At 39.5% G+C, this 57,671-nt stretch carries 56 protein-coding genes, 1 pseudogene and 2 other annotated features (1 of these 59 running past the window's edge); of the genes and pseudogenes, 6 read left to right on the top strand and 51 right to left on the bottom strand.

Annotated elements, in window-relative coordinates:
• Both secDF and M3206_RS00280 read right to left on the bottom strand, forming a co-directional pair.
• A pseudogene (secDF, locus tag M3206_RS00285) lies at positions 1-4 on the bottom strand (protein translocase subunit SecDF); it reaches 2,211 nt to the left of the window's first position.
• A gap of 150 nt (positions 5-154) precedes the next feature.
• Complete coding sequence (locus M3206_RS00280) at positions 155-409, bottom strand: post-transcriptional regulator (protein ID WP_251310515.1); 255 nt, start codon at positions 407-409, stop codon at positions 155-157.
• A 97-nt stretch (positions 410-506) separates the two neighbouring features.
• Between M3206_RS00280 and spoVB the strand changes: the two genes are divergently transcribed.
• Entirely contained in the window at positions 507-2,057 is a 1,551-nt protein-coding gene (gene spoVB / locus M3206_RS00275) for a stage V sporulation protein B (protein WP_251310514.1), read from the top strand.
• A 10-nt stretch (positions 2,058-2,067) separates the two neighbouring features.
• Here spoVB and M3206_RS00270 read toward each other — a convergent pair whose 3' ends face one another.
• Entirely contained in the window at positions 2,068-2,727 is a 660-nt protein-coding gene (locus M3206_RS00270; RefSeq protein WP_251310513.1) for a DUF421 domain-containing protein, read from the bottom strand.
• Between the two features lie 185 nt (positions 2,728-2,912).
• Between M3206_RS00270 and M3206_RS00265 the strand changes: the two genes are divergently transcribed.
• Positions 2,913-3,302, top strand: coding sequence for a TIGR04086 family membrane protein (locus M3206_RS00265; RefSeq protein ID WP_349773982.1), 390 nt, complete (start codon positions 2,913-2,915; stop codon positions 3,300-3,302).
• Between the two features lie 31 nt (positions 3,303-3,333).
• Here the strand turns inward: M3206_RS00265 and yajC are convergent, their stop codons facing one another.
• The 12 genes from yajC to nadB all read right to left on the bottom strand — a co-directional run bounded on the left by yajC (position 3,334) and on the right by nadB (position 14,601).
• The gene (yajC, locus tag M3206_RS00260) at positions 3,334-3,603 is read right to left on the bottom strand and encodes a preprotein translocase subunit YajC (protein ID WP_251310512.1); all 270 of its coding nucleotides are present in this window, start codon (positions 3,601-3,603) and stop codon (positions 3,334-3,336) included.
• Between the two features lie 22 nt (positions 3,604-3,625).
• Positions 3,626-4,768 carry a tRNA guanosine(34) transglycosylase Tgt gene (gene tgt / locus M3206_RS00255; protein ID WP_251310511.1) on the bottom strand — a complete coding sequence of 381 codons (1,143 nt, stop codon included), beginning with the start codon at positions 4,766-4,768 and terminating at the stop codon, positions 3,626-3,628.
• A 16-nt stretch (positions 4,769-4,784) separates the two neighbouring features.
• The gene (gene queA, locus M3206_RS00250) at positions 4,785-5,813 is read right to left on the bottom strand and encodes a tRNA preQ1(34) S-adenosylmethionine ribosyltransferase-isomerase QueA (protein WP_251310510.1); all 1,029 of its coding nucleotides are present in this window, start codon (positions 5,811-5,813) and stop codon (positions 4,785-4,787) included.
• Positions 5,814-5,831: 18 nt separating this feature from the next.
• The gene (locus M3206_RS00245; RefSeq protein WP_251310509.1) at positions 5,832-6,023 is read right to left on the bottom strand and encodes a DUF2905 domain-containing protein; all 192 of its coding nucleotides are present in this window, start codon (positions 6,021-6,023) and stop codon (positions 5,832-5,834) included.
• Positions 6,020-7,021 carry a Holliday junction branch migration DNA helicase RuvB gene (gene ruvB / locus M3206_RS00240; protein ID WP_251310508.1) on the bottom strand — a complete coding sequence of 334 codons (1,002 nt, stop codon included), beginning with the start codon at positions 7,019-7,021 and terminating at the stop codon, positions 6,020-6,022. The genes M3206_RS00245 and ruvB overlap by 4 nt, the downstream gene beginning before the upstream one ends.
• A 14-nt stretch (positions 7,022-7,035) precedes the next feature.
• The gene (ruvA, locus tag M3206_RS00235) at positions 7,036-7,629 is read right to left on the bottom strand and encodes a Holliday junction branch migration protein RuvA (protein WP_251310507.1); all 594 of its coding nucleotides are present in this window, start codon (positions 7,627-7,629) and stop codon (positions 7,036-7,038) included.
• A 120-nt stretch (positions 7,630-7,749) separates the two neighbouring features.
• A complete protein-coding gene (locus M3206_RS00230) occupies positions 7,750-8,337 on the bottom strand; it encodes a YhcN/YlaJ family sporulation lipoprotein (protein ID WP_251310506.1) in 588 nt (195 codons plus the stop codon).
• A 72-nt stretch (positions 8,338-8,409) separates the two neighbouring features.
• Positions 8,410-9,396, bottom strand: a complete 987-nt coding sequence (locus tag M3206_RS00225) for a phosphotransferase (RefSeq protein WP_251310505.1) — start codon at positions 9,394-9,396, stop codon at positions 8,410-8,412.
• Positions 9,389-10,987: a LysM peptidoglycan-binding domain-containing protein gene (locus M3206_RS00220; protein ID WP_251310504.1), complete on the bottom strand. Its 1,599-nt coding sequence runs from the start codon at positions 10,985-10,987 to the stop codon at positions 9,389-9,391. The genes M3206_RS00225 and M3206_RS00220 overlap by 8 nt, the downstream gene beginning before the upstream one ends.
• Positions 10,988-11,127: 140 nt before the next feature.
• The gene (gene nadA, locus M3206_RS00215) at positions 11,128-12,228 is read right to left on the bottom strand and encodes a quinolinate synthase NadA (protein WP_251310503.1); all 1,101 of its coding nucleotides are present in this window, start codon (positions 12,226-12,228) and stop codon (positions 11,128-11,130) included.
• Complete coding sequence (gene nadC, locus M3206_RS00210; protein ID WP_251310502.1) at positions 12,225-13,064, bottom strand: carboxylating nicotinate-nucleotide diphosphorylase; 840 nt, start codon at positions 13,062-13,064, stop codon at positions 12,225-12,227. Before nadC ends, nadA begins: the two co-directional genes overlap by 4 nt.
• Positions 13,018-14,601: an L-aspartate oxidase gene (gene nadB, locus M3206_RS00205; RefSeq protein ID WP_251310501.1), complete on the bottom strand. Its 1,584-nt coding sequence runs from the start codon at positions 14,599-14,601 to the stop codon at positions 13,018-13,020. The genes nadC and nadB overlap by 47 nt, the downstream gene beginning before the upstream one ends.
• A gap of 83 nt (positions 14,602-14,684) precedes the next feature.
• Here nadB and M3206_RS00200 point away from each other — a divergent pair, with 83 nt between their 5' ends.
• Positions 14,685-15,839 (top strand): IscS subfamily cysteine desulfurase, encoded by a 1,155-nt coding sequence (locus tag M3206_RS00200; protein ID WP_251310500.1) that lies wholly within the window; start codon positions 14,685-14,687, stop codon positions 15,837-15,839.
• Positions 15,830-16,366 carry a transcription repressor NadR gene (locus M3206_RS00195; protein ID WP_251310747.1) on the top strand — a complete coding sequence of 179 codons (537 nt, stop codon included), beginning with the start codon at positions 15,830-15,832 and terminating at the stop codon, positions 16,364-16,366. Before M3206_RS00200 ends, M3206_RS00195 begins: the two co-directional genes overlap by 10 nt.
• Positions 16,367-16,743: 377 nt before the next feature.
• Here M3206_RS00195 and M3206_RS00190 read toward each other — a convergent pair whose 3' ends face one another.
• The 21 genes from M3206_RS00190 to M3206_RS00090 form a co-directional block, all read right to left on the bottom strand.
• Positions 16,744-17,190, bottom strand: a complete 447-nt coding sequence (locus M3206_RS00190; protein ID WP_251310499.1) for an ACT domain-containing protein — start codon at positions 17,188-17,190, stop codon at positions 16,744-16,746.
• Between the two features lie 192 nt (positions 17,191-17,382).
• A complete protein-coding gene (obgE, locus tag M3206_RS00185) occupies positions 17,383-18,669 on the bottom strand; it encodes a GTPase ObgE (RefSeq protein ID WP_251310498.1) in 1,287 nt (428 codons plus the stop codon).
• Between the two features lie 18 nt (positions 18,670-18,687).
• On the bottom strand, positions 18,688-19,227 hold the full coding sequence (locus tag M3206_RS00180) for a Spo0B domain-containing protein (protein ID WP_251310497.1): 540 nt from the start codon (positions 19,225-19,227) through the stop codon (positions 18,688-18,690).
• Between the two features lie 153 nt (positions 19,228-19,380).
• Positions 19,381-19,671, bottom strand: coding sequence for a 50S ribosomal protein L27 (gene rpmA, locus M3206_RS00175; RefSeq protein WP_251310496.1), 291 nt, complete (start codon positions 19,669-19,671; stop codon positions 19,381-19,383).
• Positions 19,664-20,017 carry a ribosomal-processing cysteine protease Prp gene (locus M3206_RS00170; RefSeq protein ID WP_251310494.1) on the bottom strand — a complete coding sequence of 118 codons (354 nt, stop codon included), beginning with the start codon at positions 20,015-20,017 and terminating at the stop codon, positions 19,664-19,666. Before M3206_RS00170 ends, rpmA begins: the two co-directional genes overlap by 8 nt.
• A 5-nt stretch (positions 20,018-20,022) precedes the next feature.
• A complete protein-coding gene (gene rplU, locus M3206_RS00165) occupies positions 20,023-20,331 on the bottom strand; it encodes a 50S ribosomal protein L21 (protein ID WP_066291353.1) in 309 nt (102 codons plus the stop codon).
• Between the two features lie 14 nt (positions 20,332-20,345).
• Positions 20,346-20,421: a sequence feature (ribosomal protein L21 leader region), on the bottom strand.
• Positions 20,422-20,467: 46 nt separating this feature from the next.
• Complete coding sequence (locus tag M3206_RS00160; protein ID WP_251310493.1) at positions 20,468-21,934, bottom strand: Rne/Rng family ribonuclease; 1,467 nt, start codon at positions 21,932-21,934, stop codon at positions 20,468-20,470.
• A 41-nt stretch (positions 21,935-21,975) separates the two neighbouring features.
• Positions 21,976-22,827 (bottom strand): M50 family metallopeptidase, encoded by an 852-nt coding sequence (locus M3206_RS00155; protein WP_251310492.1) that lies wholly within the window; start codon positions 22,825-22,827, stop codon positions 21,976-21,978.
• Positions 22,820-23,545, bottom strand: coding sequence for a M23 family metallopeptidase (locus M3206_RS00150; RefSeq protein WP_251310490.1), 726 nt, complete (start codon positions 23,543-23,545; stop codon positions 22,820-22,822). The genes M3206_RS00155 and M3206_RS00150 overlap by 8 nt, the downstream gene beginning before the upstream one ends.
• 138 nt (positions 23,546-23,683) lie before the next feature.
• Positions 23,684-24,478 carry a septum site-determining protein MinD gene (gene minD, locus M3206_RS00145; RefSeq protein ID WP_251310489.1) on the bottom strand — a complete coding sequence of 265 codons (795 nt, stop codon included), beginning with the start codon at positions 24,476-24,478 and terminating at the stop codon, positions 23,684-23,686.
• Between the two features lie 15 nt (positions 24,479-24,493).
• Positions 24,494-25,171, bottom strand: coding sequence for a septum site-determining protein MinC (minC, locus tag M3206_RS00140; RefSeq protein ID WP_251310488.1), 678 nt, complete (start codon positions 25,169-25,171; stop codon positions 24,494-24,496).
• A gap of 63 nt (positions 25,172-25,234) precedes the next feature.
• Positions 25,235-25,753, bottom strand: a complete 519-nt coding sequence (mreD, locus tag M3206_RS00135; RefSeq protein ID WP_251310487.1) for a rod shape-determining protein MreD — start codon at positions 25,751-25,753, stop codon at positions 25,235-25,237.
• Entirely contained in the window at positions 25,753-26,625 is an 873-nt protein-coding gene (gene mreC, locus M3206_RS00130) for a rod shape-determining protein MreC (RefSeq protein ID WP_251310486.1), read from the bottom strand. The genes mreD and mreC overlap by 1 nt, the downstream gene beginning before the upstream one ends.
• Positions 26,626-26,639: 14 nt before the next feature.
• Positions 26,640-27,677 (bottom strand): rod shape-determining protein, encoded by a 1,038-nt coding sequence (locus M3206_RS00125; protein ID WP_251310485.1) that lies wholly within the window; start codon positions 27,675-27,677, stop codon positions 26,640-26,642.
• Positions 27,678-27,749: 72 nt separating this feature from the next.
• Positions 27,750-28,421, bottom strand: a complete 672-nt coding sequence (gene radC, locus M3206_RS00120; RefSeq protein WP_251310746.1) for a RadC family protein — start codon at positions 28,419-28,421, stop codon at positions 27,750-27,752.
• A 43-nt stretch (positions 28,422-28,464) separates the two neighbouring features.
• Complete coding sequence (locus M3206_RS00115) at positions 28,465-29,046, bottom strand: Maf family protein (protein ID WP_251310484.1); 582 nt, start codon at positions 29,044-29,046, stop codon at positions 28,465-28,467.
• A 510-nt stretch (positions 29,047-29,556) separates the two neighbouring features.
• Positions 29,557-30,549 (bottom strand): SPOR domain-containing protein, encoded by a 993-nt coding sequence (locus tag M3206_RS00110; protein WP_251310483.1) that lies wholly within the window; start codon positions 30,547-30,549, stop codon positions 29,557-29,559.
• 171 nt (positions 30,550-30,720) lie between these two features.
• Positions 30,721-31,302: a GGDEF domain-containing protein gene (locus M3206_RS00105; RefSeq protein ID WP_251310482.1), complete on the bottom strand. Its 582-nt coding sequence runs from the start codon at positions 31,300-31,302 to the stop codon at positions 30,721-30,723.
• Between the two features lie 14 nt (positions 31,303-31,316).
• A complete protein-coding gene (locus M3206_RS00100; protein WP_251310481.1) occupies positions 31,317-32,441 on the bottom strand; it encodes a GAF domain-containing protein in 1,125 nt (374 codons plus the stop codon).
• A 100-nt stretch (positions 32,442-32,541) separates the two neighbouring features.
• Positions 32,542-33,837, bottom strand: coding sequence for a bifunctional folylpolyglutamate synthase/dihydrofolate synthase (locus tag M3206_RS00095; protein ID WP_251310480.1), 1,296 nt, complete (start codon positions 33,835-33,837; stop codon positions 32,542-32,544).
• Positions 33,838-33,916: 79 nt separating this feature from the next.
• Positions 33,917-36,565 (bottom strand): valine--tRNA ligase, encoded by a 2,649-nt coding sequence (locus M3206_RS00090; protein WP_251310479.1) that lies wholly within the window; start codon positions 36,563-36,565, stop codon positions 33,917-33,919.
• A gap of 149 nt (positions 36,566-36,714) precedes the next feature.
• Positions 36,715-36,942, bottom strand: a binding site (T-box leader).
• Between the two features lie 163 nt (positions 36,943-37,105).
• Between M3206_RS00090 and M3206_RS00085 the strand changes: the two genes are divergently transcribed.
• Positions 37,106-37,300, top strand: a complete 195-nt coding sequence (locus M3206_RS00085) for a hypothetical protein (protein ID WP_251310478.1) — start codon at positions 37,106-37,108, stop codon at positions 37,298-37,300.
• A 50-nt stretch (positions 37,301-37,350) separates the two neighbouring features.
• On the opposite strand, the gene ysxE is transcribed toward M3206_RS00085, so the two are convergent.
• The 9 genes from ysxE to hemA form a co-directional block, all read right to left on the bottom strand.
• Positions 37,351-38,415 (bottom strand): spore coat protein YsxE, encoded by a 1,065-nt coding sequence (gene ysxE, locus M3206_RS00080; protein WP_251310477.1) that lies wholly within the window; start codon positions 38,413-38,415, stop codon positions 37,351-37,353.
• The gene (locus tag M3206_RS00075; RefSeq protein WP_251310476.1) at positions 38,412-39,323 is read right to left on the bottom strand and encodes a hypothetical protein; all 912 of its coding nucleotides are present in this window, start codon (positions 39,321-39,323) and stop codon (positions 38,412-38,414) included. Before M3206_RS00075 ends, ysxE begins: the two co-directional genes overlap by 4 nt.
• Positions 39,324-39,337: 14 nt before the next feature.
• Positions 39,338-40,819 carry a LysM peptidoglycan-binding domain-containing protein gene (locus M3206_RS00070; RefSeq protein WP_251310475.1) on the bottom strand — a complete coding sequence of 494 codons (1,482 nt, stop codon included), beginning with the start codon at positions 40,817-40,819 and terminating at the stop codon, positions 39,338-39,340.
• A 456-nt stretch (positions 40,820-41,275) separates the two neighbouring features.
• Positions 41,276-42,562 (bottom strand): glutamate-1-semialdehyde 2,1-aminomutase, encoded by a 1,287-nt coding sequence (gene hemL, locus M3206_RS00065; protein ID WP_251310474.1) that lies wholly within the window; start codon positions 42,560-42,562, stop codon positions 41,276-41,278.
• Positions 42,563-42,581: 19 nt separating this feature from the next.
• Positions 42,582-43,556, bottom strand: a complete 975-nt coding sequence (hemB, locus tag M3206_RS00060; RefSeq protein ID WP_251310473.1) for a porphobilinogen synthase — start codon at positions 43,554-43,556, stop codon at positions 42,582-42,584.
• A 1-nt stretch (position 43,557) separates the two neighbouring features.
• Positions 43,558-44,310, bottom strand: coding sequence for a uroporphyrinogen-III synthase (locus tag M3206_RS00055; RefSeq protein WP_251310470.1), 753 nt, complete (start codon positions 44,308-44,310; stop codon positions 43,558-43,560).
• A complete protein-coding gene (gene hemC / locus M3206_RS00050; protein WP_251310469.1) occupies positions 44,310-45,239 on the bottom strand; it encodes a hydroxymethylbilane synthase in 930 nt (309 codons plus the stop codon). The genes M3206_RS00055 and hemC overlap by 1 nt, the downstream gene beginning before the upstream one ends.
• 20 nt (positions 45,240-45,259) lie before the next feature.
• Positions 45,260-46,078: a cytochrome C assembly family protein gene (locus tag M3206_RS00045; RefSeq protein ID WP_251310468.1), complete on the bottom strand. Its 819-nt coding sequence runs from the start codon at positions 46,076-46,078 to the stop codon at positions 45,260-45,262.
• Between the two features lie 37 nt (positions 46,079-46,115).
• Positions 46,116-47,483: a glutamyl-tRNA reductase gene (hemA, locus tag M3206_RS00040; protein ID WP_251310467.1), complete on the bottom strand. Its 1,368-nt coding sequence runs from the start codon at positions 47,481-47,483 to the stop codon at positions 46,116-46,118.
• Between the two features lie 229 nt (positions 47,484-47,712).
• Between hemA and M3206_RS00035 the strand changes: the two genes are divergently transcribed.
• Positions 47,713-48,189, top strand: a complete 477-nt coding sequence (locus M3206_RS00035; RefSeq protein ID WP_251310466.1) for a LiaI-LiaF-like domain-containing protein — start codon at positions 47,713-47,715, stop codon at positions 48,187-48,189.
• Between the two features lie 246 nt (positions 48,190-48,435).
• Here the strand turns inward: M3206_RS00035 and yihA are convergent, their stop codons facing one another.
• The 6 genes from yihA to M3206_RS00005 all read right to left on the bottom strand — a co-directional run bounded on the left by yihA (position 48,436) and on the right by M3206_RS00005 (position 57,339).
• Complete coding sequence (gene yihA, locus M3206_RS00030) at positions 48,436-49,023, bottom strand: ribosome biogenesis GTP-binding protein YihA/YsxC (RefSeq protein WP_251310465.1); 588 nt, start codon at positions 49,021-49,023, stop codon at positions 48,436-48,438.
• Positions 49,020-51,338 (bottom strand): endopeptidase La, encoded by a 2,319-nt coding sequence (gene lon, locus M3206_RS00025; RefSeq protein ID WP_251310463.1) that lies wholly within the window; start codon positions 51,336-51,338, stop codon positions 49,020-49,022. Before lon ends, yihA begins: the two co-directional genes overlap by 4 nt.
• A gap of 141 nt (positions 51,339-51,479) precedes the next feature.
• Positions 51,480-53,147 carry an ATP-dependent protease LonB gene (gene lonB, locus M3206_RS00020; RefSeq protein ID WP_251310461.1) on the bottom strand — a complete coding sequence of 556 codons (1,668 nt, stop codon included), beginning with the start codon at positions 53,145-53,147 and terminating at the stop codon, positions 51,480-51,482.
• A 189-nt stretch (positions 53,148-53,336) separates the two neighbouring features.
• The gene (gene clpX / locus M3206_RS00015) at positions 53,337-54,611 is read right to left on the bottom strand and encodes an ATP-dependent protease ATP-binding subunit ClpX (RefSeq protein WP_251310459.1); all 1,275 of its coding nucleotides are present in this window, start codon (positions 54,609-54,611) and stop codon (positions 53,337-53,339) included.
• A gap of 311 nt (positions 54,612-54,922) precedes the next feature.
• Positions 54,923-56,215 (bottom strand): trigger factor, encoded by a 1,293-nt coding sequence (gene tig, locus M3206_RS00010; RefSeq protein ID WP_251310458.1) that lies wholly within the window; start codon positions 56,213-56,215, stop codon positions 54,923-54,925.
• A 107-nt stretch (positions 56,216-56,322) separates the two neighbouring features.
• Positions 56,323-57,339, bottom strand: coding sequence for a hypothetical protein (locus M3206_RS00005; protein WP_251310457.1), 1,017 nt, complete (start codon positions 57,337-57,339; stop codon positions 56,323-56,325).
• Between the last annotated feature and the right edge of the window lie 332 nt (positions 57,340-57,671).

Genomic DNA, 57,671 nt, shown 5'->3' with positions numbered 1-57,671 from the left:
CCACTTTAAGAAACCTCCTTCATGCTGCATCAAAAGACAACACTATGTATAAGTACGAATACTAATCCTTCCCATTATAGCGATTGTTGTTTTTTTCTGTCAATTTGTCCTAGGAAGAAAACATAAAAAATAAAAGAAAGGTAGAACCTCACTTTTATTTTTTAACATCCGCTTTATATGATTGGATCGTAAGCCAAGTCATAAAATCATTCAGTGAAAGAGATAAAATGTAATCCACAAGTGTGTGCAGACGAGGATCTTCTTTCTTTTTCTTTAACTTCGCCAATACACAGTTCCATATCTCTTCGTCTGTAACACTTTCATACCCCATATAATGAAATTCTTCTCTTTTACTTCTAACCGCTGGCCGAACTTCATCTTTCCATTCCATAAAATGTATATGCTCCACACTCACACTCCCTTTCAAAATGAAACAAGCTGTCATGACGGTTCACTCTTCGTGCATATAGTTAATTATGAGATTGTCCCAGAAAGGACAGGTTAACATGACTAAACAAACACTCGTACAAGGAACTCTATTACTTATTTTAGCGGGGCTGATCACGCGAATCCTCGGCTTCGTTAACCGCATTGTGATGGCCAGGGTAATGGGACATGAAGGTGTCGGACTATATATGATGGCAGTTCCGACTTTTCTGCTTGCTGTTACACTAACCCGGCTAGGACTTCCAGTCGCTATTTCAAAACTTGTCGCAGAGGCTGATGCGACAAGGGACCGAGCAAAGGTTAAAAAGATACTGATCGTCTCTTTAGCGATTACCGGAGTATTAAGCATCATTATTACAATAGGTTTGTTTATTGCTGCTCCCTTGTTAGCGAAGCATTTTTTTACCGATGACCGTACGATATGGCCTTTACTCGCCATAGCACCTGTAGTTCCTGTTGTTGCCGTTTCATCCGTACTACGGGGGTATTTTCAAGGTCTTCAAAATATGCGCCCATCTGCATATTCACAAGTTATTGAACAAGTTGTAAGGATCGCTTTAGTAGCACTCCTTACAGGATTATTCCTTCCATACGGTGTGCATTTCGCTGCGGCCGGAGCTATGATATCAGTTATTATCGGTGAGTTAGCTTCTCTCTTATACATGTTTTCCATGTTTAAGGTTAAAAAGAAGATGCGAATACGAAAAGGTTTTTTCAAACAGTTAAAAGAAGGTCACGAGACCCTTAAAGATTTATTAAATATTGCACTACCCACTACGGGTAGTCAACTGATTGGATCTGTATCGTATTTTTTTGAACCCATTGTTGTTGCAAACAGTTTAGCGATCGCTGGTGTTACAACGGCTGTCGCAACTGCTCAATACGGAGAGCTGGCGGGTTATGTTATTCCTCTTTTATTCTTGCCAACGTTTATTACCTATTCGCTTTCTGTTTCATTAGTCCCTGCTATTAGCGAAGCGAATGCACAAAAAAAATACCATCTTATCGAGCATAGACTTAATCAGGCATTAAAATTAGCCATGCTTTCTGGAGGCATAGCTGTTGTTATCTTATATGTGTTTGCAGTTCCGATCATGGATCTTATGTACAATTCACCAGCATCTGCTTCCTATGTAAAGATCATGACGCCATTTTTCTTTTTTCTTTATTTTCAAGGACCGCTTCAAGCCGTTCTTCAGGCACTCGATCTCGCAAGGTCTGCTATGATTAACAGCCTGATTGGTGCTCTTGTAAAGCTTGCAGCGATCTTTGCCCTAGCTACTCGTCCGGAATTTGGTATTATGGGCGCGGCACTTGCAATCGTTATTAGCATCGTAGTTGTAACATTGCTTCATTTTGCCACTGTGATTAAAGCGATAAGTTATACCATTGTAATCAAAGATTTTGCCTATTCTTTGTTCTCCATTTTTATTACTGGTGCAAGTGCACGCTATCTGTACAAATTTATGATGCCGAAGTTCTCTCCACTACAAGGTCTCGCTGTATGCGTAACCGCGACGTGCGGCATCTATTTATTCACGCTCATCTTCTTCAGGCTGTTAGGAAAAGAAGATCTGAAACATATCCCTATCATTAAAAGGTGGGTTTAACACCCACCTTTTATTTTTTTTCATTTTTCTCATCCACATAAAGGGAACCATCGGCGTTTAACGTGCAAAATGAAATGTTTTTAATCTCTTTAAAACCGGCCTTCTTTAATTCTTGCCTTAACCAAAACGCCGTTTTATCAACTTTTTGTAAATTGTCTTCGATCATCTTCCCGTCAAGGACAAGAGGAAGGATCATCTGAAGAGGACTTCTTTCAAAGTCATCATCCCTTCTGATCACTGATAACTTGCCCGTTGTTTCTAATACCCCAAATTCGACTTCATTAAGGCTTCTAATATTATTTTCCCGTAACTGTGTTAAGAGGTCATCAAAGTTATATCTTTGCTTTCGCATTTCTTCTTCATCTACTTTTCCTTCTTTAATGATGATAGAAGGCTTCCCGTCAACGATCTCCCTCATCTTTCTGCTTTTTAAGGAGATTACCGCCAGTATAAGTTGTATACCGAACAAAACTAATATAGAAATAAGGGAATTTATCATGGGGGCTTCGGGATCTTCAATAGAGATAACAGCTAACTCAGCAATCATGATGGATACCACAAAGTCGATTACTGATAATTTACCGATTTCCCTTTTACCCATCATACGAAATACCACAATAATTAAAAAGTATATAAAAAGTGTCCTGAATATAATCGTATATAACTCCATAAATTCCCCTCCTTCCATGTTATTTTCATTGTTAGTGTGGCACAGATATGAAAAATCATGATACGAAGGTTTTGCCAGGTATTCAAATTATGGAAAGTAGTGGGAAAATCGATTGCTTGTACTTCTAATTCTAATCAGTGATGAATAAAGTATATAGAAAGCTTGCAGGGATAAGGAGGATCAAAATGGGGATGAAACATATGTTTTCTTCAATGGGACGCGGATTAATAGCAATTCTTCTTATGATTATGGTTTGCAGTTTAGTCCTTTCACTATTATTGCGATTTACAGGCTTAACCGAATCATCGTTAAAATGGGTAACAATTGGATTATCTTTTTTATCTTTATTTATTGGAGGGTTTATCTCAGGCAAAAAAGGACAAAGCAAAGGATGGCTGCTTGGAGGTGGAACCAGTCTCCTCTTTTCATTTCTTGTTTTTCTCATACAATATTTAGGGTATCAGAGCACATTTAACTCCTCACAGTATATGTATCATGGGTTGTTTCTTTTATTAGCGATGCTCGGAGGAATTATGGGTGTTAATCTAAGCAGCCATAAACAATCCTATAAATAAGACCCGTCGTTCGACGGGTCTTATTTTTTCATTATAGAGCTGCTTCTTCTTTCACTTCACGGATAGCGTTACGATCAAATGTTAGCTTTGCACCATCATTTGTACGAATAACCGCGATCGTATCATCGATACTTTCCAGTGTTCCGTGCAAACCACCAATCGTAACAATTTTGTCACCTTTTTTCAGGTTAGACTGCATATCCCTAACAGCTTTTTGTCTCTTTTGCTGTGGACGGATTAGCAGGAAATAAAAAATTGCAAACATAAAAATAATTGGCAATAAACTTTTAATTGCATCCATTTTTTTCACCCCTTTCTATAGGTTAAAAATTACGCGCATTCGGTTTGTTAAAACCATACATTTCAAAAAACTCATTTTTAAAATCAAGAAGTCTGTCTTCCATGATAGCTTGTCTAACTTGCTTCATTAAGTTTACCAAAAAATAAAGGTTATGATAACTTGTTAGCCTAAAACCAAATGTTTCATTCGCTTTTACTAGATGCCGGATATATGCTCTGGAATAAGTACGGCAAACGTGGCAATCACAATTTTCATCGATCGGACCGAAATCACGAGCATATTTAGCATTTCGTACAACAAGTCTTCCTTCACTTGTCATACACGTCCCATTTCTCGCAATACGTGTCGGCAAAACACAATCAAACATGTCTATTCCTCGGATAGCCCCGTCGATTAATGAGTCCGGAGAGCCTACACCCATTAAGTAACGAGGTTTGTTTTCAGGAAGATGCGGCGTTGTAAAATCCAGAACACGGTTCATGACATCTTTTGGTTCACCTACAGACAACCCTCCAACAGCATAACCAGGAAAATCTAAAGAAACAAGATCACGAGCGCTCTGCTTTCTAAGTTCTTCATATTCTCCCCCTTGAACGATGCCGAACAAAGCTTGATCCTCCGGGCGTGAGTGACCTTGTAAACAGCGTTCAGCCCATCTGCTCGTACGCTCTACTGAAGCCTTCATATAATCGAATTCAGCTGGATAAGGAGGACATTCATCAAAAGCCATCATGATATCAGATCCTAAGGCATTTTGGATCTCCATCGCACCTTCTGGACTCAAAAATAGCTTTTCCCCGCTCAAGTGGTTTCTAAAATGAACGCCTTCTTCTTTTATTTCTCTTAGATCACTTAGAGAAAAGACTTGAAAGCCTCCAGAATCAGTAAGGATTGGACGGTCCCAGTTCATAAAACGATGCAGCCCGCCCGCTTCCTTCACGATATCATGACCTGGTCTTAGCCAAAGATGATACGTATTGCTCAAGATGATTTCTGCACCAAGTTCTTTCAACTCTTCAGGGCTCATCGTTTTAACAGTAGCCAACGTTCCAACAGGCATAAAAATAGGTGTTTCAAACGTCCCATGCGGGGTATGTATCTTTCCAAGTCTTGCGCCGGATTGTTTACATGTTTTTATTAATTCATAAGTTACAGCTGGTTTCATTTAAAGATAATCCCCCTTAAAGTATAAGCATCGCATCACCGAAACTGAAAAAACGATACTTTTCTTCAACGGCGCTATTGTATGCTTCCATAACAAACTCTTTCGTTGCAAATGCACTTACGAGCATGATTAAAGTTGATTTAGGCAAGTGGAAATTCGTGATCAATCCATCAATGGCTTTAAATTCATACCCTGGATAAATAAATATATCTGTCCATCCGGAGTCTTCTTCGAACTTCCCATCAAATTTATTTGCAACCGTCTCTAAAGTGCGTGTGCTTGTCGTTCCAACGGTTATAATTCTTCCGCCTGATTCACGAACATGATTTAACAGTTCAGCTGTCCCTTTTGTGATTTGATAGAACTCTGCATGCATATCATGTTCAAGAATATCGTCTACACTTACAGGTCTAAACGTTCCAAGCCCTACGTGAAGGGTAATGAACGTGACATGAACACCAGAAGCCTTGATTTCTTCAATCATTTCTTCAGTAAAATGCAAACCTGCCGTGGGAGCTGCAGCAGAACCTTGATGAACCGCATACACCGTCTGATAGCGATCTTTTTCTTCAAGTTGTTCCTTAATATAAGGGGGAAGAGGCATTTGGCCAAGATCATCTAAAAGTTCATAAAAAATCCCTGAGTAGATAAATTTTAGTTGTCTTCCTCCATGATTGCTTTCACCTACACATACCGCTTTCAGCCTTCCATCACCAAATGTAATTTCCGTTCCAGGCTTTACCCTTTTTGCCGGTTTAACAAGCGTTTCCCAAGTATCCTGCCCTTCTTCTTTTAAAAGCAGAATTTCTACTTTCGCACCAGTATCCGACTTTTGACCGAATAATCTGGCTGGGAGAACTCTAGTATCATTTAAAACGAGGCAGTCTCCTTTTTTTAAATGGTTCTTCAAGTCATAAAAATGTTCATGTGTGATGCTTTTGCTTTCTTTATCTAAAACCATCAGCCTCGATGAAGTCCTGTTCTCTAAGGGAGTTTGAGCAATCAGTTCTTCTGGCAGATGAAAATCAAAATCTGTTACTTTCATTGATTAAATTCCTGCTTTCTATTTAAATCGTCCAATGATCATAAAGATAAGGGAGAGGACAACACTAATGATAATAGAGGTCATTATAGGAAAATATACAGTAGTGTTTCCTTTTTTCCACACTAAGTCTCCTGGCAGTTTCCCGATGAACGTACCTATTAATCCTATAATAATCAGAACAATCCCTGCAATAATAAAAAGCCGGTTCATTCAGTGGACGCCTCCAGTCCAAAATATTGATAAGCCTGCCCTGTTACCATTCTCCCTCTAGGAGTCCGCTGCAAAAAACCAATCTGAAGAAGATAAGGTTCATAAACATCTTCGATCGTCATGGATTCTTCACCAATCGTGGCAGATATGGTTTCAAGACCTACAGGACCACCTTTGTATGTATGAATGATCCCTAGTAATAATTTATGGTCAATATGATCCAAACCTAAACGGTCAACCTGGAGCAGTTCAAGTGCTTTTTGGCAAATCGACATGGTAATCTTATCTTTGCCTTCCACTTGAACAAAATCCCGTATTCTTCTTAAAAGCCTATTTGCGATCCTTGGCGTTCCTCTAGATCTTCTCGCTATCTCTTCAGCCGAAAGGTCATCAACTTTAATGCCAAACACATCGCCGGTACGTCGGACAATTTCAGAGAGTTCCTCTGTGTTGTAATACTCTAATCTTGCCATCACTCCAAAACGATCCCTGAGCGGTGCTGACAAAGAACCAGCTCTTGTTGTGGCACCAACAAGTGTAAAAGGCGGCAGATCCAAGCGAACAGATCTCGCCACTTCCCCTTTTCCGATCACAATATCTAGACAGAAATCCTCCATCGCAGAATACAATATCTCTTCTATTGCACGTGATAGTCTATGGATCTCATCAATAAAGAGCACATCACCTGGTTCAAGAGATGTTAGTATAGCAGCAAGGTCTCCAGGCCGTTCTATAGCGGGGCCGCTTGTTGTACGAATGTTCACTTCCATTTCATTTGCGATTATAGAAGCAAGCGTCGTCTTTCCAAGACCAGGAGGACCATAAAGAAGCACATGGTCTAACGGCTCATTTCTCAGTTTTGCAGCTTTAATAAATACCTTAAGGTTTTCCTTTACTGATGATTGACCGATGTATTCATCCAGAGCCTCCGGACGCAGACTTAATTCCATGACAGCTTCATCCTGGCGTTCTTCTGAAGAAACAATTCTCTCTTCCATCCATCCTCACGTCCTTATGCATTCATTAACTTTTTTAAAGCTGCTTTTACATACTCATTCGCAGACATTTTTTCTTTCTTCAGCTCAGGCAGAACTTTTTGGATTTCTTTTCTTCCGTATCCGAGAACCGTAAGTGCCTCTACTGCCTCATCGAGTTCGTCACCTATCGTCTCAATCTCTGCAAAAAGTCCTTCTGATAGATCAGCATCTGTAAATATGGATAACTTCCCTTTCAGATCTAAAATCATCTGTCTGGCCGTCTTTTTACCGACACCCGGAAACTTTGTTAAAAATTTCTCGTCTTCATGTTCAATTGCATTAACGACTTGTTCAGGCTGACCAAACGCGACTATAGCTAAAGCACCTTTCGGACCGATTCCAGAAACATTTAAAAGTTTTAAGAACAGATCTCGTTCGTTTCGATTTATAAATCCATACAAAGCCAGTACATCTTCTCTAACGTAATGATACGTGTAAACCGTTTTTTGTTCATTTAATTTATAAATAAATGGATTCGGACAAATAATTTTATACCCGATTCCGTTATTGTTGATAACAATGTATTCCGCTGTTATGTACTCTACATTTCCTGTAATGCTTTCGATCAACTTTTTCTCCCCTTAAACTCATTACCGAGCGTATGTTTCTATTTCTTATTGTAACATAGAACACTCCAAATTCCTTATCTAGAACAAAAAAAGAGAACAGCTTAACTGTTCTCTTCATGGTTATCGATTATTCTCGAAAGGACGTTTTATCGCATTCCCAAGGTTACTTCCTGCATCAACTATGTCTCCCATGATTCCGCGCACATCAGATTCTACTTCCGCTAACGGACGGCCATCGCGCAGATCATCTTCTACATTTTTAATGCGGTCGACAAGCTTTTGGTCTGTAACAACTTTTACGTCACGATCCGGTGCCAAATTTGCTACGGTCTCCCTGACTTTTTTCGTCAGTTCTGCCTTTTTGTTTTCTTTCGTGTCTACTCCTACAATGACGTTGTTATCCTCAAGAATAACGTGAGCATCGTCTACACCACGAATTTCGTTCACCTTATCGGCGATACGTTCAGCAAGGGCACCATCGTAATCCTCGTGATAGGTTGCGGTATGATCTTCCACATCTCGATCTGCTATATCGGTAATGAATCCACTTCCTCGGTCAAGATCACCGCGATTATCACCCTCATTGGTATAGTATCCTATCGGGCGAACATCATTGTCATTTCTATCCTGAGATTCATTTACACCGTTACAGCCCACAAGACCTCCAGCTAGGATTGTTAAGGCGAGCGTTTTCGCTATTCTATGCAATGGAAAAACCTCCTTTCACCTCTTAGGGTGGCAAGAGGAGGCTTAAATTAATCTGTTAAATGTAGGATGGAATTATTTTATCATATTTATTATTCTATCCACGAATTTTTTTCTATAAGAATAATCACGTAGCGTAAACCTTTCTACACTCTTGATTAACTCTTTGTCTCCAGATTTTATTGCACGGTTCCATTCTCTATATAAATCAGTTGGGAATACTAAACAAATAACGAACCACTTCTTACTAAACCACTGTAAATAATCCTTATTGCCCATCTCTTCCATCTTTGAATAAGACCAAAACCAAAAAGGAAGAATACGGTTGGCATACTGAAGCCAGTCATAAGCTTGTGGTACGGCTGCAAAAAGGTCAAAATCTATAAGGTACGCTTCCTTTGAATTCCCTCTATTCAGCACAAAATTGTGAGGCGCTACATCACCGTGTGTAATTTCCCTTCTTTTGTATGCTTGTTGCTCGAGGGATTCGACAGCAGAATGGTCAAAGTGTTCAAGGCACCAACTTCCCCACATAAGGATATCTGGAACCAAAGGCTGCATCTCTTTACTCCATTTTGCTCTTCTAGCGTTGTATTTGAATGTATTGTATCTTTCACTCCATTTTTTATAAAGTGAATAAGAAGGTATGCTGTTGTAAACGTCAGATGGAATACTTTTTGAAAAGCTATGGAATCTGCTTATTGCATCTATTCCAGCAATTACGTCTTTCTGATTACCAAAATGTAAACCATCACCTTTGTAAAATGGCATGATAGCCCAAAAGTATTCCCCAAAATGTATATACCGTTTATTATTTTGAAAACGGGTATACGTCCCCATGATTCTTGGCTTCTGACTGATATATAAATCCGAGATCATGATTTGCTTCTTGCACGTTTCTTCACGATGAAAACCTTTTAATACATACTTCCCTGCTGATGTTTTTATCCAGATAACATTATCTCGAAAAAAACCATAATCAATGATGTTTAAACCGACTTCTTTCATTTTTTTTAAAAAAAGACGATCTCCTTGGAAACCGTCTCTATTATTTCTATTCATTTTCGTCTATGTCCTCTGCATCGCCATGATCTGAATCCTCATCACGGGATTGTGCTTGAGAAAATGGATCTGGCATTCCCATACCTTGGCCCTGCGGCATCATTTGACCCATCTGTGGCATGCCTGGCATCATGCCCATTTGGCCCATTTGCGGCATTCCTGGCATCATACCCATTTGACCCATCTGTGGCATGCCTGGCATCATACCCATTTGACCCATCTGTGGCATACCTGGCATCATACCCATCTGACCCATCTGTGGCATGCCTGGCATCATACCCATTTGACCCATCTGTGGCATGCCTGGCATCATGCCCATTTGACCCATCTGTGGCATGCCTGGCATCTCACCCATCGGGCTCATCTGCGGCATGCCTGGCATCATACCCATTTGCTGACCCATCTGTGGCATGCCTTGCATAGCACCCATCTGACCCATCTGACCTGACTGCGGCATGCCTGGCATCATACCCATTTGCTGACCCATCTGTGGCATACCTTGCATCGTACCCATTTGACCCATTTGTGACATATCACCACCTGGCATACCACCCATAGGCTGCATACCCATCATGCCTTGTTGAGTTTGGGGTTGCCCTGGCGTGTACTCACCTGCTGGCATTTGATCCATATCCGTGTCAGGAAATTCACCAAAAGGCATGCTGCCCTGCTGCATTCCTGCAGATTGCTGACCATCTTGTGGGTATCCGCCTCCATAAAGCTGCGGCATTCCGCTAAACCCTTGAGGAGGCATCATCCCATACCCTTGAGGAATTTGTGAATAGGTTTGCGGTTTAGGAAACATCGGTGGCATAGAGCCATAAATATTTTGCATCATTCCAGAAGATTCTTCCATCAAAAATGGATGTTTGTTTGGTTGATAGGTATCTTTTCCAGAAGGATGTAAACCGTGTTTGCCAGATACATTCGGTTGATTGGCTATGTTTGGCTGATTCGCCATATTTGGCTGGTTTGCCATATTTGGCTGATTCGCTATATTAGGTTGGTTTGCCATATTTGGCTGGTTTGCTGCATTCGGGTACCCCATTGGAACATAATGACCAAGGTTAGGAGATTCCATCATTCCTGCAAAATCTTTATCATGCAAAGGTGCCAACGGTGCTTTCATTGGAGCTGAATAGGTATCCTTTTTCATTGGTGCATCTTTATATTCGATCTTAGGTGAAGGTTTCATTGGTGCTGGCTTCATGTCTTTTTTTGCCGGTGAAGGTTTCATTGCTCCCGATTTCATGTCTTTTTTCGCTGGTGCCGGCTTCATCTCTTTTTTTGCGGGTGCTGGCTTCATCTCTTTCTTTGGCGCCGGTTTCATCGGTGCCGGTTTTGGTGCTGGCTTTGGTATCTCCTGAACGGGTGCCTCTTGAACAGGAGCCATAGGTTTAGGCTGTTCTTTAATAGGTGCTTCTTTCTTTACTCCTGGCATTTTTATTGGAATCTTAATCTTTTCCCCCCGCTCGATTACATCCGTTTTTGAAAAACCAGGATTTGCTTTTCTTAGTTCATTCACAGGAACATCATATTTTTCAGCTATTTTGTCAAGTGTGTCCCCTTTTTGCACAATGTGAATTCTCACGCTGCAAAACTCCCTCCTGCCAAATTTCCTTACAGTATATGAACATTTGGGCATATTGCTACATCATATAAAAATGACATAATTTATTCCTTTATCACTTTATGCCGGTTAAAAGGAGGATATGACAGGAGGGAAAGTCCCTACATCATGCGGTTTAAAGCCATTAAGGCATATTTTTTGGTTTCTTCATCTACCGTAATAATATTTTGAGGTATTCCTTCCATAATATTTTCTAATGACCATAACAAATGAGCTAGATCAATACGATTCATCGTTAGACACGGGCAGAGATTTGGATTTAAAGATACAATTTCTTTATCGGTGTAGTGAGTTGCCAGGCGATTAACGAGGTTCATCTCCGTTCCAACCGCCCATTTCGTTCCCGAGCTTGCATTTTTTATCGTTTCGATAATGTAATGAGTAGAACCATTATAGTCACTTGCTCTTACAACCTCATGTGTACATTCCGGATGAACAATAATTTGGTAGTCGGAATGATTCTTTCTAAATTCTTGAATTTGTTCCACTGTGAACTTTTCATGAACAGAACAATGCCCTTTCCACAAAATCACTTTTACTTTTTCCAAATCAGAACCTTCATAGATTAATGTGTTTTGGATCGGATCCCAAACAGCCATATCTTGAAGGTTAATGCCTAGATCGAATGCTGTATTTCGACCTAAGTGTTGATCCGGTAAGAAAAGAAGTCTTTCCTTCTGTTGAAATGCCCATCTAACCATCGATTTAGCATTTGAAGAAGTTACCGTAGCTCCTCCATTTTTACCGCAAAAGGCTTTGATAGCTGCCGTTGAATTCACATAGGTTAGAGGAAGCATCGTATCGCCGAAAATTTTCGTTAATTCCTTCCACGCTCTTTCTGTCTGGTGAATATCAGCCATATCAGCCATCGAACATCCAGCTTTCAAATCAGGAAGTATAACGGTTTGGTTCTGCTTACTCAACATATCAGCTGTTTCGGCCATAAAATGAACGCCGCAAAAAACAATATAATCTGCTTTATTATTTTCTGCAGAAATTTTGGCTAATTGAAGTGAATCACCCGTAACATCAGCAAATTGAACCACTTCATCCTTTTGATAGTGATGAGCTGGCAAAAATAGTTTATCTTTTAAATGATCTTTAATTTCTTTGATCCTCATTTCCATTTCAGAAGAAGTCATTTTAGAGTAATGATCCCGCAAGTCTGAAGTAGCCTTTATAAATGTTTCTAAAATCGTCATGCCTTTACAGCTCCTTTAACATTTAAACTTATATCAAGTGCTTTATTTGAATGTGTTAAAAAACCTAAAGATATATATTGAACCCCTGTTCTTGCGTATGAATCAATATCGTCAAGTTCAATTCCGCCTGACGCTTCTGTAACAATTCTTTCTGGTACATATCTTAATCTTTGAGAAATTTCTTCAGGCGTGCAGTTATCAAACATTATGATGTCAGCACCAGCTGAAACAGCTTCAATCACTTGGTTCTCTGTCTCCGTTTCTACTTCGATCTTTACTGTGTGGCCTAATTTTTTTCTTGCTGTCTCAATGGCATCTTGGATAGATGAAAATCCTGCAAGATGATTATCCTTTAACATCACCGTGTCATATAATCCAAATCGATGATTATAGCCACCGCCGCACCGTACAGCATATTTTTCAAGCATTCTTAATCCTGGGGTGGTCTTTCTTGTATCACATATACGCGTTCTTCCTTTAGCAAGAGAAACAGCTTTTGCCGTGACCGATGCAATTCCAGAGAGTCTCTGCAAAAGATTTAATAACACTCTTTCACCTTTTAAAATACTTGTTCGGCTGCCTCTGATTTCTGCCAAAACCATCCCCTGTTCGATGTAATCACCGTCTTTTACATAAATGCTTGTTTGAATACTTGGATCAATTAACCCATATCCAAGATTCAAAACTTCATATCCCGCAAATAACCCGCTCTCTTTTGATACTATGGAAGCTGAGATTTCCGTTTCATCATTAAAAAGATCTGCTGATAAATCACCAGTCCCTATATCTTCAATTAAAAACTCCTGCAGTTGTTTTTTTAACAATAATTGATTCATCACCCATTACACTCCTTATGATCTTTTTCTGTTCCCACTCTTCTGTTGCAAAAGAAAAATCCCTTCGATAATGACTGCCTCTGCTTTCCTTACGTATTAGGCAGCTTGTTACCGTTAACCAAGCCATTGTCTGCATATTTAACCTTTTGATCGAATCCACTGGTTGATCAAGTAGAATAGGTTTGAAGTTCTCTAACTGCAATTTATTCCGAGCCGTTTTTAATCCCTCTTCCTCCCTGCAAATCCCTGCGTATTTATCCATTAATTGTTGAATAACGTTTATTTCAAGAAGTAGTTCATTTGAAAGAGAATCACGAGTGCAGGAGTTATGCATGGATAAAAAGGAGAATGGAAGTGTTCGTTCCTGCTTTCTGGAAAGAATATAATGCGCAGTTTGTTTAGCAAATACAGAGCCTTCAAGTAATGAATTGCTTGCGAGTCTATTTGCTCCATGAACTCCCGTGTTTGCGCACTCACCAATCGCAAACAAACCTCCAACAGTCGTTCTTCCGAATACATCCGTCTTAATTCCTCCCATTGTAAAATGAGCACCTGGTGTAACGGGGATATATCCAGCTTCTATAGAAATCCCAGCTTTTCCACATAAAGCTGTGACTCCGGGAAATTTTTTTCTGAAGTTTGAGATGTCTTTTATATTTAAAAAAACAGAAGTTCCTCTCTCAAAGATCTCTTCAAATATTTTTCTGGAAACAATATCTCTCGGTGCCAGATCTTTTAATGGGTGTACCCCTTCCATGATTGGCGTTCCATTTGCGTTCATTAGAACTCCACCTTCACCTCTTACTGCTTCCGTGATCAAACCGCTTATTTTATTACTTTTTAATAATGTAGGATGAAATTGAACGAATTCTAAATCTGCGAGTTCAGCGCCAGCACGATAAGCCATACATACAGCACTACCGTCAGAACCAAATGGGTTTGATGTTGCCGAATAGATTCCGGCATACCCCCCGCCCGCCAAAATGGTATCAGGTGCTTTATATAAAGTGACACTGCCATCATCGCTCTTGCAATAAACGCCATAGCAATCACCGTTTAGAACGAGTAAGTCTACTGCATATTGACCCGTTTCAATTCTCACTCTGCCACTTACTCGTTCAATTAAGGTTTCCATGATTTTCTTACCTGTTTGATCACCGCCTGCGTGTACTATCCGATTGCGATGGTGTCCCCCTTCTTTTCCTAACAAGAATTGTCCATCCTCGTTTCGATCAAACGGAACTCCCCAACGGGTTAGCGAATGAATAACCTTATTTCCTTCCTTTACAAGAAACTCCGTCATTTCCGGATCGTTATGAAATTTTCCGGCCTGAAGGGTGTCCATATAATGCTCTTGCCATTTATCATCTTTATCCATAACAGCTGCAACGCCGCCTTGAGCTAAATATGAATTTGAATGCTGAATATCAGACTTTGTGATAACTATCACATTCTTAGATGTGCTTAAGTATTCAGCAGCTACCAAACCGGAAATGCCGCCTCCGATAATGATTACTTCTGCTTCAACTATGTTCAATCATAAACACCTCGACTTTACATGTGTCTTGACACCTATATTTACATAGAATTACACTGGTTACAAGAACTTTTTTTAATGAGGTGAACACCCTGATATATCTAGATTATGCAGCTACAACACCGATGTCTGAAAAAGCGATTGAAGCATTCATCCATACTTCAAGAAATTACTATCAAAATACGGAAAGTCTGCACGATGGAGGGCTGTATGCAAAAGAGCTTTTAGAACATGCTCGTACCGCTCTAGCGAAATTGATGGAAAAAGATCCAAACGGTATTTTCTTTACTGGGGGAGGGTCTGATGGAAACTTTTTAGCGATTACATCTTTGGCATTCGGTACGAAACAAAAAGGGAAACATATCATTACATCAAACGTTGAACATCCTTCTGTTGATTACGCTCTTCACTTTTTAGAGCAACAAGGGTTCGTGGTCACGAGGATTCCAGTGGATTCGTCAGGTACAATCAACATTGCACACTTAAAGGAAAATATAAGACCTGATACGATACTAGCCACCATCCAGCACGTAAATAGCGAAACAGGTATCAAACAAGATTTAAAAGCTATAAGTGCTTTTCTTAAAAAGAAGGAGATCTTATTTCACAGTGACTGTGTGCAATCTTTTTTGAAAGTAGACGATTTCAAACTTATAGACCTTGATTCCTTTACGGTTTCCGCACATAAAATTCATGGTCCTAAAGGGACAGGCGCTGTTTATATTTCTCCGTCCATTCATCTATCACCACTTCTTAAAGGAGTTACACATGAACGGGGATTTAGACCTGGTACTGTTGATCTTCCATCGATCGTTTCATTTGCGACAGCAGCTGAAGAATATGTAAATAAGCAATCTTCCCACTATGCTCAAGTTCAAGGAATGCGAAAACTGTTTCTTTCCCTTATACTTAAAAATGAAGAAATTATATTCGAAGGAAGTCCGGACAGTTCCCCATATATACTCCCGTTTAGAGTAAGAGGGATGGAGGGGCAAATCATCATGCAGGAATTAAGCAGGAGAAAAATTGCAGTTTCAACTGGATCAGCCTGTAAAAATGGACTGCAGTCTCCTTCTAAAACGTTACTCGCGCTTGGCCGAACAGAGAGTGAGGCACATGGGCTCGTACGTGTTTCGTTAAGCCACCTCACTACTTCGAGCGAAATTCACACAATCTGTAATGTGCTAAAAGATATAACGGATCAATTTATAACAGTAAGAGAGGTAGCATTCAAATGAATAAGACGGAAAAATTAAAAGGTGATGTGAGAAGAACAGAGCTCATAAACTGGCTAAAGGAATCTTCAGAACCTTTAAGTGGTTCAAAACTTGCGGCTCGAACGAATGTCAGCAGACAAGTGATCGTACAAGATATGTCGCTATTAAAAGCAAGCGGGGAGCCCATTATGGCCACTGCTCAAGGTTATATTTACATGAAACCTGGAAATGCAAATTCATACACTTGTGTTGTGGCGGCTGTCCATTCCCCGGAAGAAACACTAGAAGAATTGTATACGATCGTAGATCATGGAGTAACAGTTGAAGATGTCACTGTCGATCACCCAGTCTATGGTGATATTAAAGCTTCACTCAAACTGTCGAACCGTAACGATGTTGAGAATTTAATCACAAGCTTAAAAGAGACGAATGCTCCTCTTTTAAGTGAACTTACTGATGGAGTACACACGCACACCCTTTCCGCTGACACAAAAGAAAAATTAGATAAAGCTTGTGCTGCTTTACGCAAAAAAGGGTACTTGTTATAAGACTGTTTTTTTGATCGAAGTGGGAGTAATGAGAATTGATGGAATTGCTCCTCTTCTTTGTAAAGAAGTCCCGGAATTTGTATCTATAATAAAACTAGGCTGACGCCAAGCCGTATGCGTCAGCCTTTTGTTTATAATGGAATAGCGTGAAAGGTTAATCTATGCATTGTACTGTGAGGTCAATGCATTAATGTTTGATTTCTATGCACTAAAACGATAGGGCTATGCACTAAATATAAGAATCAATGCACATTTAACTTTTCTATGCACAAAAACTCAACTTCTATGCACAGTTTGAGAGGTTCTATGCACGTTTCGAAAATCCGAAGAAAATGCAAAAAAGAAACCAGCAGACGTTATCTGCTGGTTTCTTATCATTAAGCCCCTGTTCCTACTACTTCAACTTTTTCAACAGTGTCCATTCGATTTAATGTCACTAATAAGTCCTTAATATCTCCTTGCAGCATATTCGTTTCTATTGTAAGCGTAATATGCGCTCTTCCTTGGAGAGGAATTGTTTGATTAATAGTCAATACGTTGCATCCCTGTGAAGCAACTACTGTCAGAAGACTTGAGAGAGCACCGGATCTGTCTTCTAAGTGAAGGGACAGCGTTATAATTTTTTCTTTCACCATCGTATGGAAAGGGAAAATCCCATCACGATATTTATAAAAGGCACTGCGGCTTAAGCCCACTTTTTCAGCAGCTTCAGCTACCGTTTTAACTTTGCCACGGTCTAACAATGATTTAGCTTCTAATGCTTTTTGCATAGATTCTGATAATACATCTTCTCTTACCATATAGTACTGCATATTGTTTTTCATTAAAAATTCCTCCGGTGTAAATCTTACACTCATTATAATAAATACCAAAGAAAATGTCTATTCCACATGGACATTGCTCTTTTTACTCACGGGAAGAACGCTCCGCACAAGTCTAAAACAGAAATCTACCGATGTAGAAGTTCAAAACTTCTATAAGAACAAAAAAACAGCCCTTTATCAGGGCTGCGTTGTTTAATCGAAAAACTCAAATTCATATTTGAGGATTCGTACAGTGTCACCATGTTCTGCACCACGTTCGCGCAGAGCTTGGTCCACACCCAGTGTACGCAATTGGCGTGCAAAACGTTTTGTTGCTTCATCTCTTGAAAAATCTGTCATCTTAAACAGTTTCTCAATCTTCGGTCCATTAATAACAAATGTACCATCAGAGTCACGGGTAATATAGAAGCCTGCATCCTCTTTTTCATGTTTATAGAGAACACGTTGCTGTTCCCCTCCATCATCGTGGATAAGAGGGAATTCAGGTGTTACTTCAAGGATATCTGCAGTTGTAAATAATACTTCACGAATTCCTTGGCGAGTGATAGCTGAAACAGGAAAAACTTTAACGTCGTCTCCTACTTTTTCCTTAAACGCTTCTAGGTTTTCTTCTGCTCCAGGAATGTCCATCTTGTTGGCAATGACAATCTGAGGACGTTCCATCAATCTCATGTTATATTGATTAAGCTCTTCATTGATCTTTACAAAATCATCATAAGGGTCTCGACCTTCCATACCGGACATATCTATGACGTGAAGAATAACACGTGTACGTTCAATATGACGCAGGAATTGATGTCCTAGACCTACACCTTCATGAGCTCCTTCAATCAATCCTGGCAAGTCAGCCATAACAAAGCTTCTGCCATCCTCAACCGGTACCACCCCTAAATTAGGTGTAATCGTTGTAAAGTGATAAGCTGCAATTTTAGGTTTTGCTGCAGACACAATAGATAAGAAAGTGGATTTCCCTACGCTCGGGAACCCAACGAGCCCCACGTCCGCTAAAACTTTTAATTCTAATACAACCTCACGCTCTTCACCAGGTTCTCCGTTTTCAGCAATCTCGGGTGCTGGATTTGCTGGAGTCGCAAAACGTATATTTCCTCGGCCGCCTCGGCCACCTTTTGCAACAATTGCCTGCTGCTTGTGATGTACCAAATCCGCAATCGTTTCACCTGTATTCGCATCGGTTACAACCGTCCCCGGAGGTACCTTTACGATCATATCATTAGCTTTCTTACCATGCATGCCTTTAGACATTCCATGCTCGCCCCGTGGTGCTTTAAAATGGCGGTTATAGCGAAAATCCATAAGCGTACGAAGACCTTCTTCTACTTCGAAGATTACGTTCGCCCCTTTTCCCCCATCACCACCAGCGGGACCACCGTCTGGGACATATTTTTCTCGGCGGAATGCTACCATTCCGTTACCGCCGTCACCAGCTTTTAAATAAATTTTGACCTGATCGACAAACATTCATTTCTCCTCCTTTCATTAGGAAGTTAACTGAAATTCAAAATAACACTTATTCTCCTGAATATAGCTTTCGATGAGTACCATGCTTTTATGTGTTGAAAATATATTCTTCATTTTTCCGAGTATATTTTCTTGATCGGTGAGATTACCTTCAAATGTATAACTCACACGAAGATCTTCAGGTTCAAATGTAATAGTAAGTGAGTATTCATCATATCCCGAAATCGAATTGTTCAGCACATCGCATAACTCATCCGTTGTATGTAACAATTCCTCTTCAAATAAACTAAAATCTCCGCTTTCACCTTTAACTTTTCCATACAATTTTACAGGATGCTTCAGCCAATTATAGGTTAGTAAGTACTCTGATAAATTCGGGGTCTTCAGGTTAGAGATTCTGGATTCTTCCCGGGATAATTCAATAACTTCATTCATTATCTCTTTAACCCGCTCAGTGCGGTCAAGAGACAGGTTTGCTTTGATAAGCTGAAGCTGGTTTAGCCAGTCATGCCTGGCATGGCGCAAAAGATCGACAGTCGTCCATTTTTTTGACTTCATCGCACTTCCAGCCTTTCCTTTTAATATGGCTACACCTTACACCAACAAATTTAGCGCAGTACTCAAACTTATTTTATGCTAAAAACTTGGCTTACTTTGATATCGAACAAAGAAAAAACCCTAACCAATCTGGTTAGAGTTTTTATCTCCCTCTTACGCTTCTTGCGCGATTGGGTAAACACTTACCTTTTTGCGGTCACGGCCATAACGCTCGAAACGAACGATTCCGTCAACCTTTGCAAATAGTGTGTCATCTCCGCCTTTACCAACGTTTGTACCAGGATAGATCTTAGTACCGCGTTGACGGTAAAGAATTGAACCACCAGAAACGAACTGTCCGTCAGCACGCTTAGCGCCTAAACGCTTAGACTCTGAATCACGACCATTCTTTGTGCTACCTACCCCTTTTTTAGAGGCAAAGTATTGAAGGTTTAATTTAAGCATTCGTTGCACCTCCTTCATGTTCAGTCAATTTTATATACTCACTGTATCCTTCTTCAATCGAAGCAAGAGATACAATCATGCCTTCCAAAAGCAATTGCGTTCTTTGATAGGTTGAATCATCTAGATTATTCGGTACATTGCACTTGAGAAAACCACCATCTTCATGAGTGGTAACTTCAGGCTCATAACCGCAAAGTTTTTCAATCGCATTAATTGTCCCGAACGACACGGCTGTTGCGGCCGCACAAACCAGGTCCTGGCCATGTGGAGCAAAATCAGCATGTCCATCCATCGTAAACGAAAGTATGTGTTGATCACTGTTTCTGAAAATAGAAACTGAAATCATGAGAATTACCCGTTAATCTTGTCAATCACAACTTTTGTGTATGGTTGACGGTGTCCTTGCTTACGACGATAGTTCTTCTTCGCCTTAAACTTGTAGACAACGACTTTCTCGCCACGGCCATGTTTTTCAACTTTTGCCGTAACTGTAGCACCTTCAACTAAAGGAGCTCCTACTTTCAAGCTGTCTCCACCGACCATCAATACATCTTCGAATGTTACTGTTTCACCAGCTTCAACATCTAGTTTCTCAACATAGATTGCTTGACCTTCTTCAACTCGAACTTGCTTACCACCAGTTTGAATAATTGCGTACATCAACGTGCACCTCCTCTTATACTCAGACTCGCCATCCTAGGTGTATATAAAATATACTTAAAAACCTAGTCTGTGCGGTTGGAGCGGGTGCTCCAAACACTAACGAAAAAAGTTTACCATGTTTAGGACACCTGTGTCAATGTGAAAATCGCTTTTTTAAATCACTCAGAGCACCTGTCTGCCTAACGATCAGTTCACGATTTTTCGGACCTGGAGTGACAACGAACAAACGGCCATACTTTTTCTCGATATAAGAGAGCTTGTCAGAATGATTTTTAAGCCATTCCGCAAAATATGGCGGTACTTCTAACCAGATTGCTTCATCATCATGATACACGTATTCCATCGCGATTCTTTCGAGCTCATAATAAAAAGTTTCCGGCCGCAGCTGGTGATTATTCATGATATCATTCCTTGGTTTATCCGTAAGCGTTTCTAATAACGAGGGTCTCTCTTTCTTGCGGGTGAGTTCGAATAGCCCCATTTTTGTAAAACCATATAAATTGATCGTGGTAGAATCTCTTTTGCTTTCTTCTTTTAACACGGACAGGATTAAGTCTTTGTCTGATTGAGATTGCATGGTAATAAAATCAATCACGATCATTCCCGCTAAATTACGCAGCCGAAGTTGCTTCATAATTTCTTTAGCAGCTAAAACATTGGTTTCTGCCATAGTTTTAGACCGGTCTTTCTTTCCTGTGAATTTTCCAGTATTCACATCGATTACCGTTAACGCTTCTGTAACATTAAAATAAAGGGATGCACCATTTTTTAGCCAAACATGAGGAAGCAAACTTTTTTCAAGTTCTACATCAATACCATATTTTTTGAAAATCGGTTCTTTTTCGGTGTAAAGCTTAACTTGAAAAGGTGTGCGGTAAGTAGATACATACTCTTTAATTCGGGAATATGTATCAAGATCATCTACAACAATTTCTTCCACATTTGAACTAAGCCATTTTTCTAATAACAGATAATAAAATGGTGGTCGAATAATTAGACTTGGCGCTTTTATCCCTTCAGCCATTATAACCGTTTCTGAAAATTGTTTCCTTAAGTTCTTTAATTCATTTTTCATTTCTTTCTCAGGAAACTTTTCGCAGCCCGTTCTGATGATCATTCCTTCTGTTTCATCAGTCTGAACGGCACCCCACTTTAATAAAACATCTCGATCAGATTCTTTTATTTTTTTGGAAACGCCAATATGGGGAGTATACGGAAAATATACGAGAAGGTGTCCTGTAAAAGATAAGAGCGCTGTAAGTTTCGCTCCTTTATCACCGGTTTCTTCCTTGGCAATCTGAACGAGAACTGATTCTCCTTCTTTTATCAAACTTGAAATGGATATCTTCTTCTTTTCTTCTTTAGATAACATCTGGAATGCAGGCAGATCATCTCTATGGAGAAATCCATTTTTCATCGTACCAATATCCACAAAGACAGCCTGCATACCTGGAAGCACTTTTTGGACCTTTCCTTTATAAATACTCCCTGTCGATGGCTTTTCATCTGGTCTTTGATAGGCGCATTCTACAAGCTTTTCATTCTGTAGAAGCGCCGTTCTTTTTTCCAGACCAGCCGCATTGATTACTACCTGTTGCATCGTTATCATCCATCTCCCTATCAAAGGTTCGTTTCTCTATTTTAACGAAAAACTTGGCCAATTGCACTTTCAGGAGAATGGTTATAAAAATACGCCTCTAACAGGTCCTTTTCTGCTATCGTATACGGACTGTGGCCTTTGACAATAATGGAGTGTGAGATTCCTTTTATTAATAGGCTGGTGACTTCAGATAATGACGCGGTGGGAGAGACGATTAGGGTCCGCATTTGTTTTGAGGGGTTCTGCTGCAGTTTACTTAATAAGAACCTAATAAACACATAATGCCTTCTTCTCCATTCTAAAAAATGAGCAACGAGTAAAAAACCACAAATCACCCAAAGGTTTAAATGGTTCGGCTGCTGATAAAGCTGCCAAGCACCCCCGGCAACTAAAAGGAAAGCTGACAAGTATAAAAAATGCTGTTGGGCAAACTTAAACGGCATCCATTTCGTAAAAAGCGCAAATGCTATCTTTCCTCCATCCAATGGCCAGATCGGCAATAAGTTGAATGTAAATAACGTAAAATTCAAAAGCAAGAACCAAGCAAAATCGCCTTGAGATAAGTGGCCCAAGGAATAAAAAATATAAGCCAGTCCTATCATCCATATATGCTGCAAGGGACCAAGTACAGCTACCCATATTTCTTCGCGAAATGGCCGAGTACCGTGTTCTTCAACAACAGCAGCACCACCAAAAGGAAGAAGATCAATTCTGGAAATTCTCCATTTAAAAAGATGGGCCCCAGCAAAATGACCCATCTCATGTATAAGGACAACAAAAAACCAAACGATTATCTCCCTAAAATGCCCTGTGAAAATAGCTCCGAAAATAACGATCCAGAATGCAGGATTAACCTTTATTTTTCGGATAAATTGTATGATTAGGTTAATCAATATCAATCACCTTGCTTGGATCGATGAAACTCTTGTCTTTTTTGATTGCAAAATAAAACTTTCCTGTTTTTCCATTTTCATTTTCCGATACTTTTCCTAGCCGTGTTCCACTCTCAACATAGTTATAAAGCTTAATCGATTTATCGATTTCTTTCAGATCACCATACCAAGATTCTTGTTCATCAGAGTGCTGAATAATTACGGTATATCCAAGGTCTTCTTTTTTACCGGCAAATACGATGTATCCGTCTTTAGCTGTCTCTACGGACTCATCTTTGCTTCCTGTCTCGATCCATATTCCTTTGCCATTCGAACTGAACGATTCATATACTTTGCCATCAGCCGGAACAGCGTAAACCTCGCTTGCTTGATCAGGTTCATCTTTAACCAATTTATCTTTTGGCAATAGTGCCAGTGGTTTGCCGAATTGTTTTTCGTACCAGTCTTTTGCTGCCGCAAAATGGAACTCGTCTTCATACACATGCTTTATGAAATTTTGAGCTTTTGCCGTCTGTTCTCCCGTATTCTTAAAAATAATGCCAACGATTAAGAACAAAATAATGGAGAACATCACTTGCATCAGTAAGGTATGACGGTTAAATAGAGGGTGATCTTTCTCCGAGTCTTCTCTGTTTATCGATATATTTTTCTCTTTTAATGTTCCACTCTTGGATAAATTCCCATATTTTTTTCGGATCTCATCTGCTCTATTTTTCATAACCGTTCCTCCATTTTTCTCATATATATGTCCATCTTATGACTTGTCCTGAGAAGTTATGAGTAAAATGAGACGGAGTAATGTAGTGAATATCATGAATCCGGAAAAAACAAAAAAGCACTGGCCGAGGCCAACGCTTTATTTCATTCCTAATAATGTTTTAATCTTACCAAAGAATCCTTTTTCTTCTTCTAATGATAGAAGAGGAACAGATTCTCCTAGTATTCTCCTAGCAATATTTCGATAGGCGATGGATGCTTTTGAATCCGGCTGCATAGCTACCGGCTCCCCTTTATTCGCTGCCTTAATTACGTTTTCGTCGTCAATGACTACTCCTAAAAGCTCAATAGAAAGTACGGAAACGATCTCGTCAACTTCAAGCATATCCCCACTCTTTGCGAGATGATTGCGCAATCTGTTTACGATAAGTTTTGGCGGCTCCAGCTCTTCTTGTTCTAACAGACCGATAATTCGATCCGCATCACGTACAGATGAGATTTCTGGATTTGTTACAACGATGGATTTGTCAGCGCCTGCTACCGCATTTTTAAATCCTTGTTCAATGCCTGCCGGACAATCAATAATCACATAATCGTAATCTTGTTTTAGTTCCTGGACAATTTTTTTTACTTGTTCAGGTTGAATAGAAGACTTATCTTTTGTTTGTGCTGCTGGCAGCAGATACAAACATTCAAAGCGTTTATCTTTAATCAAGGCTTGATTAAGTTTACAGCGTTCTTCTGCAACATCAACCAGGTCATAAATGATCCTGTTTTCAAGTCCCATTAAAACATCCAGGTTACGTAACCCAATATCGGTATCCACGAGACATACTTTTTTTCCAGAAAGAGCTAGAGCAGTCCCTATATTGGCAGAAGTCGTGGTTTTACCGACTCCACCTTTCCCAGACGTAATGACAATCGCTTCTCCCATGCTTCATTCCCCTTTCTATACCAAGCTGTTCAACATCGGTCTAAGTCGGTGAACAGCACTGATCCGATCAATCCGAATCTGTTGTTCTTCTTTGGATATGTAAGCAAACTCCATCTCATTTCCCAAATCTGAATAAGAGTCTGGTGCTCTATTAATATGATGTGCGATCCTTAGCTGAGAAGGTTTCATAACAGAAGCGGCGATGATTGTTTCCTCATTTCCTTTGCTTCCGCTATGTGCAATACCTTTCAAGGCGCCAAGAATATAAATGTTACCCGTCGCAATAACAGTTCCACCCGGGTTGACATCGCCTACTAGAAGCAAGTCGCCTTGAATATCCAAAACCTGTCCAGATCTAACGATTCTTGAAACCGTAACTACCTGTGCATCTTTTCTCAGTTCCTCTGCTTCTGTCTTGGTGATAACTTCTGATTCGATATGTTCTAAGATCAGGTTCTCTTTTTGATTTAAAACTTCCCGCAATTTTTCTTCGTCTTCCGCAGTAACATATCGCTTTCCTGCTTTTACCTTAACAGAAATAACTGGACCATTAAGCAGCTGTCCACTATTTGCAGATAATTTATCATGAAGTTCCTCAATAATCTCTTCAAAGGAACATCTATCATCCAACAACAAAATGAGGCCGTCTTTTGTACCTTTTATTGTTACGTTATGCTGCAGTTTCTGTACCATTGGCATTGTTCACCTCAACGTACTAACATTCGACAGCTAGGTCTAAATTCCTCTTTGCTGCTGTTAGTTTTCTTTTATCGTATCCTTCAGCAGGTTCAGCTGCTTCACATATGGATAATAAATGAGTAACGCAAAGAAACCGTTTAAGATGAGGGTAGGCAACAATCTTTTGTATAGAAACATATCTATCATTTGATTGCTGATCCCGATAAGACTGTTCAAGCCATAGACAGTAAACTCTAGGATAGATACACCTACAATGGATAGAAGCAGTGCAACAATAAGGTTTCCGAAAAGATATCTTGAAATGACAGATGTAACATAGGCAGTTGCAGCCATAGAAAATAAATATACACCAATGATATCCGTATAAAGTAAATCAGTAAGGAGTCCAAATCCTAAACCATAGACGAGTCCATAAGTTGAATTTACAAACATGGCAATAAATAAAATCATTATCATCGAAAAGCGAGGAATGAATTGCCATTCCATGCTGTTCTCATGAGGCAATAGTGCTTGCATCAAGGAACTTTCGCTGATAAATGCTAAATAGATAAGAAAAGGAAGAAGGATCTTTTTCATCATTCTTCCTCCTTTTCTTTTAAACTTTCACCTACTGCAGGCATCTCTCTTTCGAGAACCATCACATGAGATAAATCATACAAATCAGCAGAAGGCTTCAAATAAGCCGTTTGAGTTAATCCAACTTCATCTGGTTCGATTTCAATAACTTCTCCGATTAAAAGATTAGGAGGAAAAACATCCCCCAGACCTGAAGTAATTACTTTTTGGCCCTTTTTAATCTTTGCATCTACCGGAATCTTTTTAAACAGCAAAGCTTGACGTTTCGGGTCGTATCCTTCTATCGTTCCAAAGATATTTTTTTCACCTTGAACGATTGCAGAAAAACGATTTGTCCGGTCATTATCACTAATGAGCTGAACAGTAGATTGGAATAATGAAACATTCGTCACTTTACCAATAAAACCTTGAGGGGAAATAACAGCCATCTTTGGCTTAATTCCGTCTTTTTCCCCTTTATTGATATAGATGAACTGATTCCATTGGTCAGGAGATCTGCCGATTACTGTTGCTTCACGCACCTTGAAATCTGTTAGATCTTCTTCTTTATCAAGCTGCGCTTTTAACGTTTTGTTCGTTTTCTTAACTTCCTCATACTGTACATACAATTTCGCGTACTCATCTAACCTAGCTTTTAACATTTGATTCTCTTTGTAAAGCTGTTTCATTTCAGCTAAGTTCTCAAAGAAACCCGCTATTGAATTAGCGGGTTTATAGAAAATCGTTTGTGTTAGTCCTGCAGTGTCTTTCAAGAACTGCTCAGGTAAGGTTAGGCTTTCCCTTTTTTTCATCGAAAAACCAATCAAAGCTACTAGAATAATAATACTGACTAGCAGAATGATAAGGCGTTTATTCGAAAAAAAATGTGGCATGAAAATACACCTACTTACTTGGATTTAGATCTAGAAGTAATACCAGCTTTGGATTTAAAAAGGTGCAGATTTTCAAGAGCGCGGCCAGTTCCTACTGCTACACAATCCAATGCGTTTTCCGCCACGATAACAGGCATCTTTGTCTCTTCACTTATCACTTTATCCAAGTTTCTCAATAAAGCTCCCCCACCAGTAAGAACGATACCGCGATCCATGATATCAGCAGCAAGTTCAGGCGGCGTTTTTTCAAGAGTAACTTTTACAGCATCCATAATACTGTTTACTGTGTCACGCAACGCACTGGAAACTTCTTCCGCCGTAATCGTAATCGTTTTTGGAAGACCTGTCAATAAATCACGTCCACGGATTTCCATGTCTTCAATACCTTCAGGTGTTCCTGCAGATCCGATTTCAAGTTTAAGAGTTTCTGCAGTTCTTTCACCGATCATTAAGTTATACGTCTTTTTAATATAAGCAATGATAGCATCATCCATCTCATCACCAGCGATGCGAATCGACTGACTCGTTACAATTCCCCCTAAAGAGATAATAGCAACTTCTGTCGTACCTCCGCCGATATCTACTACCATGCTTCCCGTTGGTTCCCAAACAGGAAGGTCAGCTCCGATAGCTGCCGCGAACGGCTCTTCAATCGTATAAGCTTCACGAGCACCAGCTTGCTTTGTAGCATCTTCAACTGCACGCTTTTCTACAGCTGTAATTCCAGATGGAACACAAACCATGACATAAGGTTTGCGTGCAAAAACAGAACGGTTCTTTTGTGCTTGTTGAATAAAATACTTCATCATCGTAGCTGTAGTTTCAAAGTCCGCAATAACCCCGTCCTTCATTGGTCTAACAGCTACAATATTTCCCGGTGTACGTCCGATCATATTCTTTGCAGCATTACCTACAGCTTCAATTGAACCAGTGTCAGTACGCAAAGCAACAACGGAAGGTTCACGCACAACAACACCCTTGCCCTTCACGTAAACAAGTGTGTTTGCAGTTCCTAAATCAATCCCTAAATCTCTTGAAAATCCACCAAACATTTATGTAAACTCCTTTCATCAAGCAAAACTCATACGTTTGATTATACGCTATAAAAGAAGCAAAAGACAATGTTAAACATATCCTTTTTCTTTTAAACTTACGTATTTTTGATCACCGATAATAATGTGGTCCAACACTTCAATTCCTAGCATTTTTCCACACTCTACTAACCTTTTTGTAACTTCTATATCTTCACGACTTGGAGCAGGGTCACCACTCGGATGGTTGTGAAAACAAATAATAGAAGCACAAGATCTCTTCAAGCCTTCTTTGAACACTTCACGCGGATGTACGATTGAAGTGTTCAGACTGCCAATAAAGACTGTCTTCTTATTCAAAACTTGATTTTTTGTATTTAAGTACAGACAAACAAAGTGTTCTTGGTGCAAAAAGCGCAGTTCATCCATTAAATATCTTGCCCCGTCTTCCGGGGACCGGATGGTGTATCTTTCTTCAAATTGAAGACGGCTGATCCTTTTCCCAATTTCAATAGCAGCCATAAGTTCTACTGCTTTGGCAGGTCCGATGCCGTTTATTTCTTTCAGCTCGCCAATCGTTGCGTCTTTTAAATGTCTTAGCCCTTCAAAATGCTGGATGATATGATGCGAAAGCTGTATGGCAGACATCTGTTTTGTTCCTGTTCGTAAAAGAATGGCTAATAATTCATAGTTGGACAAGGTATCAGGTCCGTCTTGCAGCAGCCTTTCCCTTGGTCTTTCCTGTAAAGGATAATCTTTAATCATAAGCGGTTTGGTGGCCACTTACGCTCCTCCCTCGTTTTTCAGTCTATATGACTGACCCGTTGAAAGAAAATCCGAAATCACTAAGTGTTCTTGCCACTTTGGATACCGGTAAGCCTACTACACTAAAATAATCACCATGAATCTTCTCTACGAGCAAAGAACCGTACCCTTGAATACCATAGCTTCCGGCTTTGTCAAAAGGTTCACCGGTCTTGATGTACCAGTGGATCGTTTCTTCGCTTAACGAATAAAACGTGACACTTGTCTTTACCGAGAATATACGTTTCTTTTGTTGATCCATTATACAAACACCTGTGTAAACATCATGCGTTTGTCCTGACAGCATCCTTAGCGTCTCAGCAGCTTCTTTTTCATCTTGAGGCTTTCCTAGCCGCTTGCTGCCAAAACTCACAATTGTATCAGCACCTAATATGACATCGTTTGGTTTATATGAAAGAACATCTGATGCCTTTTGTTCTGCAAGTGATTCAACCAATTGACTTGGATTTAGATTAGGATCCATTTTTTCTTCAAGTGTACTTGGATATGTTTCAAACGGAAGAAGCGTTAATGACAGAAGTTCATTTCTCCGAGGTGAAGAAGAGGCTAAAATGAGGTGTTTCATGTAATCACCTTTCAATTCGTTCGTAGTTGTTAAATCTATAGTTAACAATAACAAACTTGTAAAAAATAGACAAACAGCGCCAAAAACTTACTTCTATTAGTTTTTCGGCGATTTCGACTTTTTTATGTGGGCAAACGGTAACATTCTTAGACGTTTTTTGACAAATTTCCCGAATAGCACATGATTGAAAAAAAATCGATATCTAAACCTATATAAAAAAAGCAGAGACAGGGGAAGGGTCTCTGCTCTTTTAAAGCTTGCAAGTTTTTATCTTCCATGCATGTTGATTAAAAGCGCAGGGTCCGAGACTTCTCGAAAATGTAAAGAACACATTCTACCTGCGATGAATCGCTGTGGAAGCTTTCCTTGTCCTATGGGACGAGCGGTCAGTTGAGACCTTTTAGGGTGCGAGCAGCAAAAGGTCTCACCGGGAAAGCAAGTACCTGAAGCAAAAATCAACTACAAACAAAGCAAGCATGGATACGAAAATACCATTTACTAACAAACTTCCTATTTCAATGTCTCTAAAAGCTTTTTATAGGATTGAAGACTGTCCATGGCCTTTTGCTGAAATCCCCAGTTCAATTCTCCTTTCTTGGTATCTTTCAGAGCTAAAAAAGCACCTTCAAGCTGTTTCTCAAAATCAGAAGCAGCTTTTGCTGTATTGTCCTTCCAATTCTTCTTTTGGTTCTGTCCGTACTGTTTCCACTTATTAAAATCACTTAACGTTTGATCAAGTCCCGATTCTTTCGCACCGGGCATTTGGGAGAGCGTTAGTACGTTCTGTAGAAGAATCTTGCCATTTGTAAAATAGGTCTCGTCTAAGCTATTGGGTGTTTTTAGATCTTCGAATGTGAAAGACAATGTTTTTACGATTGGTTTATCCATTTTATCTTGATAATTTTCACGATAACTTTCTAGTTGATGCTTTTCATTCGCGATACCTACAATAACGGCAGATTTTTCATCACCCGCTGGAACGATCACACCAGAGTAACCCTTGTCTTCTATATCTTTCACAACGTCTTCCGCTCTTTCTTTCGTTGAGAATACACCAGCTTGCAAGGCTGAGAATTCTAAGTGGATCGGAGGGAGTTTGACAAGTTTCTTCCCAGAAGGAGAACCTTCTTTCTGAACAGGAACCGCTTCAGAGTTAAGATTTCCTGCTTCTGTAATATCTGATGAAAATACCATCAGAACCATAATACCTAAAACAGTACCCGTTACTACCGCCGCCATTACAGCTGCTAAGATCTGCTTTGATAAAGATTTGCCTTTATGAGGAACAAGAAAGCTCGTCCTTTTTTTAGAGAACATATTCATTTTCTTTCTTTTAAAAACAATATCACTTTTCTTTACCGGCTCTGCAAGTACCGTGTATTCATCTTTATCAAGAACTTCTATAGTCGCTGCTACCTCATTACTCGTTTGGTCTGGTTCACAGGAACTCTTATTATAATGCTGTTGTTTACCGTTTATTAATATTGAAATCTCTTGTTTCAAGACTATCCGCTCCTCTCTAGCATCTAGTAAATCATATGCAAATGGACATTTAATAGAACTGAAAAAGCAGATTCAAGGTAAAAAGGAGTATGCGTAAACCAAAGATCCTTTAGAATGAAATTTTTTATGCGTAAATAAAGACCCCAGGTAATTTCCTGAGGTCTATTAGGACTATCCGATATAAGCGGCTACTTTGTTTCTGCCTTGTTGTTTTGCACCTGTATACATGGCTCGATCTGCATTTCTTATCAATGTTAAAGGATCTTCCCCTTGATGAGGAGCGGTAGCTATACCAATACTAGCTGTTATGTAAATATGTTGTTTACACTTATCGGTTAGATCGTTATGAATTTCAAATCCATTGGCCGAAATCTCAGAACGAAGCTGTTCAGCTATTTCCAAACATTCTTTGCCACCGGATTCAGGCAGGAGGATAATAAATTCCTCACCGCCATATCGGGCTACGGTTCCCCGTTCCCCTATAAAATCTTCAAGCCTTCGAGCAAGCATGATGAGGACTTCATTACCGCTTTGATGACCGTATGAATCATTTACTGCTTTAAAATGATCGATATCTAGCAGTATGACAGAAAATTTTTTTCTGAAATAGTCATAGTTGTTATACATCGTTGCCAGAAGATCTTCAAAGTACCTGTAGTTAAAAAGACCGGTTAAAGGACATTGCTCACTTTTTAATTTCGTAGATTCATAGTTTTTAGCATTATCAATTGCAACCGCTAAATAGTTTGCCAAAATCTCTAAAATAATCAGATGATGCTTTTGGTAGGCATGTTTTTTCTTAGAGGCGAAAGTATAATCCCGACGATCTTTTGGTTCCGGATCATAGGAACGGATACAACGGATTCTGCTTTCCCTTGAAAGAAAGTTTCAGATATTTCTCTCCAGGCTTTGATCTTGCAATACCTAATACTCATCCCGCTAGACCATACTTTTCCGCTAATCGCTTCATGCTTTTTGATAGGAATTGAATTTAAGATGCCTTCTTCACTTTCATATTTTCTAATGATTTTTAAATGTTCACCCGCATCTGCATCATAGATAAAGGCAAAATCAACCGTCATAAAGGCAATAAGTTTCTCTATGAAAATATCTAAAATAGGATCCACTTTTAAATGTTCCGAAAGCTGCTGCCCAATTTCACTCGCTTTTTGTAAAGAAATATTGATCTGTTCACTCGAATGATAAAGTTTAATGATGAAGGAAAGTGAGATAACCGGTAGCCCTACATAAAAAATAGCAGGCTGTCCCAATTGAGAATATAATACGTACAGCATAAGTCCAACTGGTATAGCAAGAACTTCTGAAACGAGATCCCATAACGCATCACGATCAATAAAACGGCTAGATTGTTCATAAAGGACAGTGATAATAAAATACAATCCAACATGATTCAATATTAACCCTGTAAGGACGTATCCAAAAACTGGGACTAAGTTGATCGATTCATTTAAGTTAAATGCGCCTGTTTCCCCGCCAAGAAAGTAAAAAACAATCGCTTCACAAATGATGATCCATGAGAACATAAGCGTATTTGCCATATATCTGTAATACTCTTTGATTACATTTACTTTCAGGGAGAAAAACATAGCCAGTAATGATAATATCGTTATCAATAAAGCTACTGTAAGGCCATAATATAAAAAGACTGCTAAATTTATTCCCGACATGAATGAGATATTCGCATTAAGAACCTTAATCGGAAACATTGAAACGATAACAGCTAATAGAGAAATGATGCCAAGGTCGACTAACTTTAAATCAGGCTGGTTGTTCGTCATTTGGACCGCCGTATATAAAGCTATTGGGAATAAAACGAGCCATGCAGCTATTAAATAATTGCGTTTTCTCATATTGTTCATCTGAGATTCCATGGCTTACCCCTTCCTTTTGCATCTCTATATCCATCTTTTTTACTAGTACCATTATCTTACCTATTTATTTTATCAAAAAGTCAAAAAATTACAATAAATGTTATTCCATATTTTGAAAACTTTTTCGAACCTCAGAAATAAAGTAAAGAGAGCCGGTGATGATTAGAACATCTTCATCTCGAAGTTTTTTCCGTATCACTTCTAAAGCTTCACTCCAATCCGAGATCGCACATGATGTTACAAAAGGACTCTCCGCTTGCAACTGTTCTGCAGATGCTGCTCTAGGAAATGTAAAGGTAGTGAAATAAGCTTCATGAATAATATTTTCTAGCTCTTTCATCATGTTTTGGTAAGCTTTATCATGCAAAGCAGCGAACAATAAATAAATCTTTCTATCTTTATAGTGATGTTCAAGAGTTTGTTTAAGAGCTTTTATCCCTTGAAGATTATGTGCACCATCTATAATTATATCGGGTGAAGAAGAAACTTTTTCAAACCTTCCTGCCCAGTTTGCACGAATTAAACCTATTTTTATTTTTTCGTCATCTATTGTGAAAAGATTTTTTTTCGTCAAATATTCAACTGCAGCAATCGCCAGTCCTGCATTTTTTACTTGATGAAAGCCTTTCATAGAGATTTCTGATATGAAGTTTGATTTTTCTTGTCCCGTATATTCAAACTCTTCTCCCCAGTCCGTACTTCTATGGTGATGAACTGAAAAATCTCGTCCAAGGGATAAAGACTCTGAATTCATGGTTTGAGCCTTTTTCTCAATGACTTGTAAGGCTTCAGTCTGTTCTACAGCTGAGATTACCGGAACTTCTTTTTTAATGATCCCGGCTTTTTGAAAGGCAATTTCCTCGATTGTTTCCCCTAAGATTCCCATATGATCATATCCAATATTTGATATTAAACTTAAGATCGGTGTGATTACATTTGTAGAATCATATAAACCACCTAATCCAGTTTCATACACAACAATATCCGGCTGTTTATCAGCAAAATATAGCAAGGATATAACCGTGATCACTTCAAACTCTGTCGGACTTCCCAATGATGTTTCAGTTAGTTCATCTACTAACGGTTTTATCACCTTTACGTATTCCAACAGTTCCTGATCTCGAATGGGTACTTTATTAATGGAAACTCTTTCGTTAAAAGTGATGAGGTATGGTGATGTAAAAGTCCCTACATTATAGCCTGCTTCATTAAAAATACTGCGTAAGTATTCGACAGTGGATCCTTTTCCGTTTGTTCCGGCAATATGTATACATTTGATTTTGCTTTCTGGATTCCCCGTTCTTTTCAGCAGCCATTCCACTCTCTTTAATCCTGGCTTTATACCAAATTTTAATAAACCATGTATCCAAGTTAGTGCATCTTCGTAAGTATTCAATCGTTAGCCCGCCCTTCATCAACTAAAAAGAAGGCGAATCCCAACTTAAAAAGGATCCGCCTCATATTCTAAAATGCTGTTAGCTTTGAAGCTCTTTAATACGTGCGAGAACATTATCATATTTTTCCTGATAATCACTTTCTTTTGCACGCTCTTCAGCAATAACCTTCTCAGGTGCTTTTTTCATAAAACCTTCATTGCTTAATTTTTTCTTTACACGCTCTACTTCTTTTGCGTATTTTTCTGCTTCTTTTTCAAGACGTTTGATCTCTTCTTCAATATTCAATAGCCCTTCAAGAGGAAGGTACATTTCAAGTCCTGTTAAAACCGTACTCATGCTTTTTTCTGGTGCAGAGATTTCATCAGAGATCAGAAGCTCGCTAGGATTACAAAAACGTACTAGGTAGCTGCGGTTTGAATCTAGAGCTTTTAAGATCTCTTTATTTTTCGGTTTGATCTGAAGTTCGATCGGCTTGCTAGGTGCAACATTCATTTCTGAGCGAATATTACGAACAGAACGAATCACTTCTGTCACAAGTGCAAATTCTTTTGCAGCTTCCGGGAAATGAAGATCATCGCGTTTTACCGGCCAAGCAGCTACAGTGATCGATTCACCTTCATGCGGCAGATGCTGCCAGATCTCTTCTGTAATGAACGGCATGAACGGATGAAGCAAACGGAGCGTCTGATCAAGTACATAAGCTAGAACAGAACGAGTTGTTTTCTTAGCTTCTTCATCTTCTCCATACAACGGAAGTTTTGCCATCTCAATATACCAATCGCAAAAATCATCCCAGATGAAGTTATAAAGAAGGCGGCCCACTTCTCCAAACTCGTAAGAATCGATGAGTCTTGTAATATCCTCGGTTGTTTCGTTTAATCGCGTCAAGATCCATTGGTCAGCAAGTGACTTTTTGCCTGTTAAATCAATCTTATCGTATTGCAAACCATCCATATTCATGAGGGCAAAACGAGAAGCGTTCCAAATTTTATTCGCAAAGTTCCAAGTAGATTCAACCTTTTCCCAGTAGAATCGAAGGTCGTTACCAGGGGAACTTCCTGTCGTTAAGAAGAACCTGAGAGCATCTGCTCCATACTTATCGATAACATCCATCGGATCTACACCATTTCCGAGAGACTTACTCATTTTGCGACCTTCTGAATCACGAACAAGTCCATGGATTAAAACATCGTTAAACGGCTTTTGGTTTGTGAACTCCAGCGATTGGAAGATCATTCTTGATACCCAGAATGAAATAATATCATATCCAGTTACTAATACATTTCCTGGAAAGTAACGTTGAAGATCTGCTGATTCTTCTTCCGGCCAACCCATTGTTGAAAACGGCCAAAGAGCGGATGAGAACCATGTATCCAGAACATCTGTATCTTGCTCCCAATTTTCAGGGTCACTAGGTTCTGTTTTTCCAACATAGATCTCACCTGTTTCTTTGTGAAACCATGCCGGAATACGGTGTCCCCACCATAGCTGGCGAGAAATACACCAGTCACGGATGTTTTCGATCCAACGCATATACGTATTTTCAAAACGATCTGGTACGAAATTAACTTTGTTTTCGCTTTGTTGTAGCTTGATTGCTTCTTCAGCTAACGGTTTCATCTTTACGAACCATTGTGTAGATAGATATGGCTCTACGACAGCACCGCTTCTTTCAGAGTGTCCAACGGAATGCATATGTTCTTCAATTTTAAACAGAACGCCTTGATCCTGAAGGTCTTTTACGATTTGTTTTCGGCACTCAAATCGATCGAGACCTTGATATTTTCCGGCGTTTTCGTTCATCTTTCCGCCTTCATCCATTACCAAGATACGTTCTAGGTTATGTCTGTTTCCAATCTCAAAGTCGTTTGGATCATGAGCAGGCGTAATTTTAACTGCCCCTGAACCAAATTCCATATCTACGTAATCATCGCCTACGATTTCGATCTCACGTCCAACAATAGGCAAGATCGCTTTCTTGCCGATCAGGTGCTGATAGCGTTCATCTTTTGGATGTACGGCGATCGCTGTATCACCAAGCATCGTTTCAGGACGAGTTGTCGCTACTTCTATATGTCCTGAGCCATCAGCAAGCGGATATTTCATATGATAGAAAGCACCTTGAACGTCCTGATGAATAACTTCTATATCAGAAAGTGCTGTTTTTGTTTGAGGATCCCAGTTGATGATGTATTCTCCACGATAGATCAGACCTTTTTCATAAAGCGTTACGAATACTTCTTTAACCGCTTCTGAAAGACCTTCGTCTAGTGTAAAACGTTCACGGGAGTAATCTAATCCAAGTCCAAGTTTTGCCCACTGCTGACGGATAAATTGAGCATATTCCTCTTTCCATTCCCATGACTTCTCAAGGAACTTTTCACGGCCAAGATCATAACGAGAAACTCCCTCTTCACGAAGTTTTCCTTCTACCTTTGCTTGAGTGGCAATACCTGCGTGATCCATACCAGGCAACCATAATACATCATAACCTTGCATGCGTTTTGTACGAGTAAGAATGTCTTGAAGTGCTGTATCCCAAGCATGACCAAGGTGAAGCTTACCTGTTACGTTCGGTGGGGGAATAACAATTGTATACGGCTCTTTCTCTTTATCACCTTTGGCTTCAAAAAATTTACCTTTCAGCCAAAAATCATAACGATTTTCTTCTGTTGCCTTCGGATCGTACTTTGTCGGCATCGTCAGTTCTTTCTGTTCGTTCGTCATCATTTCTCCTCCTTTTATTTCTAAGGACTCTTTTTAAAAGATTCATTTTTGTTGATTCTTTTCATTGACAGTTTGATTGGAGCAACCACTTTCAAGAGCAACAAGTTTAAAGAAAACAGCTTTTTTAAAAACAAAAAAGCCCTTTCGTCTTAAAGGACGAAAGGACTGTTCCGCGGTACCACCTTAATTTACGGCACGTTTAAATAAACATGCTGTACTCTTAATCGATAACGGGTCTACCGTCTTCTTCTACTTTATCGTTCAAAGAAGATGCTCAAGGGCGACTTCCAACCAACTGGCCTTAAGGATTCTTTCAGCAGATGAACCCTCTCTCTAAAAGGTGTTGCGTTTGTACTATTCCCTGTCTACGCACAATATAGAATCTGATTATATTTTATACAAGAGTTCTAATTTTAGTCAATAGGATAACCTTAACTTGTAAAAGTTATTCTATGCATAACATTTTTTTGGTGAGCCCGTCTTTCACGTCTTTACCCAGTTTGCATAAATTATTAAAAAGGGGGATGGGGGGGCTTCTTCTTGGCTCGTAGATATTTTAGGAAAGCCCGCTTTCCTGGCTGGCTTCTAACGGTTAAGAACGCAATTGGACAATTTACATTACCACTGATAGTCTTTCAGTTGATCCGGACATTATTATTCCCTTCAGCCGTTGATTTTTTCATTATCTTGATTCTCCTCGTATTACATTTTGGGATTGGTCATGAGTATTTTTAATAGATCTCGGTAAAATGACTAAAACCAGCAAGAAGATCACATATAGTCAACTATATGTGATCTTCTTCATCATGTATATGAATATTTTTTGGTGCGTTTTCGTCCATAGAAGGAGGAGGAGCTATCATAATAGCATCACAAAAATCACGAATCTTTTTCATTGCTCTTATTCTGCTTTCAAGCCTGTGCACCAATTCGATTTGAGAATATTGGGTTCTTTTGCTGCAGTATAGATCTACTGCATTAAATACCGGTTCTGGATAGGATAAATAACTAATTAATAGTCCTCGTTCTTCATTTAAAAGAGGGACATGCTTCTCATATAAATCCAATAATGCCTTTCCTTCTTCAATCGACCAATCTCTCTGATGTGCTGCTCTTCGAAAATACACGGCCAAATCTCTGACCGGTGTGTCCAGCACTGCTTTTTCAAAGTTAAGCAAATGTCCTTCCCCGCTCGGGTTGAATATCAAATGGTTTCTTGAAACTTTTCCATGGCATAGTACACTTCTGTATCGCTTTTCACGCTGACACGTATCGTACCAATCTCTTAATCTTCTTTTCGCTTCTTCAGTCATTCTCATGATCTGATGAAAGTGGCTTAGATAAGTCAGTTCAAAAGGAGACATATACGTTTTCTGTTCAGCTTCCTCTGTAAATCTCTCCATTTCAAACTGCCTGTTTTCCCATCTGTTCATTAAATATTGATAAGAATGTTCAACGACTTCATTCGAAAAGTCTTGTTCTTTTAGTGTCAGAGCATGCACCTTACCTAGATGATCAAGCAGCACTTCATCCTTTGCTCTTTCGTTTCTCTCATCAGATGCGAACCAAGGCATAAGATAGTAGGTTTTGGGCCCAAGCTGAACGGTATAGTCACCGAATTTGGTTGGATATAAAGGAACTACCTGATGGAAACCAATTTCTGAAAGCCTTTGAATAACATGTGTGAACCAGTTTCTTTCATCTTCGCTCATCTCTGCTTCTTTAAGTGCAAAAGTTCCTCGTTTCGTTATGACCTTCTTCACTTTCCCATGACGTTCAATCTTTTCAGGAAAAAGATCATAATGAAATAGAACGGGCCCGTAATTTAGTGTCTCCTTTTCTGTTGTCATAGGGCCACCTTCTTTCTGTTTTCATCAAACCATTCAGTAATCGTTTTTAAGAAAGTCCGGTTTGCCTCCCAAATGGCTTCGTACCTATTCATTCCTTCAACTAGTTTTTCTAGACTGGTGTTGTCTAGCCCTTGTAGACAATCATTCAGTTCCCACGGTGTTGTGATTTCGGCTAATAGCAGCAGCCCTTGTTCACCACTTAACGGGAATATACGATCGATCTCTGTCAAAATCATCTTTAATGATAAAGGTGAATTGTGTTCCAGCCATTCGAATAAAAAATTCCGTATCGGCAGGTAGCTTTGAACCGGTTGGGAATCACCACCTTGGTAAAATAAAAAATGAAAGATTCTTTTTCCATTATCGATACCTATTTCTTTTTCAAAAACGGGAACTGCAGCTTTTGGAACTTTCTTTTTTAGCGCTTCAGCAAATATCATCCTCTTTTTCGCTTCAGCTAAACTTTTATTGACGATCTGGAACGTTCCGTCTGCGAATTGTTTAGCAAGTTCCATACAATCATTAAAATGAAACGAATGTTGTTTGACAGGTAGCTCTTTCTCATACTGTCCTTGTACAGCGGCCGTTAACAGCTGACCAATAAACTGCCCCCATCTTTCTACTTCTTCACAACCAAACGGTGTCTCTGCAAAGTCATGAAGCGTAATCCAGTGCCGGCCGTCAAACACTGCATCTTCTCCATCTCTTGTTCTAATCATTCTGTCAGGAACGGCGAAAGAGCCCTTTGAAGACTCATCTCGCCATCTAACATGCCACTTTAGCAGTTCTTCGTCTTTCCAATACCTTACTCGTTTCTCTCCAAAATCTGTCATGATAATATGAGGCTCTTGTTTCCATCTCACCCCATATAAATCATATTCATTTTCTAAGAGGTTAATGAGCCCCATGGCAGCACCTCATTTTAGCGTGAACTTACTGGAATATAGATAATTTGACCTTCAGATACTTCACCCTGCTGTAAGCGATTCATGCGCATCAACGTGTTTAAGGAAATATCATATCTTTCACAGATGTGTTCTAAAGAATCTCCGCGCTGGAGAATATACATTTTCATTTTTGAAAAACGTTCTTCTTTTCCAGACAGCATCTTCGTTAAATACAAAGCATTTTCATCCTTCGTTTCTTCCCGCTCTTCATGTTGTTCTTCCTGTTCTTCATGTTGTTCTTCCTGTTCTTCATAGTGGCTGGCTTCAGCTTGATAATCATCGGAGTAATCATGATCGTCTGTATGTTGATAGCTTTGATCATCATATTCTTGTTCGGGTTCATCATGATATATCTGTTCTCCATACTCCCCTGAATCATATGGACGGTTTCCAGAATGTTGTTCCTGATATGCTTGATAGTTGTTTTCTTGCGCTGAGTAAGCCTGTTGCTGGTATGGATTATGCTCATATGGTCTTTCCGGCTGATAGGACGGCTGGTACTGATAAGGATTCTGCTGATTGTAAGTGTTTTGAGCCTGATACTGCTCTTCATTATACGGCTGATCATAATTTACGTATTCTTCTTCCACTTCTGTGTAGCTTTCATTATAATTGAGCTCTTCTTGCTCTTCTTCATTTTCCGCAAAGTAGTGCTCCTCAGTCTCTTCTTCTCTTTCTTCCTCTTCGTTAGAATCCCGCATATCTTCATTAGAGAATGCGATGGACTTTAATGAATCAAAGGTTGCATCCATCGTTGTATCGTCAACTTCTTCAAAATGCGGTTTGAACTCGAAAGTTGTTTTCTTCTCCGATCTCACTTCTGTGTTTTCATCTCTAAAACTTGCTTGAAACTCGTTTTGCTGTGGTTGAGAAGGTGGTATGCCACCACTCTGGCGGGCTTCAAACTGAAAAGGAGTAAAGATCTCAGATTTTTCTTCATTCTGATTAGAACGTTCTTCAACAGCTGAACGTATTGTTTCTTTAGGCAATTCAAAAGCTTGACTTTCCTGACGCTGTTTTTCATCCTTTATTCCATAGATACACATCGATGCTGAAAGTTCAAAACAAGTTGAGTTCGGAAGTTCATATTCGAAAGACTCGACTTCTACTTTTACCTGGTTTGAATCTTCAACACGATAGGATGGAATTGTAATGTCAACAGGAAAACGATGAACCAGTTCTGTAGCCCCGTCTTCCGCAACATTCAACTGTGTAAGAGATCGATAAGAGACACCTTCGGATAAAGGATTTCCTTCTAAAGCTCCATCAGTATCTTCCTGTTTTTCTGCTCGATATTTTCCGTTTAAAATAAGGGCTCCTTTGATATAAACCTGTCCGGCTTCCTCACTGATGTTTATTTCAGGATTAAGTGACATCGACAAAACTTCAGCTACTTCCTGTCCTTTCTTAAGCCAAACAGACTCCTCAATGGAGAAACGCAGCTTCGATTGACTCATGCCCTTCTCCTCCTTTCAATTGCATATAGTTATACAATATAGGTGTATGTGAGAACAGGACGAAATATGATTCGGAGTTCAATCTCTGTTAAATAAAAATAAGGAGATTATTTTTACGGTACGTGTTTTTTTATTCTGTTACACATTCGCTCAAGATGCCCCGCTTTTCGCTCAAAATCACTGAGTTACGCTCAGAATCGCCGAGTTACGCTCAAAATTTTTGATCTTCGCTCTGAATAGATAGCTTTTCGCTCAACCTTGCTAATTCGAATCTTACTTAGCACTACAAACAGCTTGATAGACTGTCATCTTGGCTTAAATGCTTTCAATGATTTGTAACTCATCTGTTTTAACTTCTTTTTTCATTTATTAAATAAAAAAAGAGGCTAAAAACCAAAAGTTTTTACACTTTTGAGTCAGCCTCTTTGATCTGGTTTTAAATTTTCAAGATAACGTCTATTTCAATTGTGAGAATGCTTTCCTGAATGCATTAACGGTCTTGTTAATATCGTCTTCAGTATGTGCAGTTGATAAGAATAATCCTTCAAATTGCGAAGGAGGTAGAGAAATACCTTCATGAAGCATCGTGCGGAAACAAGAATTAAAATGATCTAAGTTTGATAATTTGGCAGTATCGTAATTCGTTACATCTTGATTAGTAAAGAAGAATCCGATCATACTTCCTGCACGGTTGATCGTATGGTCGATCCCATAGTGTTCCGCCGCTTCAGATATTCCTGAAGCCAACTGATCACCAAGCTTTCTAAAATAATCGTAGCTTTCTATTGTTAGCTGAGAAAGAGTAGCATAACCTGCAGCCATAGCTAATGGATTTCCAGACAATGTGCCAGCCTGATAAATCGGTCCGCTTGGTGCAATCTGCTGCATGATTTCACGTTTACCACCGTAAGCACCAACAGGCAGTCCTCCGCCTATTACTTTTCCTAAACAAGTAAGGTCTGGTGTTACACCAAAATAACCTTGCGCACATTCATAATCCACGCGGAATCCTGTCATAACCTCATCAAAGATTAATAGAGATCCATGTTGTTCCGTCATCTTACGTACCCCTTCGAGGAATCCCTTCTGAGGAGGTACAACTCCCATGTTTCCTGCAACAGGTTCTACGATTACGCAGGCAATGTCTTCTCCGAACTGATCGAATGCTACCTGCAGGCTCTCTAAATCATTGTACGGAACCGTGATCGTATTTTGAGCGATCCCTTCAGGAACTCCCGGCGAGTCAGGTAATCCAAGTGTCGCAACACCTGAACCTGCTTTGATCAGCAAGGAGTCGCCATGACCATGGTAGCAGCCCTCAAACTTTACGATCTTGCTTCTACCTGTATAGCCACGAGCAAGCCGAAGTGCGCTCATTGTTGCCTCTGTTCCGGAGTTTACCATACGAACCACTTCTATAGAAGGAACTCGATCAATCACAAGTTTCGCCAGTTTCGTCTCCATTTCGTTCGGAGCACCAAAACTCGTTCCCCGTTCAGCAGTCTCTTTAAGCGCTTTTACCACTGCTTCATCCGCATGACCAAGAATTAATGGACCCCATGATAGCACATAATCAATGTATTCATTTCCATCAATATCATAAATTTTAGAGCCTTTGCCTCGTTCCATAAACACGGGGTCCATGTTCACAGATTTAAAAGCACGTACAGGACTATTCACGCCGCCAGGCATATATTCTTTTGCTTCTTTAAAAGCTGCGATCGATTTTTCAAAACTTCTCATATTGTCACCCTCCTTCAATTTACTGGTTATCCTTCAGCCATCTTGCCGCATCTTTTGCAAAATAAGTGATGATAAGATCAGCACCGGCTCTTTTCATAGAAATTAATTTCTCTAGCACAATACTTTTTTCATCTACCCATCCATTTATGGCTGCTGCTTTAATCATTGAGTATTCTCCGCTCACATTATAAGCAACAAGCGGAAGCGGGTATCGATCTTTTAATTCACGAAGGATGTCCAAATATGATAAGGCAGGTTTAACCATTAAGAAGTCTGCACCTTCCGCAATATCTGATTCTGCTTCACGAAGTGCTTCCAAACGGTTTGCCGGGTCCATCTGATACGTTTTTCTATCGCCGAATTGCGGAGTACTGTGTGCAGCATCACGAAATGGTCCATAAAAGGAAGAAGCATATTTGACAGCATAAGACATGATTGGAATTTCTGTATAACCCGCTTCGTCCAATCCTTGTCTGATCGCTGCTACAAAACCGTCCATCATGTTAGAAGGAGCAATGATATCAGCTCCAGCTTCTGCTTGAGAAACTGCTGTTTTTGCCAATAACTTTAGTGTTTCATCGTTAACAACATAGCCGTTCTCTATAACACCGCAATGACCATGGTCTGTAAACTGACATAGACAAGTATCGGCGATCACCGTTAGAGATGGTGCGATTTCTTTAATCTGGCGAATGGCTTTTTGTACAATTCCGTTATGATCATATGCCGAACTTCCACAGTCATCTTTTTGATCAGGAACACCAAAAACAATGATAGATTGAATCCCTAGACTTACTACTTCTTTAACCTCTTCTTCTAATAAATCTAGTGAAAGATGATACACACCTGGCATAGAAGGCACTTCGTTCTTAACATTTTCACCCTCCACAAAAAATAGCGGATAAATAAAATCTGATACGTGAAGATGTGTTTCTCGTACGAGTGAGCGCATGGAGTCTGTTCTTCTTAAACGACGGTGACGCTGGAAATTCATATTAGCTTCCTCCTTGATAATAATGTGCAGCGAGTTTCACCATATCTTCTGCTGTGTATCTTTCAGGCATACTAACATGATGGAACCCTTTCTCGAGAGCTGCTTGTTTTGTTGTAGGTCCAATACAAAAAGCAGGGGTCTCTAAAATCCTGCTTTTGTTCTTCTTTTCAAAATACGCAATCATAAAAGATACAGCAGAAGGACTTAAGAAGAAAAAGCAATCAGCTTTTAAGACCAAACTCCAGTCAAGATCCTCAGCCGCTTTCGTTTCATAAACGACCATCTCTTCCACTTCTGCGATGTCTTTCAGTCCATCCTTAATATAAGAGGGAGCAAGACTACCTTTAGGAAAAAGCACCTTTTCTCCGACACTTATCTCTTTTTTCAAACATTCAACAAGGGCGACAGCATCATACCGTTCAGGTACCAGAACTGACTGGATTCCCCACTCCTTTAACGCTCGCGCCGTTTTTTCCCCGACTGCCGCAATTTTATGATGCTCAAACGACCATTCCCTATCGTTAAGGATTCTAAAAAAATGATCAACGCCATTCTTGCTGGTGAAAACAATCCATCTGTAGCGAGATAAATGGTGTTTTGAGAAATCAGGATCCACTCCTGTTATTTTCACAACCGGAAAAGAAAGCGGAATGCCTCCTTGTTCTTTAATTTGCGATAGTAATGAATCTGCTTGTTCTTTAGGCCGGGTAACAAGTACTGATTTACCTGCTAATGGACCTTTTGGTGTTTTCATTAGATGTCTAGTTCCTTTTTCACATTATCGAGAATTTGCTTTGCACCCATTACTTTTAGTTCCTGTGCAAGTTCAACCCCTACATGATGAGGATCTTTCCCTGTTTTCATCTCTTTTAATACTTGTTTTCCTGTCGGATCTGCTACCAATCCTGTTAACGTTACTTCATCGTTTTCTAAAGTGGCGTATGCTGCAATAGGTACTTGGCAGCCGCCTTCTAACGTATCTAAGAAAGCCCGCTCTGCTAAAACAGTCTGAAATGTATATTCATCATTTAATGTCGCTAATAGCTCTTTTACTTCAACGTCATCAGTTCGGCATTCAATCGCAAGTGAACCTTGTCCTACTGCTGGCAAGCATAAATCGGTATCCAAAAATTCAGTAACTACATCCTTTGACCAGCCCATTCTTTCAAGACCAGCTGCAGCTAGAATAATAGCATCGAATTCACCGGATTTCAGCTTTTCTAAGCGTGTATCAATGTTTCCCCGTATAGATTTAATCGATAAATCAGGACGGGTATGTAAAACCTGTGCCGCTCTTCTTAAAGAACTCGTCCCAACTACTGCTCCCTCTGGCAGATCACGTAAAGAGGAATATTTTTCAGAAATGAGAGCATCTCGTGGATCTACACGTTTAGGCGTACATGCGATCTCTAGCCCTTCTGGCAAAGCAGCCGGCATATCCTTCATACTATGAACAGCAATATCAATCTCTTTATCTAACATCGCCTGCTCGATTTCCTTAACAAAAAGTCCTTTTCCGCCCACTTTAGATAGGGTAACGTTTAAGATCACATCACCTTTTGTTACAATCTCTTTCACTTCGAACTCGAAGGGAAGACCTGTTTTCTTTAATTGGTCAATTACCCAGTTTGTCTGAGTAAGTGCTAATTTACTTCTCCGTGAACCTACTATTATTTTTCTCATTTATAAAAACTCCAATCTCTTTACTTATACCAAAGGTGAAACTCAGTAAATGTAGATGCTAAAAAGTAATTAATAAGGACCACCAGAAAAGCTGCTGTATTCCAGAGTGCTAGGGTTTTACCTTGAACACCCCTTGCTACTTTTTGATATAGGTAAGTGCTGTAAACCAAAATCACAATAAAAGAGGAGATAACTTTTACATCAAGGAGTGTAAAGTTATTTATCTTCCAGAATGCCCATATCACACCTAATATTAAACTTAGCAGCAATAGCGGGACACCTACTGTATTTAAACGGAACGAGAGCTTCTCAAGATACGAAAGGCTTCCGAATCGCTGAAGCCGTTTACTCCATTTTTTCTTCTTAAGCATACCGTGCTGAATCAAATACATTAAAGAAAAAATAAAGGATAAAGAGAATGCTCCATATGAAATAAAGGCCATCGTGATATGAATGATTAATAGTTCTGAAATGAGCTGCTTCTCAATGACTGCACTTGCTTGCCCTGTCGGTGCAAACAAGTGGATAGAAACAAGCAAAAAGCCTAGGACGTTCGTAAAAAACACGAGGAAGTCCACTCTGAAAAACCTGCTCATTACAACAGAAAAAGTAACAAGGATCCAGGCATAAAAAAACAGTCCTTCTGACGGTGTTAAGATTGGAAACCGCTGATCTTCCAGCATCCGTAACACAAAGAAGACCGTTTGCAGCACCCAGACAATAGAAAGCAACCAGAAAGCAATCTGGTTTGCTTTCCGGTTGTTTTGAAGAAAATCTATAAAATAGCCCGTGATGCTTAGTGCATATAAGACAATTGTAAGATCATATATCCAATTCATTTTGCTCACACTCCATGAGCTCGAGGGAAACAATCCATTAAGTTCTTGCCGTAAAAGGATGGACAGACTCATCAGCTAATGATGCTTTGTCTTCTCTGTTTGCAGCAAAACCTGTTTCCGACTGCTTGTGTTTATCCAAATAATCTTCTAATGCAAAAATCTCAGTAAATAACTGCAGCTGTTCATCTGCATCAGCTTGCCCTGCAATTTCTTTAGCTCTCGTAACAGGATCTCGTAAAAGCTGGTTTACGATACTCTTTGTATGTTTGCTTAAAATCTTTTTCTCTCGCTCGGTTAGATCAGGCATTTTGCGTTCTATACTCTGCATCGTTTCAGCTTGAATGTTCAAGGCTTTTTCACGAAGGGCAGAAATTAATGGGACAACACCAAGCATTGAGATCCAAGATTGAAAATCAACGATTTCTGATTCGATGAGAAGCTCGATCTTTTCCGCTTCTTTTTTGCGTTCTGCTAAGTTTGATTCAACAATTCCTTCTAAATCATCAATGTCGTATAAGAAAACGCTGTCTAAATCATGCAATGCAGGATCTAAATCTCTCGGAACTGCTATATCCACCATAAACAGGGGAAGCCCTTTTCGTTTCTTGATGGCTGGCGCAGCCATTTCTTTTGTAATAACAAAATCATTTGCTCCAGTGGAGGAGATCACAATATCTGCTTTAACGAGCAATTTCTCTAAATCATTAAAAGGGTGAGCGACACCATGAAACTTTTCTGCTACTTCTTTTGCTTTTTCAAATGTACGGTTAATAACAAGGACTTCATTACCGCCACTGGAATGAAGATGCTTAGCTGTTAACTCGCCCATTTTACCTGCCCCAACGATCAGAATCGTTTTATTCTGCAGTCCCCCGAATATTTTCTTTGCCAGTTCAACAGCTGCATAGCTGACTGAAACTGCATTCTCGCCAATATCCGTTTCAGAATGGCATTTTTTCGCAAAAGTAATGGCTTGTTTCATCAGTTTATTAAAGATGGTTCCTGTAGCAGATAGCTTTTGTGATTCAAGAAAGCTATCTTTAACCTGACCAAGAATTTGAGTCTCTCCGATTACCATCGAATCCAGGCCAGCTGTTACTCGGAATAGATGCTCTACAGCTGCTTCACCTTCTCTAATACTTAAGAAAGGTGAAAGCTCTTCTTTTGCAATATTAAACCAATCTGCTAAAAATGATTTGATATAGTATCTTCCTGTATGAAGCTGATCTGCAACCGCATAAATTTCAGTACGGTTACATGTAGAAACGATTACACATTCTAGTATACTTTTTTGTTTACGGAGTAAAGAGATCGCATCCTGTATGTCAGTGGGCTGAAACGCAACTTTTTCCCTGATTTCAACAGGAGCTGTTTTGTAATTAAGTCCTACCACTAAGATATGCATGCGCTCACCTCCTTTTTATGTATGTTTTCTGTGTTTATTATACCATGGACAAAAGTATAAATTGCCGGTATATTGTGAACAGAATTTAAACGTTTATGCTATGATAGGGTTATTCATTTTAGGTATGTAACCGTATTAGGATTTCCTGATTTTCTAAAACTTAGCACCATTAATTAAAATAACAAATTTCGACCAAATTAGCAAAGGTTTAACACATATTGGAGGACTTATGAAACAACAGAGTAAATTTAGCGGATTTATATTGATCGGAATCGGATTATTCTTCTTTGCCATGCAGATGAACATTGAGATCATTCAGCCCTATCTTACCTGGCCAACCTTGATCCTAATTATCGGACTTGCACTTCTAATGCAAGCCGGATCAGGAAAAGACGCCTCACATTTATTTTCAGGTGTTTTCCTGACAGGCCTAGGTATCCATTTCCATGCTTTGGGAAAAATTCCTTCCTGGCCGGAGCCATTACAGATGATCACTTTACTTACAGGGATCGCATTCTTAATTCAATATAAAAAAGGGAAAGACGGCCTCTTACCCGGACTATTATTAACAGGACTATCCCTTTGGTTAATCTTTTTTAACCAGAATACCCCTTCTGTAGAGAATATATTTGCAGAAGCAAAAAATTTCTGGCCGATTATACTTATGGTCTTAGGCGCTTATTTCATATTTTTCAAGAAAAAATAAAGCAGTGTACCTCTTCGGAGGACACTGCTTTATTTTGGTTTCTTAATAGATTGTAGCTTAAAAAGGAAATGCTTCTGTGATTAGTTAATTGAAGTGGAAGGGCGAGACTCCTGCAGGATGAGTGGGACAGGTGAGACCGTTTAATGTCGCAAAGCGACAAACGGGCTCCCCGCGCACCCTGCGAAAAGCGAGTCCGGCAACGGAAATTAACCACTTTCAAGACTACAAAGCATCAAAAAACTTCTTTTATTTTGTTAGATAAGAAGTTAGGATTCCCCAAGCTTCGTCTTTTCCTTGTCCGGTTTCTGAAGAGAAGAGGACAATCTTATCAGATGGATCCATGTTAAGTGTCTCTTTGACTATCTTTTTGTGCTTATCCCATTTTCCCTTTGGAATCTTATCACTCTTTGTAGCCACAACGATAACTGGAAGTTCGTGATATTTTAGCCAGTCGTACATCAAACAATCATCCTTTGAAGGAGGATGTCTAAGGTCGACAAGCTGAACAACGGCTTTCAGTTGCTCTCTCTCAACAAGATATTGTTCGATCATCTTGCCCCAAGCTTCTCTTTCAGTCTTAGACACTTTTGCGAATCCGTAGCCCGGCACGTCTACAAAATAAAAACTGTCATTTAATATATAAAAATTCAGAGTTTGCGTTTTCCCAGGTTTCGAAGATGTACGCGCTAAATTTTTACGATGGATCATTTTATTGATAAAGGAAGATTTCCCTACGTTTGAACGGCCAGCCAATGCAATTTCAGGAAGGTTGCCTTCCGGATATTGTTTAGGACCTACCGCTGAAATGACTATTTCTGCTGTATTAACTTTCACTTTTCATCACCTGCTAATGCTACTTTTAAGACTTCATCCAAGTGAGAAACGAGGATAAAGGAAAGACCTTCTTTTACAGTCTCCGGAATTTCTTCAATATCCTTTTCATTCTCTTTAGGAAGAATGATCGTTTTTATTCCCGCTCGATGTGCGCTTAAAGATTTTTCTTTCAATCCGCCAATTGGCAGAACACGCCCTCTAAGCGTAATCTCACCTGTCATACCAACATCACGTCTCACTGGTCTCTTCGTAAGGGCAGACACCAGTGCAGTGGCAATGGTAATCCCAGCAGAAGGTCCGTCTTTAGGTGTGGCACCTTCTGGGACGTGAATATGAATATCTGTTTTTTCGTAAAAGTCTGGAGCAATCCCCAGTTCTTCTACTTTTGTACGTACATAACTCAATGCTGCTTGTGCAGACTCTTTCATAACATCCCCAAGCTTACCCGTTAGAATCAGCTTACCTTTTCCTGGTGACAGGGCAACTTCAATAGACAGTGTATCTCCGCCTGCCGTCGTATACGCTAACCCAGTAGCTGCTCCAATCTGATCTTCTAGTTCAGCTTGACCAAATCGGAAACGCGGTTTTCCAAGGTAATCTTCTATATTCTTTCCAGAAAAGATCACCTTTTTCTTTTCAGTAGATACAATCTGCTTCGCAGCCTTTCTGCATAGACCAGCAATCTGACGTTCCAGATTACGAACTCCTGCTTCACGTGTGTAGTTGCGTACGAGTTTTAATATACAATCATCCTTGAACTGAATCTGACTCTTCTTAAGGCCATGCTCTTTTAACTGTTTAGGAATCAGGTGATTTTTTGAGATATGAAGCTTTTCCACTTCTGTATATCCCGCAATCGAAATAACTTCCATTCTGTCTAAGAGCGGTCCAGGAATGGTAGAGAGTGAGTTTGCAGTCGTCACGAACATCACTTTAGATAGATCATAAGACTCTTCGATGTAATGATCGCTGAACGTACTGTTCTGCTCGGGATCTAATACTTCAAGCATCGCTGAAGATGGATCCCCTCTAAAATCACTCGACATCTTATCGATCTCATCGAGCAAGAATACAGGATTTACTGTTCCGGCCTTCTTCATTCCTTGAATCAATCTGCCTGGCATAGCTCCTACATACGTTCTGCGATGCCCGCGGATCTCTGCTTCATCCCTTATACCACCTAAAGAGATTCTGACAAAGTTACGACCGATGGCACGTGCAATCGAACGCGCTAATGAGGTTTTACCGACTCCTGGCGGTCCAACAAGGCACAAAATAGGACCTTTTAATGAATTCGTCAATTTTTGGACAGCTAAATACTCCAGAACACGATCCTTCACTTTTTCAAGGCCATAATGGTCTTCGTTCAAGACGGTTTCTGCATGAGTAATATCCAGATTATCAACCGTTTCTTGTTTCCAAGGCAGGTTAACGAGCCACTCTATATAGGTTCGGATCACTGAACTTTCCGCAGAAGAATTAGGCATTTTTTCATATCGGTCCAATTCTTTCTTTGCGATCTCCATAACATTTTCAGGCATATCAGATGCTTCGATCCGTTCCTTCAACGAAGTAACTTCACCCATCTTGCCTTCTTTGTCCCCAAGTTCTTTCTGAATGGCCTTCATCTGTTCACGCAAATAATATTCTTTTTGCGTTTTTTCCATCGCCTTTTTAACGCGTTGGCCAATTTTCTTCTCGAGTCCTAGCACTTCTTTTTCATTGTTTAAAATAGCCAGTAAATGTTCCAATCTTTCCTTCACATTAAAGATTTCTAAAATCTTTTGTTTTTCTTTAATCTTTAAGGAAAGATGTGAGGAAATCACGTCTGCAAGCCTTCCTGGTTCTGTTATATCTTGTACAGATGCCAGGGTTTCAGGAGTTACTTTTTTAGAGAGGTTTATGTATTGTTCAAACTGCGTTAACACCGCTCGCATCAACGCTTCTGTTTCTGCTTCTTTCTCAACAACTTCTTCTGTCAGCTCTATCTCTACTTCAACATGTGTTTTTTCGTCCATAAAAGAAGTGATTTTTCCACGTTGAATACCTTCTACCAATACTCTTATCGTACCGTTTGGTAATTTAAGCATTTGATTGACTTTTGATAAAGTCCCAATATTGTAAATTTCCTCTTCAGCTGGATCTTCGATAGAAACTTCCTTTTGAGTTGATAGAAAAATCATTTGATCATCAAGCATTACTTTCTCAAGAGCTTGAATCGATTTTTCTCTTCCAACATCCAAATGAAGCACCATTGTCGGATAGACCAACAATCCGCGTAGAGGGAGGAGCGGAAGAACTCTTTTTTCCCCCATTAAAAACACCTCCGAAAACTGCTGTGTAATCATTATTAATATGCATAGTCTTTGTACAATTCTACCGATAATGCTTAACTTTGTCTAATGTTTGGTATCCGAAACACGTTTATTAAACAAAAAAGAATCCCCTTCTTCTCCTTATACTGAAGAAGGAGGGGAATTTAAAGCCGCCGAAGCAGGAATTGAATCTTCAGAACTGTCATCTAAAAATACATATTCAAATACTTCAGAGAGTTTTTTTACTGGTATAATCTCGATACCTTCGATGCTCTCAAATATCTTCTGGTTGTTCTCAAACGGAATCAGTACCCGTTTAGCTCCAGCATCCTTGGCCGCTAATATTTTCGCCATTACTCCGCCAACAGGCTTTACTTTACCATGAATACTTATTTCACCTGTCATAGCTACTTCATGATCAACACGTATTTTATGGATCGCAGAATAGATAGAGGATGCAATCGCTATACCTGCTGATGGACCATCTACTGGGCCGCCTCCAGGGAAATTCACATGAATATCGTACATAGAGGCATCAACACCCATGAATCGAAGTACAGTAATCACATTCTCTACTGACCCTTTAGCCATACTTTTTCTGCGAATCGATTTTGACTGATTGCCGATACTCTCCTCTTCAGCAATTCCGGTAATCGTAATCGATCCTTGCTTTTTGGCTGGAAGCACGGTTGTTTCGATCTCTAGGAGCGCTCCGCTTGTCGGTCCGTAAACTGCTAGCCCGTTCACTAAACCGATCTTCGGTTTGCTGCCGATTTTTCTCTCCGGTCTTGGAGCCATTCTGCTTGAATGAGTAACCCATTCTACATCGCCTTTTGTAATACTCTTTCGATCTTCTGTAATCGCTAATCCAGCCGCAATTTGAACCATATTTACTGCCTCACGTCCGTTTTTAGCGTATTGAGCCATATATTTTAGTGATTCCTCATCGATACCAAGCTGGATTTTATCTGCAGCACGTTTAGCAATCTGCTCAATTTCAGCCGGTTGAAGCTCCCTAAAGAACACTTCAAGACACCTTGAACGGATGGCAGGAGGAATCTCATCCGGCATACGAGTAGTAGCCCCGATCATTCGGAAATCCGCAGGAAGTCCATTTTGAAAAATATCGTGAATATGATGAGGGATGTTCGGATTTTCTTCTGAATAATAAGCACTTTCCAGATATACTTTGCGGTCTTCTAATACTTTTAAAAGCTTGTTCATTTGAATAGGATGCAGCTCACCTATTTCGTCAATGAAAAGAACTCCCCCATGCGCGTTTGTAACAGCACCCTGCTTAGGTTGAGGGATACCTGCTTGTCCCATCGCACCAGCTCCTTGGTAAATGGGATCATGAACGGAACCGATCAGCGGATCAGCGATACCGCGTTCATCAAAACGTGCTGTTGTTGCGTCCAATTCAACAAATACGGCTGATGGACGAAATGGTGAAGTTTTATTTCTTTTCGCTTCTTCAAGAACCAATCTGGCCGCTGCCGTTTTACCAACTCCTGGCGGTCCATATACGATGACATGTTGTGGATTAGGTCCGCACAATGCTGCCTTTAACGCTTTAATTCCGTCTTCTTGACCAATAATATCTTCAAATTTGCCTGGGCGCACTCGTTCTGATAATGGTTCAGAGAGTGTAATAGACCTCATTCTTCTTAACTGTTCCATTTCTTTTCTTGATTCTTTATCCACGCTTACTTTTTGAGACCGCTGGTTTCTCAGTAAGTTCCAAAAATACAGACCGATTATAATCCCAAAAAATAATTGAATGATTAACGCTATCCCTGTCCAGTTCATCGTTTTCCTCCCGATACATATGTAGTGATAACCATAGTATCTCCGAGGATATAAGGACCTAAACGGTAATACGATTTTTTATGGAGAACCATTGAAATCGAGAAGAAAGAAAATGAATTCAATAATGGAAATACGTAAAAAAACTGACCCATCAACTATTGAGAACAACAGCTAATGAGCCAGTTTTTATTAAGCACTCTCTTTAGGAGTTTCTTTTGATTGTTCGATAACCGTACCATCTTCAAGTTCTAAAGTTGGCGGTACTTTATCCGAAATCGTTTCTTTTGTAACAATACATTTTACAACATCTTCTCGAGAAGGCAGCTCAAACATTACGTCCAGCATGACACCTTCGATGATCGAACGAAGTCCACGTGCACCCGTCTTACGTTCAATCGCTTGAGTAGCAATCTCACGAAGCGCATCATCTGTGAACTCAAGCTCTACTCCATCGATATCTAAAAGCTTTTTGTATTGTTTTACCAATGCATTCTTAGGCTTTGTCAAGATCTCGATCAATGCATCTTCATCCAACGGATTCAGGTTAGAAATTACTGGTAAACGCCCGATAAACTCTGGAATTAAACCAAAACGAAGCAAGTCTTCAGGAAGGACTTTTGATAAATATTCTCCTGCTTTTAAATCTGCTTGTTTTGATTCTGAACTAAAGCCAATGACTTTTTTACCTAAACGGCGCTTGATAATTTGCTCGATTCCGTCGAACGCTCCACCACAGATGAATAAGATATTCGTCGTATCAATTTGGATGAACTCCTGATGCGGATGTTTTCTTCCACCTTGTGGAGGGACACTCGCAACAGTACCTTCTAGAATTTTAAGAAGGGCTTGCTGAACACCTTCTCCAGATACATCACGTGTAATGGACGGATTTTCTGATTTACGTGCAATCTTATCAATCTCATCAATATAAATGATTCCTTTTTCCGCTTTTTCAACATCGTAATCAGCAGACTGAATTAATTTAAGAAGGATGTTTTCTACGTCCTCACCTACATAACCCGCTTCTGTTAAAGATGTAGCATCAGCAATAGCAAAAGGTACGTTTAGAATTCTCGCCAAAGTCTGTGCAAGAAGCGTCTTACCGCTTCCTGTCGGTCCGATCATAGCGATGTTACTCTTTGCCAGTTCAACATCATCGGATTTTTGAGAAGAATTGATTCTCTTATAATGGTTGTAAACGGCTACAGAAAGCGATTTCTTTGCTTGGTCCTGTCCAATTACATATTCATCAAGAATCTTACGGATTTCTACTGGTTTTGGAACTTCTTTTAGTTCTACATCCTCTTCTGTACCTAATTCCTCTTCTACGATTTCGGTACAAAGCTCGATACATTCATCACAAATATATACACCTGGTCCAGCAACCAGTTTTCTAACTTGATCTTGTGTTTTCCCACAGAAAGAACATTTTAATTGCCCTTTTTCATCATTAAATTTAAACAATGATATCACCCCTAAAACGATAATATGGATGAAACGCTTTACTTCTCTTGCAACTTCTATAGTACAGGTCTATATTAATTTCTAATTGCTTAAGCATTCCGTTGATTATAATGGATTGTATCACACTTCCAATATAAAACGGAAATAAAAACCCTTATTCAATATGTATGGTATGGCTCTATATAAGTATGAACATTCCTGCGTGTTTTAAAACCTATTTTTCAAATAGCAGGTTAAATAATATTATGTATGGCAAAACAAGGCACGATAGTAGGATCGCGCCTTGTTTTACTCTTGCATATTGAATTTAATTAAGCCGTTTTGCTGTTTTCAACAAGGAAGTCGATCGCTTTGCGAACTTTTAAGTCAGCTGCAACTGCATCGTTTCCACCTTGCATAGCAAGCATTTGCTTGATTTGTTCAACTTCCATCTGGTACATTTCAGCCATCTTGCTAAGCTCTGCATCGATTTCCTCTTCAGAAACTTCAATGTTTTCCGCTTCAACGATCGCTTCAAGTACTAGGTTTGTACGAACACGCTTCTGAGCGTCTTCTTTCATTTGCTCACGAAGTGCTTCTTCACTTGTTCCAGAGAACTGGTAGTAAAGGTCAAGGTTCATACCTTGCATTTGAAGACGTTGACCGAACTCTTGAACCATACGGTCTAACTCAGTGTTAACCATAGCTTCAGGAATTTCCATTTCAGCATTTTCAGAAGCCTTCTCAATCACTGTTTCGCGTGTTTTGTTTTCAGCTTCTTGCTTTTTGCTTTCTTCAAGCTTCGTACGAAGTTCTTTTTTCAAGTCTTCAAGCGTTTCAGCATCGCCTTCAACTTCTTGTGCAAACTCATCGTTTAGTTCTGGAAGTTGTTTTGTTTTGATGTCATGAATTTTCACTTTGAAAACTGCAGGCTTACCTGCTAATTCTTCAGCATGGTATTCTTCTGGGAAAGTAACGTTTACTTCCTTTTCAGTTCCAGCTTTTTCACCAACAAGTTGCTCTTCAAAGCCTGGAATGAATGAACCAGATCCGATTTCTAATGAATAGTTTTCAGCTTTTCCGCCTTCGAAAGCTTCTCCGTCAACAAATCCTTCGAAATCAATGTTTACTGTGTCGCCATTCTCGATAGCTCCATCTTCCTTAACAACTAGCTCAGCTTGTTGTTCTTGTAAACGAGTAAGTTCGTTTTGAACATCTTCATCTGTTACTTCAGTTTCAGTCTTTTCAACTTCAAGACCTTTGTATTCGCCAAGCTTAACTTCTGGCTTAACGATCACTTTAGCAGTGAAAACAAGGTTGCTTCCTTGTTCCATTTTTTCGATGTCCACTTCAGGACGATCTACTGGCTCGATTCCTGTTTCTTGAACAGCATCGCCATATGCTTTTGGCAATAGAATGTCTAGAGCATCTTGGTAAAGAGACTCTACACCAAAGCGTTGTTCAAAAAGTTTACGCGGCATTTTCCCTTTACGGAAACCTGGAACGTTAACCTTTTTAACCACTTTTTTAAACGCTTGGTCTAGCGCTGTATCTACTTCAGAAGCCTCAACTTCAACAGTTAAGACACCTTGATTGCCTTCTAGCTTTTCCCATTTAGCACTCATTAATATATTCCCTCCAACATCGGTATTTCCATAAATATCATATAGATTACAACCATTCCATTATAGCATAGACACATTGTATTTCAACAAAATCCATCACTTTCTCATTAAGTCTGCAAATAAAATCTTTCCAGTTCCACTAGAAGCTTTACTGCATTCTTTAATTCAGGGTCTTCATTTTCCGTATCATCTTCTATTCCACATAAGATAGAAGCGGCAGTCACAGATGCTTCAAACCATAAGAGTTTATTTTCCGGCTTAGGAACGAATGGATAGAGTGCTAACGTATAGTCCTTCCAAACTGCCAATGCTATATCTAATAAAGATGGATTTTCTTGTTCTAACTCATCTTGTATTAAAGCTTTTACTTCCTTATAAAAAGGATTCTCATTCCACTCTCTTAATTCCTGGATAGAAACTTCTTCAACCTGTCCATACTTTTCAACCTTAACGATCTTATTGATTTCATTCTCTTTTAAATATTGAAGAATTAAACTTTTTACAGCAGGGTGTTTGGATTCATCTACTAAGAAGGATTCGAATATGGGTATCGTAAGATCAGGTCCTAGTTTCTTTAGCTGTTGAACGGCTATCCATTGCGAGTCAGCCCTTTCACTTTGCAACATATCCTTTAAGTCGCTTAAGTTAGAATTCTCTTTATGTACCGTTTCTTCAGGATGAATCTTAACTTCTGGGACTCCTTCTTGTTCGATGACCTTTCTGCTGAATTGAAGGAGCTGATAGAAGGTTTCTGCTTTATCAGCTGGGATTTTTTGTTCTTCTAACACAGCTTCGATCACTGAAACGACTGTTATGTATTCGGATAATTGAACAAGTATGCTTAAATAAATTTGAAGAACATCATAATATTCGCCGATTCCCTCTTTAAGCATCCTATCACAGCGTGTTTTCGCTTCTTGCAGCCTTCCTAACTCAACCAAACTTAAGACAAGTCCGAGGTTACCTTGTGAATGCATCGGATCAGTATGAAGCAGTTGTTCAAAACAGGACAACGACTCTTCATATTGTTTATTCTTCAAAGAATCCATACCCTTTTCTAATAACCGTCCTGTTAAATTTGGAAACCGAATGATATTGTTTTTGTTTTCTTTGTCTTTTGTCATCACAAATCTCCGCTTCCGTTTAGATTTGACTAAAGAATATCAGTTTCAACTTCGGAACTCAAGATAAGGCTGATTGTTCCTTTGGTTGCTTATCACATAAAAATCATGATTCATCACATATTTTTACTTTTATTGGAAAGTGGTATCCATCTGAGAAAAACACAACCTATAAAAAAACTCTTAAAGGAGTGCTCCTTTAAGAGTTTCAGCTTGTAGACAAAGTCATGTCTACAAGCTTTTTTTATTGTACAATTAAAGTAGATAATGTTTGAGGGGAGAAATATACATGTTATCTAAGCATACTACTGAAGGACGTCACCAAGTAACTCTAG

This window comes from Fictibacillus phosphorivorans, from assembly GCF_023715845.1.
GTDB lineage: Bacteria > Bacillota > Bacilli > Bacillales > Fictibacillaceae > Fictibacillus > Fictibacillus phosphorivorans_D.
Note: the sequence above shows the minus strand (reverse complement) of the source record. Positions and strands in the feature narration are given on the sequence as shown.

Excerpts from the sequence above, each read along its gene's own strand:
- M3206_RS00005 (WP_251310457.1), bottom strand. The coding sequence starts at position 57,339 with ATGACAAAAGACAAAGAAAACAAAAACAATATCATTCGGTTTCCAAAT.
- M3206_RS00100 (WP_251310481.1), bottom strand. The coding sequence starts at position 32,441 with ATGGAATCTCAGATGAACAATATGAGAAAACGCAATTATTTAATAGCT.
- obgE (WP_251310498.1), bottom strand. The coding sequence starts at position 18,669 with ATGTTTGTCGATCAGGTCAAAATTTATTTAAAAGCTGGTGACGGCGGT.
- M3206_RS00245 (WP_251310509.1), bottom strand. The coding sequence starts at position 6,023 with ATGAACCGGCTTTTTATTATTGCAGGGATTGTTCTGATTATTATAGGA.
- tig (WP_251310458.1), bottom strand. The coding sequence starts at position 56,215 with ATGAGTGCTAAATGGGAAAAGCTAGAAGGCAATCAAGGTGTCTTAACT.
- lonB (WP_251310461.1), bottom strand. The coding sequence starts at position 53,147 with ATGAACTGGACAGGGATAGCGTTAATCATTCAATTATTTTTTGGGATT.
- minC (WP_251310488.1), bottom strand. The coding sequence starts at position 25,171 with ATGGTACAGAAACTGCAGCATAACGTAACAATAAAAGGTACAAAAGAC.
- rpmA (WP_251310496.1), bottom strand. The coding sequence starts at position 19,671 with ATGCTTAAATTAAACCTTCAATACTTTGCCTCTAAAAAAGGGGTAGGT.
- M3206_RS00035 (WP_251310466.1), top strand. The coding sequence starts at position 47,713 with ATGAAACAACAGAGTAAATTTAGCGGATTTATATTGATCGGAATCGGA.
- hemA (WP_251310467.1), bottom strand. The coding sequence starts at position 47,483 with ATGCATATCTTAGTGGTAGGACTTAATTACAAAACAGCTCCTGTTGAA.
- M3206_RS00150 (WP_251310490.1), bottom strand. The coding sequence starts at position 23,545 with ATGAAAAATAGAGCAGATGAGATCCGAAAAAAATATGGGAATTTATCC.
- mreD (WP_251310487.1), bottom strand. The coding sequence starts at position 25,753 with ATGAAAAAGATCCTTCTTCCTTTTCTTATCTATTTAGCATTTATCAGC.
- nadA (WP_251310503.1), bottom strand. The coding sequence starts at position 12,228 with ATGACGATTTTAGAAACATTTATAAAGGCTACTTCAGACTTGCGGGAT.
- spoVB (WP_251310514.1), top strand. The coding sequence starts at position 507 with ATGACTAAACAAACACTCGTACAAGGAACTCTATTACTTATTTTAGCG.
- queA (WP_251310510.1), bottom strand. The coding sequence starts at position 5,813 with ATGAAAGTAACAGATTTTGATTTTCATCTGCCAGAAGAACTGATTGCT.
- M3206_RS00180 (WP_251310497.1), bottom strand. The coding sequence starts at position 19,227 with ATGAAGTCAAAAAAATGGACGACTGTCGATCTTTTGCGCCATGCCAGG.
- M3206_RS00045 (WP_251310468.1), bottom strand. The coding sequence starts at position 46,078 with ATGAATTGGATATATGATCTTACAATTGTCTTATATGCACTAAGCATC.
- lon (WP_251310463.1), bottom strand. The coding sequence starts at position 51,338 with ATGGGGGAAAAAAGAGTTCTTCCGCTCCTCCCTCTACGCGGATTGTTG.
- M3206_RS00160 (WP_251310493.1), bottom strand. The coding sequence starts at position 21,934 with ATGCAACAGGTAGTAATCAATGCGGCTGGTCTGGAAAAAAGAACGGCG.
- M3206_RS00090 (WP_251310479.1), bottom strand. The coding sequence starts at position 36,565 with ATGACGAACGAACAGAAAGAACTGACGATGCCGACAAAGTACGATCCG.
- M3206_RS00075 (WP_251310476.1), bottom strand. The coding sequence starts at position 39,323 with ATGGGGCTCATTAACCTCTTAGAAAATGAATATGATTTATATGGGGTG.
- M3206_RS00125 (WP_251310485.1), bottom strand. The coding sequence starts at position 27,677 with ATGTTTGGTGGATTTTCAAGAGATTTAGGGATTGATTTAGGAACTGCA.
- M3206_RS00270 (WP_251310513.1), bottom strand. The coding sequence starts at position 2,727 with ATGGAGTTATATACGATTATATTCAGGACACTTTTTATATACTTTTTA.
- M3206_RS00170 (WP_251310494.1), bottom strand. The coding sequence starts at position 20,017 with ATGATTTCAGTTTCTATTTTCAGAAACAGTGATCAACACATACTTTCG.
- minD (WP_251310489.1), bottom strand. The coding sequence starts at position 24,478 with ATGGGAGAAGCGATTGTCATTACGTCTGGGAAAGGTGGAGTCGGTAAA.
- M3206_RS00225 (WP_251310505.1), bottom strand. The coding sequence starts at position 9,396 with ATGAATAGAAATAATAGAGACGGTTTCCAAGGAGATCGTCTTTTTTTA.
- tgt (WP_251310511.1), bottom strand. The coding sequence starts at position 4,768 with ATGAAACCAGCTGTAACTTATGAATTAATAAAAACATGTAAACAATCC.
- nadC (WP_251310502.1), bottom strand. The coding sequence starts at position 13,064 with ATGAATCAATTATTGTTAAAAAAACAACTGCAGGAGTTTTTAATTGAA.
- M3206_RS00190 (WP_251310499.1), bottom strand. The coding sequence starts at position 17,190 with ATGAAAAACAATATGCAGTACTATATGGTAAGAGAAGATGTATTATCA.
- yajC (WP_251310512.1), bottom strand. The coding sequence starts at position 3,603 with ATGGATGCAATTAAAAGTTTATTGCCAATTATTTTTATGTTTGCAATT.
- hemC (WP_251310469.1), bottom strand. The coding sequence starts at position 45,239 with ATGAGAAAAATAATAGTAGGTTCACGGAGAAGTAAATTAGCACTTACT.
- ysxE (WP_251310477.1), bottom strand. The coding sequence starts at position 38,415 with ATGACAACAGAAAAGGAGACACTAAATTACGGGCCCGTTCTATTTCAT.
- hemB (WP_251310473.1), bottom strand. The coding sequence starts at position 43,556 with ATGAATTTCCAGCGTCACCGTCGTTTAAGAAGAACAGACTCCATGCGC.
- M3206_RS00070 (WP_251310475.1), bottom strand. The coding sequence starts at position 40,819 with ATGAGTCAATCGAAGCTGCGTTTCTCCATTGAGGAGTCTGTTTGGCTT.
- M3206_RS00055 (WP_251310470.1), bottom strand. The coding sequence starts at position 44,310 with ATGAAAACACCAAAAGGTCCATTAGCAGGTAAATCAGTACTTGTTACC.
- hemL (WP_251310474.1), bottom strand. The coding sequence starts at position 42,562 with ATGAGAAGTTTTGAAAAATCGATCGCAGCTTTTAAAGAAGCAAAAGAA.
- rplU (WP_066291353.1), bottom strand. The coding sequence starts at position 20,331 with ATGTACGCAATTATTCAAACTGGTGGTAAGCAAGTTCGAGTTGAAGAA.
- radC (WP_251310746.1), bottom strand. The coding sequence starts at position 28,421 with ATGATTAAAGATTATCCTTTACAGGAAAGACCAAGGGAAAGGCTGCTG.
- ruvB (WP_251310508.1), bottom strand. The coding sequence starts at position 7,021 with ATGGAAGAGAGAATTGTTTCTTCAGAAGAACGCCAGGATGAAGCTGTC.
- M3206_RS00265 (WP_349773982.1), top strand. The coding sequence starts at position 2,913 with ATGGGGATGAAACATATGTTTTCTTCAATGGGACGCGGATTAATAGCA.
- mreC (WP_251310486.1), bottom strand. The coding sequence starts at position 26,625 with ATGCCACATTTTTTTTCGAATAAACGCCTTATCATTCTGCTAGTCAGT.
- M3206_RS00115 (WP_251310484.1), bottom strand. The coding sequence starts at position 29,046 with ATGAAACACCTCATTTTAGCCTCTTCTTCACCTCGGAGAAATGAACTT.